The following is a 57,375-nucleotide window of genomic DNA, read 5'->3' as shown; positions in this document are numbered from 1 at the left end:
TCGTCCGAGGCGGTCAGGTCGATCTCCGCGCTGAAGCCCCAGTCATGGTCCCCGGCCGGGTCGTCGAAGATCTGTCGCGCCGTCCACGTCCCCGGCGTCCCCGGCTTCTCGTCGAGGATGAGCAGACCCGGCCCCCGCGCGTCCGGACCGGTGCCGATCTCGCCATGCTCGGCGAAGTACGGCTCCAACGCCGCCCGCCACCCGTTGGCGTCGAACCCGCCGTCGTACCCGCCGTCGAGCTCGCCAAGCGTGTCGTAGCGGCGCAGCGCGGCAAGCTCGACCCGGCGGAACAGCGCGTTGCGCACCAACNCCCGAAATGCCCGGATGTTGCCCGTGACCGCCGGTGGCCGCTCGTCGACGCCACCACCGCTCGCCGTGGTGCCCGCCGTGGTGCCCGCGCCGTCCCCGGCCGGGTTGCTCAGCCGCTCCCACTCGTCGAGGAGGCTGGAGTCGGTCTGGCGGACCAGTTCCCCCAGCCACTCGGTCAGGTCGACGACCTCCTCGGTGCGGGCGTCCTCGGGCACCGTCTGGCGCAGCGCCTTGTAGGCGTCGGCCAGGTAGCGCAGCAGCAGCCCCTCCGAGCGGGCCAGCCCGTAGAACGCCACGTACTCGGCGAACGTCATCGCCCGCTCGTAGAGCNCCCGCNCCACCGACTTCGGCNCCAGCTCGTAGTCGNCGNCCCNGGGATNCCCCCGCCGGTACAGGGCGAACGCCGCGCCCAGCAGCTCCGCCAGCGGCTGGGGATAGCTGACCTCCTCCAGCAGCTCCATCCGCCGGTCGTAGTCGACGCCCTCGGCCTTCATCGCCGCGACCGCCTCCCCCTTCGCCTTCGACAGCTGGGCGTGCAGCACCTGCCGGGGATTGTCCAGGGTCGCCTCCAGCACCGAAAGCACATCCAGCGCATAGGAGGGGGAGGCCGGGTCGAGCAGCTCCAGCGCGGCCAGCGCGAACGGGGACAGCGGCTGATTGAGCGCGAAGTCGAGCTGCAGGTCCACCGTCACCCGCACGCCGCGGCCCAGCTCGTCGGGGGTGTCGAGGCGCTCCACCACCCCGGCCGCCAGCAGCGCCCGGTAGATCGCGATCGCCCGGTGGATCAGCCGGCGCTGAGTGGCGCGATCCGAATGGTTGTCGGTGAGCAGGTGGCGCATCGACGCGAACGCGTCCCCCGGCCGGTTGATCACGTTGAGCAGCATCGCGTGGTTCACGGTGAACTGGGAGGTCAACGGCTCGGGTTCGGCCGCGATGAGCCGTTCGAACGTCGCCAGGCCGTACCCGACGCTGCCCTCGGGGGGCTTCTTGCGGACCACCTTGCGTCGCTTCTTCGGATCGTCCCCGGCCTTCGCCAACGCGCGTTCGTTTTCGATCACATGCTCGGGGGCCTGCACGACGACGTTGCCGACCGGGTCGTAGCCGGCCCGCCCGGCCCGCCCGGCGATCTGATGGAACTCCCGTGCCGACAGCAGCCGCACCCTGCTCCCGTCGTACTTCGACAGGGAGGTGAACACCACCGTGCGGATCGGCACATTGATCCCCACCCCCAGGGTGTCCGTGCCGCAGATGACTTTCAGTAGCCCCGCCTGGGCGAGCTGCTCCACCAGCCGGCGGTACTTCGGCAGCATTCCGGCGTGATGCACCCCGATGCCGTGGCGGACCAGCCGGGACAGCACCCTGCCGAACCCGGCGGTGAACCGGAAGTTCCCGATCGTCCTCGCGATCGCGTCCTTCTCCGCCCGGGTCGACACGTTCACGCTCATCAGCGCCTGCGCCCGTTCCAACGCCTGCGCCTGGGTGAAGTGCACGACGTAGACGGGAGCCTGGTGGGTCTCCAGCAGCTCACCGATCGTCTCGTGCATCGGCGTGGTGACGAATCGGTAGAACAGCGGCACCGGACGCTGCGCGGAGCGCACCACCGCGGTCCCGCGCCCGGTGCGCCGCGTCAGGTCCGCCTCGAACAGCGACACGTCACCGAGCGTCGCCGACATCAGGACGAACTGGGTGTGCGGCAGTTCCAGCAGCGGCACCTGCCAGGCCCATCCGCGGCCGGGGTCGGCGTAGTAGTGGAACTCGTCCATGACGACCTGACCGACGTCGGCGGCGACCCCGTCGCGCAGCGCGATGTTCGCCAGCACCTCCGCCGTGCAGCAGATGATCGGCGCCGTGTCGTTCACGCTGGCGTCCCCGGTCATCATCCCGACCTGCGCCGCACCGAACATCGCGCACAACGCGAAGAACTTCTCCGACACCAGCGCCTTGATCGGCGCGGTGTAGAAGGTACGCCGCCGCGCCGCCAGCGCCGCGAAGTGCGCCCCCGCCGCGACCAGGCTCTTGCCCGACCCGGTCGGCGTCGCCAGGATCACGTTCGACCCCGAGACGATCTCGATCAGCGCCTCGGACTGCGCCGGGTACAGCTCCAGCCCCTGCTCTGCGACCCACCTGGTGAACGCGTCATAGAGTGCGTCGGGATCGGGCCCGCCGCCGGGCCCGCCGCCGGGGCCGGTCAGGTCCGGGTTCTTCGAGCCGGGGTCCTTCGGCTGGGGGGCCCGTTCGTCGTCATGGCCGGTGCCGGAAGTCGGGGGAAGGTGGTCGGTGAGTGTCATGGTCGTTCGATCGTGCCTGATGGACGCCGCCCACGGCTTTCGGGTGGGCGGCCCGTGACGCTCTGCTACCCGGGGCGGACGGTGTTCGTGAAGTCCGCTTTCCGCGCCTCGATGCGGGGGTACGCCCAACCCGGTTCTGGCGGGTAGCACCAACGCCCCGATCCGGAAAACCGACCACAGGTAGCACTGACAATCCCCCAGACACGGAGGGAAACACGTGTCCCGTGAATCCGAACTGCAGTCGGCCATCGCCGCCTCTGCCGCTGTATCCGGCAGCACCGATTCTGTTATCATAAAATCTACCGTCACCACGTCCGGTACGGCTACCACGTCCGGTACGGCCAAATCCATCCCCACGACCACCCCCGGATCGGGCACCCTCGGTTCTGCCGCGGCGCGCGTCGCAGCACTCCGGCCCGGTGACTACGACGGGTGTCCGCCGGGCCGGTCCCGCCCCGACCCGACCCTGCCGTCGGGGCCGCCGCTCCCGGCCAGGGCCACCGGGCCGAGGCGGTCGACCCGTCCCGACGTGGCGGACCAGTCGAAGACCCTCGGCGAGCAGGTTCTGCTCGCGTTCTTCATCGTCGTGCCCCTGCTTGCCCTGCTCGCCGCGGTCCCGCTGGCCTGGGGGTGGGGGCTGGGCTGGCACGACCTGGTCATCGGTGCCGTCATGTACCTGATCACCGGATTCGGTGTCACCGTGGGCTACCACCGGCTGTTCACGCATGGTTCCTTCCGGACCGGTCGGCCGCTGCGGATAATCCTCGCCGTCGCCGGGAGCCTCGCCATCGAAATGGGGGTGACCGACTGGGTCGCGGCCCACCGGCGGCATCACAAATACTCCGACCAGGCAGCTGATCCGCATTCACCGTGGCGTTTCGGTCATCATGGCAGGGGCCTGGCGAAAGGGTTCCTGCACGCCCATGTCGGATGGCTTTTCCACCCGGAACGGACCGCGCCGGAGACGTTCTGCCCGGATCTGCTCGCCGATCGGGACATCGCGGCGATCTCGGCCCGCTTCCCCTGGCTCGTCGCCGCCTCGGTGCTGCTGCCGCCGCTGGTCGGCGGCCTGTGGAGCATGTCCTGGGCCGGGGCCGCGACCGCGTTGTTCTGGGGAGCGCTGGTCCGTATCGCGCTGCTGCACCACGTCACCTTCTCCATCAACTCGATCTGCCACACGATCGGCACCCGACCGTTCGCGGCCCGGGACCGCTCCAGCAACGTGTGGTGGCTGGCCATACCCTCGCTGGGGGAGTCGTGGCACANCCTGCNCCACGCCGNCCCCACCAGCGCCCGCCACGGCGTCCTGCCCGGCCAGATCGATCCCAGCGCCGCACTCATCCGCCTGTTCGAGAAGCTCGGCTGGGCGCACGACGTGCGGTGGCCCACCGCCAAACGGATCGCCGCCCGCCGAGTGGACGCCGGCGCGGGGCGTTGAGAAACGACGTCGAACGTCATAGCTTGGCCGGAAAAAACCGGCATGGGCTTTAAGCGTGCCATCTCGGTCGAATCTTCACTGCCGGGCCCCTTTACCCCAACGGAAGCGTCCCTGGACGGGGGAGAGCGGTCTGCGACGGCGTCCGGGTGCTGCGGGACCGCAGCCGGGGAACACAAGGGGGAGGGCTCGGTCAGCCGGCCATCCGTACCGTGCCGGCGCCACCTCGGGCCCCGCCTCCGGCGCCACCGCGGGCGCCCGCGGGGCCGGCCGAACCGCCTTGCCGGTCGGAGACCCGCAGGATGCGGCCGGGCGGCTGTTCGTCTCCGCTGAGCCAGTATCCGCGGTCGCGGCGTAACCCGGCCCGTTCCGGGGAAAGACAGGCCCCCTTCACCCGATGCGCGTCGAAGCCGGTGGTGGTGCCGGCGAAGGTCTCGTGGCAGGACGGGCAGTGCGCCGCGGTCAGCGCCGTCCAGCGCACGTCGCAGCCGCCGCAGCTGAGCAGGATGGGGCGTTCGTACTCGCTGTCCCGTCCTGCCATGAAACNGCCTCTTCCCGCGAAGGTTCCGATCTCCCGTCGTCGGATTCTTGCCGCTCAACGTTTCCAACGTGGGCATTTCGGCTTTCTAGCTCTTCGGGCGCGTCGCGTCACCGGGCTGCCACTGGCCGCCGGGGGTGCCGTGGACCCTGGCACCGCGACCGTGAGTACTGGCCCGACAGCCGTGAGCACCGTCCCGGAGGGGCGCGAACTGTCGGACCCGCCGGTGAGAATCGACCAGTGACGTCGGCATCCCCGTCCTACCCGGAGTCGGGCCTGCTCGCCCGGCTGCGGGCCGACGGGTTCGTCCGCCGGGATCTGCTCGCCCTGGTCCCGCTGGGCGGAGCCGGCCTCGGGGTGGCCTACCGGCCCCGGGCCGCGTCCGCGCCCACGGTGAGCGGTGGCACCGGTCGGGAGGACACGGACGGTCGGGAGGGTGCGGACAGCCCGGAGGGTCTGAAGGGTAGGGACGGCCCGCGTGGGGCGGGCGGTGCGGTGGCGCCGGGCGTGGTGCGGCTCGCGGTTCCCCTGGCCGGGGCCGGCCAGGCCGCGCGGGTGCTCGCCGGGATCGAGGCGTTGCTGGCACCCCGCTGGGTCTGGTGGTCGGCGCGGTCCGCGACGCGCGTGCCGCTCGCCTAGACGGGGTCGAGGCCGAGCGGCTGTTCACGGACAAGGCGTCCGGGAAGGATGCCGATCGGCCGAAGCTCGACGAGATGCTCGCGTTTGTCCGCGAGGGCGACACCGTGCTCGTGCACTCGATGGACCGCCTCGCCCGCAACCTTGACGATCTGCGCCGCATCGTGCGGACCCTCACGGCCAAGGGCGTGCGGGTCGAGTTCGTCAAGGAGGGCCTGACCTTCATCGGCGAGGACTCGCCGATGGCGACCCTGCTGCTGTCCGTCATGGGCGCGTTCGCCGAGTTCGAGCGCGCACTGATCCTCGAACGCCGGCGCGAGGGCATCGCCGCCGCGAAGCAGCGCGGCGCCTACACCGGCCGCAAGCCCGCCCTGACCCCGGGCCAGGCCCGGGATCTGGTCGCGCGCGCCGCCGCCGGCGAGCAGAAGTCCGATCTGGCCCGCGAGTTCGGCGTCAGCCGCGAGACGGTGTACAGCTACCTGCGCGCCACCGAGACGGCAGCTGCCGCGGGCTGAGTCGACACGGCCTGCCAGACCCGTCCGACGGCTCAGCGCTCACGGGACGGACTCGGTGAGGAACGCCGCGATGGTGTCGAGACCGGGGCGGTAGCCGTCGCTGGTGTCGACGGGGAGCCGCGGGAGGTCCAGGCTGATGTCGACGAAGCCATCCAGAGAGTGGCGGCCGGCGGCGATGTCGTCGAGGAGGTCGCGGTCGCCGTGGGCAGTGCGGTGGGGATCGAGCCCGGCGCGGGNGGTGATCCGCTGGTGGGCGACGGCGGCGTCGACGGTGCAGCGGATGATTCGCACGTCGGCGTGGGCGGTGAGCGGTTCCAGATGGGGGTCCAGAGCCGGTCCTGGAACGCGGCCTCTGCCACGACGGTGACGCCCGCTTACGCCAGGCCTCCCCGGACTGCCAGTGCGTATCACTGCGCACAGCTCTGCACAGTGCAGCAACGCACATCGTGAGGGCAGTATCCGAGTTCGGACCGAATGTGACAAGCCCCAACGGGTTTCGGCGCCGCGCGGCGGGGCGAAAGGACGCGAGAACGCGTCAGGGGCCGCAGCCCTCTGAATGGCTGCGGCCCCTGACGGCTGGGACGTCGGTGACGCTACCGGCTGGGGNGCCCNGGCTCCTCCGCCAGGCCGCCGGGCAGGTCGTCGAACTCGCCGGCCGTCACGCCGGCGACGAAGGCCTCCCACTCGACCTCGGTGAAGTAGAGGACCGGGCCATCCAAACCGGCGGTACCGCGCATCGTGATCGCCGGCCGTCCCGGCTCGAAGACCTTGTCGTCCCTGTGGAAGTCCGCTGGGACCTGCTCGGCCGGAATGTGCCCGGTGATGACGCCGCCGTCCCGGATCTGCGCGCCGGGCTGCCGCCTGGTCTGGTCGACGAAGGCCGCCCAGACGGCCGGGGTGAACCACAAATCAGGGCCTGACGGGAATTTGGAGTCGCGGACGCCTATCCGGCGGGCCGCGCCAGCCCCGGCCGCGGCCACCTGAACACAGTTGGCGGTCGGCTCGCTGCGGCTGGACTTGCGCCAGGCGGTGACGAGGGAGGCGAAGGCGGGGGTGCTCACGGCACTGTTCATGGTGGTCGCTTCCTAACGGTCAGGCAGCTTCGTCGCGGCCTGGCTGATGAACTCGACGCTGTCGCCGGGGGACAGCGCCACCTCGGCCAGCAGGTCGTACCGCTCGGCGTACCGTGCGACCTGCGCGGAATCCGTCACGATGACGTCGGTGGTGATGGACTCGATCGCCGCCACCACCGGGTCGCCCGGATCGGGATAGGTGTAGAGCGACAGCGCTCCCGGCAACGTCTGGTAGTCGCGGACCACCGCCTCGATCGGCAGCACCCGCACCGTGACGTTCTCCTCGTCGGCCCGAGCCGCCAGATGCGCGAGCTGCTCGCGCATCACCGGCGGCGGCGCGGACGGTCGCCGGACCGCGGCCTCGTCGATCAGCAGCTCGTAGCTCGGAGCGCCAGGTCGCCGCAGCATCCGCTGCCGACCCGCCCGACGATCCCGACGCGGCGGCGAACGTCGCCGTCCCGGAGGCGGCCCGGGGCAGGTTCGCCCGTAACGCCGTCATCCAGGGCGCGGCTGCCGAGCTGTTCAAGGCATGGGCGGTGACGGTCCGCTGGGGGACCGCGGACCGTGCCCAGGTCCCCCACATTCACTTCAAGATAATCAACAGTGTTGACGACATCTCACATGCCATGATCAAAAACAAAAACACCAACCAGCACCGGGGGAGTAAAGGCAGATCAAGCCAAGTTGATCATTGGTAGGCATGGAAGCCTCGTATGGCCGGTGACGGCCGGGTTTGACCGGCGGCATCCGGATGGGGGACATCGCTGGCCGGGGACGCCACCGGTCGAGGTGTGTCACGTTCAGCCGGGCCGGTGAATCAACTGCGGCTGAGCGGCCCGGGGCCGAGGAGGGGAGGCCCTGCGACCAGCTCTACTTGACATAATGCTCATTATCGGCGTTTTTGGTGGGTGGGGGAGGGCCCGGCGTGAACCCGCCGAGGTGTGGGCCCTGCTTCCCTGTGCCTGGCAGCCCGGGCTGCGGGGGAAACGGTTTACCTGGAGGCGGCTTCAGTGGGGGTCGAGGTCGAGGGCGAGGCTGTTCATGCAGTAGCGCTGGCCGGTGGGGCCGGGTCCGTCGTCGAAGACATGGCCGAGGTGTCCGCCGCAGCGGGCGCAGCGGACTTCGGTGCGGATCATGCCGTGGGAGTGGTCTTCGACGAGTTCGAGGGCGTCGGCGACGGCAGGTTGGGTGAAGCTGGGCCAGCCGGAGCCGGAGTCGTATTTGGTGTCGGAGGTGAACAGGGCGGCGCCGCAGCCGCCGCAGCGGTAGGTGCCGTTTTCTTTGCTGTAGGTGTAGGCGCCGGTGAAGGGGGGTTCGGTGGCGGCGCGGCGGAGGATGGCGTAGCGCTCGGGGTCGAGTTCGGCGCGCCACTGCTCGTCGGTCTTGACGATTTTGTCGGGTCCGGTGGTGTCGTGGGGGTCGGTCATGGTGTCGTGGCTGCCTTTCTGCGGGTGGGAGTGGGTGGGGCGGGGTGGTGGTGCTCTCCCCCGGTGTCGATGGTCGGTGGTGGGTCGGTGTTCGGGTGGTGTCGGGGCAGGGCGAGGGGGACGGCGGCGGTGACGCCGCCGAGGGCGGCGGTGGTCATGGCGGTGCCGATCATGGGTGGGAGTTCGCCGCGGGTGGTGGCGGTTGCAAGGACGGCAACGTCCGCGGCGTCGGCGATCATTCCGGTCCACAGCCAGGTGGTGGTGTCGCGGCGGGTGATCAGGGCGTGGAGGAGGCCGGTGCCGAGGGCGAGGTCGCGGATGCCGGCGAGTCGGGCGAGCCAGGCGAGTCTGCCGGCTGTGACGCGGTCGACGCCGGTGAGGCGGATGATGTCGACGGGGCGGCTGAGGGCGAGGATGCCGATGGTGGCGCGGGTGATGCCGAGGGTGGTGGTGTGCAGGGTTCGGGAGTGGGCGGTGCGGTATTTTGTAGTGGAGTGGGAGCGTTGGGTGTTCATGGTTGTGTTGGTGGTCCTTCGTCGGTGGGAACGCCTGGGCTGGCTGGAACGTTATCGAGGGGTAGTTGCACACGTCTCGACGCTCGGAGGAGTTATATGGGCGAGCGCATCCTGCGGGGAAGCCGTCTCGGTGCTGTGTCCTACGAGACTGACCGCAGCACCGAGCTTGCCCCACGGCAGTCCGCGTCCTACGACTGTCCGAACGGCCACCAGTTCACCATGCCCTTCGCGGCTGAGGCCGAGGTGCCGTCGGTGTGGGAGTGCAGGGTTTGTGGTGGGGCGTCGGTCATCGTCGATGGTGAGCGGCCTGAGCCGAAGAAGGCGAAGCCGCCGCGTACGCACTGGGACATGCTGATGGAGCGTCGGACGACGGATGACCTTGAAGAGGTCCTGGCGGAGCGGTTGGCCGTTCTGCGGGGTGCCGGTACGGACAGGCGTTCAGCCTGATCGGCCTGATCGTTTGGGTGGTTGTGCGGTAGGGGTCGGGCGCGGGGTGGTTGCCGTGTCCGACCTTTCGCCGTGTCCGCGGTCGGTTCGTTGTGTCGTGTTCGTGGGGCGGGTTGAGCCGTGCCCGGGCGGCCGTGGTGGCCGCGTCGGGTCCGGCCGGGTGTCGCATCGTGTTGTGCCGACTGGTTGCGTGCGGCCTCGGGTCGGGTGTTGGGCGGTCGGGTGTTGGGCGGTGGTGGGGGGCCGGTTCGGCCGGTGGGCGTCGGATTCAGGCGTGGCCGGAGGTGACGTTGCGGTCCTGGGTGACGTTGCGGTCCTGGGGGGTGTGGAGGGGCTCGTGGGGTGTGGTGTCGGTGGTTGTCTTCGGGGTGGGGCGGTGGCGTCGGGTGGTGGCGGCCCACCAGGCGACGCGCCAGAGGGCTTCGGCGACGACGGCGTTGCTCATCTTGGAGGTGCCGCGTTCGCGTTCGACGAAGGTGATGGGGACTTCGCGGACGCGGAAGCCGCGGCGCCAGGCCTGCCAGGCGAGGTCGACCTGGAAGCAGTAGCCCTGGGAGGTGACGCGGTGCAGGTCGCGGTCGCGGAGGACGTCGGCGCGGTAGGCGCGGAAGCCGGCGGTGGCGTCGCGTAGGGGTATGCCGAGGGCGGCGCGGACGTAGAGGTTGGCGCCGCGGGAGAGCAGGAAGCGGCGCCGCGGCCAGTTGCGGACCTCTCCCCCGGGTATCCAGCGGGATCCGATGACGAGGTCGGCGTGGTCGAGGGCGGCGAGCAGGCGGGGTAGCTGCTCGGGTTGGTGGGAGCCGTCGGCGTCCATTTCGACGATGACGGTGTAGCCGTGGTGTAGTGCCCAGGAGAACCCGGCGACGTAGGCGGTGCCGAGGCCGGATTTGCCTTCGCGGTGCAGGACGTGGATGTGGTCGTCGGAGGCGGCGAGTTCGTCGGCGATCTTCCCGGTGCCGTCGGGGCTGGCGTCGTCGATGACGAGCAGGTCGACCGTCGGGTTGGCCGTCCGCAGGCGGCGGGCGGTGTCCGGTAGGTTGTCCCGTTCGTTGTAGGTCGGGACGCAGACGACAACGCGGTTGGGATCCACGCGCTTCCTCTCCTGGTCAGGGACCATGTCCGCGGTGGTGTCTGCCCGGGTGGCGTCACGGTGGGTGGCGCTGTCGGTGTCGTTTCGCGGGGTCATGGGGTTTGGTGGTGTGCCGGCTACGGGGTGGCGGTCATGTCGGTGTTGGCGGTCATGTCGGTGTTGGCGGTGTCACGGTCCGGGCCGTGGGACGGGTTCGCCGGGCGTGGATCACCCCTGCCATCATGGCGNTCAGGCCGAGGGCGATGAGAACCGCCTCCGGGAGGATCCCGGCCTGGTCGGCGAGGGTGCGGGTGGTGCGTCGGGGTAGCGCGGCGGTGAGGATGCCTGCTTCGTAGAGGCCTGTTTTGGCGAGCAGGGTGCCGTCGGGAGTGATGAGGGCGCTTTCACCGCTGGTGGAGACCTGGACGGTGGCCCGGCCGTGTTCGACTGCGCGCAGACGTGACATGGCGAGTTGCTGTTGGCTTTCACCTTTGCGACCGAAGGATGCGTTGTTTGTCTGGATGACGAGGATATCGGCGCCGTGGTTGACGGTGTCGCGGACGAGGCCGTCGTAGGCGACTTCGAAGCAGATGATGTCTCCGATGGTGGTGCCGGCGGCGTGGAGCGCGCCGGGGGTGGTGCCGGCGAGGAAGTCGCTGGGCATCTCGTCGGCGAAGCGGTGGATGAGTTTTTCGAGTAGGGCGCGGCCGGGGAGGTATTCGGCGAAGGGGACGGGGTGGCGTTTGACGTACATCTGGCCGGTGAAGCCGTCAGCGGTCCAGATCATGCCGGCGTTGCGGAGGTGGCCTGGTCCGGGGCCGCCCAGGACGGCGCCGACGAGGAGGGGGGCGCCGGCGGTGCGGGCGGCGGCGCGCAGGGCGGTGGCGACGGCGGGGNTGGNGAGGGGGNCGAGNNNNGNGGAGTTCTCCGGCCACAGGACGAGGTCGGGTTGTGGGTGTGTTCCGGTGGTGACGTCGGTGGCGAGGTGCCTGGTGACGGTGACGTGGTTGGCGGTGACCTGGAAGGCGCGGCCGAGGGCGCGGTAGCCGCCGTCGGCGGGGACGTTTCCCTGGATGGCGGCGACGGTGAGGGTGCCGTGCTCGGGGGCGGTGGGCAGGGGTACGAGCAGGCCGGTGAGGGTGAGGGCGGCAGTGCCGAGGATGGGGGCGGCGAGGCGGCGGGCCGTGGCGGCTGTTGGGAGGGTGCGGGGGGTGGGTGTGCCGCGGGCGGGGGTGGTGATCCTGACGATGGTGAGGGCGGTCAGGGCGCCGGTGGCGGCGACGGCGGCGGTGACGGCGGGGGCGCCGCCGAGGGCGGCCAGGGCGGNGAAGGGGCTGTCGGGCTGGGNGAAGGCGAGTCGTCCCCAGGGGAAGCCGCCGAAGGGCGCTCGGCTGCGCAGCGCTTCCTGGGCGACCCAGACGGCGGCGGTCCACAGCCAGGCGCCGGGTAGCCGCCAGACGAGGGTGGTGGCGGGGGCGACGAGGGCGAGGATGGCGGCTTCGGCGAGGGAGAGCACGAGCCATCCGTCTGCGCCGACGAAGGAGACGAAGCGCAGGAGGGGGATGCAGAAGGCGAGGGAGAACAGCAGTCCCAGGCCGTAGGAGGCGCGCAGACGCCGGTTGCGGACGGCGAGGGTGAGCAGGGTGACCGCGACGGGGGCCAGGGGCCAGCAGCCGACCGGTGGGGTGGCGAGGTAGAGCAGGGCGCCGCCGAGGAGCGCGGCGAGTGGGCGTCGGGTGTGGCGGATCAGGGTGGATCTCAAGGTGGATCTCAGGGNGGATCTCAGGGNGGGTTGCGGGTCCGCCGGGTCTGGCCGCGGGCCCATGCCTGGTTCGCCGTTCACGGGTGGTTCGCCGTTCACGCGCGGTTCGGGGACGGCTGGTGGGATGGGGGCCGTGTCACCGGCCGCTTGGTGGGGCGGGCGGGCGGGCGGTGGGGTCACTGGACCAGTTTCGGTCACACGGGTCGTGCTGAGCACGCCGGTCCTGGTCGGCGGGCGTGTGGCGGCCCTGACGCTNGAAGCTGACTCGAAGCCGAGGGGGACGCGGCCGCGCAGGACGGTGCGTGGGCAGGTCGGGCGGGGCCGGTGTTCAGGTGAGGGTGTCGTGCAGGATGCGGCCGCGCAGGACGGTGCGTAGGCAGGTCGGGGCGGGCGCGGACAGGTCGGGCAGGGCGGCGACGGCGCCGCGGGGGTCGGTGGACCAGGCGGCGATGCGGTCGTCGGGGACCTGGGCGACGAGTTCGCCGGGCACGGCCCAGACGGCGTAGGTGGCGGGGGCGCCGGGGGCGAGGGTGCCGTGGCCGTCGGTGTCGGCGCGGGCGGCGCGCCAGCCGCCTCGGGTCGCGGCGGTGAACGCGGCGCGGGCGGAGAGGCGGGCGGTGGGGGNGTGGTGGGTGACGGCGGCGCGTATGGCGCCCCAGGGGTCCAGGGGGGTGACGGGGGCGTCGGAGGAGAACGCCAGGGGGATGCCGGCGCGGTTCATGGCGGCGAAGGGGTTCATGGCGGCGGCACGGGTGGGGCCCAGGCGGGTGGCGTACATGCCGTTCTCGCCGCCCCAGCGGGCGTCGAAGGCGGGTTGGACGCTGGCGACGAGGCCGAGGGCGGCGATGCGGGGCAGGTGGTCGGGGGTGGTCATTTCGGCGTGTTCGAGGCGGTGGCGGGCGGCGGNGATCTGGTTGTGGCCGAGGGTGGTGGCGGCGGCTTCGAGGCCGTCCAGCACGGTGGTGATGGCGGCGTCGCCGATGGCGTGGAAGCCGGCCTGTAGGCCGGCGTCGGCGCAGTCGAGGACGGCGTCGCGGATGGTGTCGGCGTCGAGGTGGGTGGTGGCGCGGATGTGGGGGGTGTCGGCGTAGGGGGTGTGCAGGGCGGCGGTGTGGGAGCCGAGGGAGCCGTCGACGAAGGCGTCGCCGCCCCAGGCGGTGCCGAGTTCGACGGCGGTGGCGATGTCCCCGGCCCAGTAGCCGACGATGTCGGGTCCGGGGACGGCGCGGGCGTGGGCGAGCAGGCCGGCGAGGTCGTCGGCGGAGGAGATGTCGGGTCCGGCCATCTCGTGCAGGGCGACGATGCCGAGGGCGGCGGCGCGGGTGCGGGTGGTGTTCCAGGCGTCGCGGCGCCCGGTGGGGGTCAGGGTGGCGTCGGCGGTCCGGCGGGCGAGGTGGTGGGCGTGGCCGGTGACGGTGCCGTCGGGGTGCCAGCCGGGGTGGTGGGGGGCGCCGGATGCGGCGGCGAGCGCGGAGGAGATCACCGCGCTGTGGCCGTCGACGCGGGCGAGGTAGACGACCGCGCCGCCAGCGGCGCGGTCGAGGTCGGTGGCGGTGGGTGGGCGTGGGTCGTCGGTCCAGGTGGTCTCGTCCCAGCCGGTGGCGAACAGGGTGGTGGTGGGGTGGCGGTGGGCGTGTGCGGTGAGGGCGCACAGGGCGGCGGCGCGGGTGGGGGTGCCGGTGAGGTCGAGGCCGGACAGGGCCAGGCCGGTGGCGGTGGTNTGGACGTGGGCGTCGACGAAGGCGGGGGTGATCAGGGCGTCGTCGAGGTCGATGACGGTGTCGGCGTCGAGATGGGTGGCGACGGCGTCGCAGCCGACCCAGGCGATGGTGTCGCCGTCGGTGAGCATCGCGGTGGCGAACGGGTCGGCCGGGGTGTGGATGCGCCCGCCCCGGTACAGGATGGTGCGGGCGGGTCGGGGGGCGTCGTCGGTCACGGTGGTGAGTCTGCCGCCCTGGACGTGACGCGGATCCATCTGTTCGATCCGGGCGGTGGCCGTGCCCTGGTGCGGTGAGCGGCGCTCCGGTCCGGGGGCGGTCCGGGGCGGGGGTTGGTCCGGCGGGTGTTCACAGGGCGGGGGGGCGTCCTTCGTAGGGGGTGGAGAGCACGACCATGGTGCGGGTGGAGACGTTCGCGGCGGCGCGGATCTGCTGCAGCAGCGTCTCGAGGTCGCCGGGGGNGGCGACTCGCACCTTGAGCAGGTAGCTCTCGTCGCCGGCGACGCTGTGGCAGGCCTCGATCTCGACGATGTGGGCGAGCCGGTCGGCGGCGTCGTCGGGTTGGCTCGGGTCGATCGGTGTGATCGAGATGAAGGCGGTCAGGGGCAGGCCGACCTGGGCGGGGTCGACGAGCGCCGTGTAGGAGGTGATCACTCCACGCTGTTCCAGGCGTCGGACGCGCTGATGGACGGCGGAGACCGACAGGCCGGTGGCTCGGCCGAGGTCGGTGAAGCTCATACGCCCATCTCGGCACAGCATCTGCACGATTTGACGGTCGAGATCTTCCAGCACGTTCGGAGCGTATGCAGGAGGACGGGGGATGATGTGGATGTTTCTGGTCCGTGGTCTGGTCCCGTGGGGATAGCCGCTGGGATGGGTACCGGCTGTGTGCGGGGAGGGTGGGACGGTGTTTGTGGGTGAGCGGGCGGGGGCGGACGGTCGGCTGATGCTTGTCGACACCCCGTCGCTGTACTTCCGGTCGTTTTTCGGGGTGCCGCGTTCGGTGCGGGCTCCCGACGGCACGCCGGTGAACGCGGTGCGGGGACTGCTCGACGTGCTGGCCCGGCAGATCGGCGAGGTGCGCCCGAAGCGGGTCGTGGCGTGTTTCGACGCCGACTGGCGGCCGGCGTTCCGGGTGGCGCTGCTGGCGTCCTACAAGGCGCACCGGGTCGCCGACGTCGGGGCCGGCGAGGCCGGCGGGGGCGGGCAGGNCGAGCGGGNGGNCGGCGACCTGCTCGCCCAGCTCCCGATCATCGACGAGGTCCTCGACGCGTTCGGGATCGCCCGGGCGGAGGCCGCCGGGTTCGAGGCTGACGACGTGATCGCGACGCTGGCGACCCGTCACCGGGGGGAGGTGGACATTCTGACCGGTGACCGGGACCTGTTCCAGCTCGTCGACGACGCGGCCGGGGTGCGGGTGCGGTACGCGGTGGAGAAGTTCGCGGTGGTGGACGAGGCGGCGGTGACGGCACGCTACGGCGTTCCGGGGCGGGCCTATGCCGATTTCGCGGTGCTGCGCGGTGATCCCAGTGACGGGTTGCCGGGGGTGGCGGGGATCGGGGCGAAGACCGCCGCGGCGCTGCTGACCCGGTTCGGGTCGCTCGCGGCGGTGCTCGCCGCGGTTGACGCCGACGGCGGCGCGGGTCTGCCGGCCGGGGCGCGGCGTCGGTTGCGGGGCGCCCGGGACTATGTGCGTGCCGCGGTGGGGGTGGTGGCGGTGGTGCGGGACGTGCCGGTGGGTGCCTTCGCTGATCTGCTGCCGGCGGCGCCGGTCGATCCGGCGGCGGTGGGGGCGCTCGCCGAACGGTGGGGGCTGACCGGTTCGTGCACGCGGCTGGTGCGGGCGCTGGCCGAGGCCGCGGGTGGCTGAGGCCGTGGACGGCCTCAGCCGGCGTGTTCGTCCGGTTGCCGCTTGAGCGGGCGTGTTCGTCCGGCTGTCGCAGTGACGCGCAGGGTCATCTCGGCGGGNGGGNGGNGGGGCTGCCCGTCATGGCGCTGCCCTGGTGACGGTAGGTTTCCCTGCGTACCTCGGCGTGGGCACACGCAGGCGGTGCGCCGGTTGACGTCGCGGGGGCGGATCGTCGCCTACTGTTGCCCTCCGGGTGAGCTTCGGGTGGGCGGGTGCCCACCCGGACGAGCAGGGCCCAGGCGGCGCAGCGGTGCAGCGGATGCTCACCGGACGAGCAGGTGGCGGTGCAGGTGACGGCAGCGGAGGTCAGGGTGGGGCTGCGTGAGCGGCTCGCGGGCAGGCGGGTCCTGGTGACCGGGGNGACCGGGNTCGTCGGGGNGGCGCTGCTGGAACGGTTGCTGTCGGACTTCCCCGACACGGCGGTGGTGGCGCTGGTGCGGCCGCGGGGCAGTCACAGCGGGGCGGCGCGGCTGGCGCGGATGATGCGGAAGCCGGCGTTTCGCGGGTTGCGGGAGGGGTTGGGTGCGGCGGGGGNGGNGGNGCTGCTCGCCGAGCGGGNGGNGGNGATCGAGGGGGNTCTGGCGTCGATGCCGGATCTGCCCGCCGACCTCGACGTGGTCATCCACTGTGCCGGGGAGGTGTCGTTCGACCCGCCGGTCGACGAGGCGTTCACCACGAACGTCGGTGGGGTGGCGGAGCTGCTGCGGGCGCTTGCGGCCGGGGGGGCCAGGCCTCATCTGGTGCATGTGTCGACGGCGTATGTGGCGGGGNTGCGTTCGGGGNACATCGCCGAGGGGCCGCTGGCCCATGACGTGGACTGGCGGGNCGAGTGGGATGCGGCGTCGCGGGTGCGCCAGCAGACCGAGGACGCCTCGCGGGCGCCGGAGTGTTCGGCGCGGTTTCGGGCGCAGGCGTCGCGGCGGTTCGCCGCCGCCGGGGCGCAGACGGTGTCGGCGGAGGCGGAGCGGCTGCGCCGGGCGTGGGTGGCGCGGCGGATGGTGACGGCCGGGGGTGAGCGGGCGCAGGTGCTGGGGTGGACGGATGCGTACACGTTCACCAAGGCGTTGGGTGAGCGGTATCTGGAGGATCATCACGGGGATCTGCCGTTGACGGTCGTCCGTCCCTCGATCATCGAGAGTGCGCTGCGCCGGCCGTTCCCGGGGTGGATCGAGGGGTTCAAGATGGCCGAGCCGCTGATCCTGGCCTATGGCCGCGGTGAGCTGCCGGACTTCCCCGCCTCCCCGGACGCGGTGGTGGACATCATCCCGGTGGATCTGGTTGTCAACGCGATCCTGGCGGCGGCGGCGGTGGTGCCGCCGGCGGACACCCCGGCCTATTACACGGTGTGTTCGGGTTTTCGTAATCCGTTGCTGTTTCGGGATCTGTACGCCTATGTGCGGGACTATTTCCAGGCCGATCCGTTGCCGCGGCGCGGTCGGGGGACGTTCGCGGTGCCGGAGTGGCCGTTCGCGGGGGCGGCGGCGGTGGAGGCGAAGCTGCGTCGCTCGGAGCGGCTGGTGGGGTTGGCGGGCCGGGCGTTGGAGCATGCCCCGCCCTCGGATCGGGTGCGCCGGTTTGCCGGGGAGCTGGAGCGGGCGGAGAGCCGGGTGGGGTTTCTGCGCCGCTACTCGGATGTGTACCGGGCGTACACGAAGGCGGAGCTGGTCTATGTCGACGACGCCACGGGTGCGTTGCACGCGGCGATGGATCCGGCCGATCAGGCGGAGTTCGGGTTTGATCCGGCGTGTTTCGACTGGCGGCACTATCTGCAGGACGTGCACTGCCCGGCGGTGACGGCGGTGCTGCGCCGGCCGCGTGATCCCGCGCCGCCGCGGCGGCTGTCGGGGCATCTGGCCGCCGGTGACGGGGTGCTGGCGGTGTTCGACCTGGATGGGGCGGTGGCGTCGGCGACGGTGATCGAGTCGTATCTGTGGATGCGGTTGGCGGACGCCTCGGCGCCGCGGCGGGTGCGGGAGCTTGCGTCGCTGGCGGNGGNGTTNCCGCGGNATGTGCGTGCGGNGCGTCGTGACCGGGGGCATCTGATGCGGTCGGTGTACGCGCGCTACGCGGGGGTGGATCCGGCGGAGTTGGAACGGCTGGTGGTGGAGGTCGCCGGGGACATTCTGCTGCGGCGGGTGAAACCGGCGGGGATCCGTCGGGTGCGTGAGCATCGGGCGGCGGGGCATCGCACGGTGCTGCTGACCGGGGCGGTGGAGGTGTTGACGCGGCCGTTCGCGCCGTTGTTCGACGATGTGGTCGCCGCGCGGCTGGAGGTGGGTGCGGATGGTCTGCTGACCGGCCGGTTGGAGTCCTCGCCGCTGGTCGGGGATGCGCGGGCGGCGTTCATTGATCATCATGCGCGGGTGTTGGGGGCGGATCTGGGGGTGTCGTGGGCGTATGCGGACAGCCAGTCGGATCTGCCGTTGCTGCGGGCGGTCGGTAACCCGGTGGCGGTGAACCCGGATCTCGCGTTGCATCAGGTGGCGCGGGGGGCGGGGTGGCCGATCGAGGAGTGGGCGTCGGCGGCCGGGGAGCCGCGTCTGGTCGTCGGGGACCGTCGGGAGCGTGGCCTGCGGGCCGCGGCGGCGCGGGCGGGGGCGGCGGCCTTGAGCTCAAGGCCAGGCCCGGGCACGGGGCCGGCGGGGGTCGTGGTGTCGGGGGGTGGGCGGTGACCCGCGGGTTGGAGCTGTATGCGTCGGTGTCGCGGCAGGCGGCGTCGCGGCTGGTCGGGGCGGGGCCGTCGGGGNGGTCGGGGCTGGCCGGGGTGGCGGCGCCGCTGCGCTATGTCGAGCATGGTGATCCGGTGGTGCCGGGTCCGGGGTGGGTGACGGTGCGGCCGCGGCTGGCGGGGATCAGCGGGTCGGATCTGGCGTTGGTGACGGGTCGGGTGTCGGCCTATCTGACGGCGATGGTGGGTCTGCCGTTCGTGCCGGGTCAGGAGGTCGTCGCCGAGGTGCAGGAGTCGGTGACGTTGGACGACGGGCGGGTGCTGGCGGCCGGGGACCGGGTCGTTGTCGATCCGGCGCCGGGCAGCGGTCCCGGGACCGGTGACGGCAGAGTCGGTGACGGCGGGTGGGCGCGGGGGGNGGGCGGCGGNGGGNGGNGNCGGGNGATGCTCGCCCACCGTGGGCAGCTGTGCCCGGTGCCCGCGACGTTGCCGGATGCCCGGGCGGTGCTCGTCGACCCGCTGGCCGCCGCGGTGCATGCCGTGGACCGGGCGCGGGTCGGCGCCGGGCAGCGGGTCCTCGTCGTCGGGGCGGGGGCGGCCGGGTTGTGCACGGTGCTTGCGTTGCGGGCCCATACCGAGGCGGGGCAGGNGGCGGNGGNGGCGAAGTATCCCCGCCAGGCGGAGCTGGCGCGCCGGTTCGGGGCGGACGTGGTGTTCGACCCGGACGGGGCGGTCGCCGGGGTGCGTCGGGCCACGCATGCGATGCGGGTGTCGCCGCGGGCGGGTGGGGCGTTCCTGCTCGGCGGGGTGGATGTCGCGTTCGACGCGGCGGGGCGGGCGTCGTCGTTGTCCACGGCGCTGCGCACGACCCGGGCGGGGGGGCGGGTGGTGCTTTCGGGTGTGCCCACGGGCCGGGTGGATCTGACGCCGCTGTGGGCGCGGGGGTTGGAGTTGGTGGGCGCGGCGCGGCGCGGCGCGGCGCCTTCGGTGCTGGCCCGGGCGTTCGCGTTGGCCGCCGGCGCCCCGTTGGACGGGGTGGTCGCGGCGACGTATCCGCTGACCCGCTGGCGGGAGGCGTTGGAGCACGCGTTGTGCGCGGGTCGGCTCGGTGCGGTGCGGATTGCGTTCGATCCGACGGTGGCGCTGTGAGCGGGCGTGCCGGGATCGGGCCGAGGGCCGGGGCGGGTGGGGTCATGGCGGGGCTGCGCCGCCGGGCGGGGCGCCAACACGGAGGGGTTGTCCCTTCGTGCCGGACGTGGAAGGGATCATGCTGGTGAGACCGGGGTTCGTGCTCGAGGTTGACGAGCGGACTCCCCCGCTGCTGGTGCACCAGGGTGAGGGCGTGCTGCTCGAGCAGTTCCCGCTCGGGACACGGGTGGTGTATCCGCCCGAGTCGCTGCCCGGGGTCGGTGACGTCGATGCGGCGATCGCCGCGGCGTTGGCGGCGCCGGTGGGCAGCGAGCCGCTGGCGGCGTTGCTGCGTCCGGGGATGCGGCTGACGATCAGTTTTGACGATCTGTCGACGCCGTTGCCGCGGATGCGTCGCCCGGATGTGCGGGGGCGGATCATCGAGGCGGTGCTGACGGCGGCGGCGGCGGCCGGTGTCGACGATGTGGCGCTGGTCGTGGCGAACGGGTTGAACCGGCGGTTGAGCGCCGGCGAGGTGGAGCGGATCGTCGGGGNGCGGGNGTTCCGCTCGTTCTGGCCCGGACAGTTGCGCAGCCATGACGCGGAGGATCCTGACAATCTCACCGTCGTGGGGGTGACCGACGCCGACGAGCAGGTGGAGGTTTCCCGCCGGGTCGCCGCCGCCGACCTGCTGGTGCACGTCGGGGTCGTGCAGAGCCCGGCGGCGGTCGGTGCGGGCGGGCTCGTGACCGGCCTGTCGTCGTATGCGACGCTGCGTCACGTGCACAGCGTCGCCGCGGCGGTCCGCCGCGTCGGCCTGCCCGGGGACGGCGCTGGCGGCGTCGGGGATGGGGGGGTTGGTGCGCCGCCGGGTCCGGCGGCGCGGATGGGTCGGCTGCTGTGCGAGGCGGTGCGGGTGTTCGCCGTCGCGGTGACGGTGAACGCCGCGACGGCGCCGGTGCACTATCCGTTCCTGACCCGCCGGGAGTGGGAGTGGTCGCTGGCCGATCAGGCGATGGCGGTCGGGCTGGGCCGTGGCCTGGAGCTGGTGGGGTCGCGGGCGCGCCGCCGGCTGCTGCGTGACTTCGCTGCCGACTATGCGGTCACCTCGGTGAGCGCGGGGGATCCTACGGCGGTCGCGGCGGTCGCGGCGGCGGCGGTCGACGCCCAGCAGCGGGTCACCGTCGATGGGCAAAGCGACGTCGTTGTCGTCGGGCTGGGCCCGTTCGGGCCGTTCGACGCGGGTGCGGTGGTCAACCCGGTGCTGGCGGCGCACGGCGCGCTCGGGGAGGTTTTCNGCCGGTACCGGGGGCGGCCGGTGGTCCGCGAGAACGGGGCGTTGATCGTCTACCATCCGCTGACGCCACGGTTCTCCCAGCTGCATCACCCCTCCTACGTGGACTTCTACGAGGAGGTGCTCGCCGAGTCGACCGAGGCTGCGACGGTGGAGGCGAAGTTCGAACGGCAGTACGCCACCGATCCCTGGTATGCGTCGCTGTATCGGACGTCGCTTGCTCATCACGGGGTGCATCCGTTCCACCGCTGGTATGAGGCGGCGCCGGCGATGGCCCATGTGGGGGATGTGGTGTGGGTGGGCGGTGATCGGGCGGCGTGCGCGCGGCTGGGGTTCCGGGCGGCGTCGACGTTGGCGGATGCGTTGGAGATGGTGTCGGGATCGGTGGGCCGTGATCCGTCTATCACCTATCTGCACTCCCCACCCCATCTGATCGCCGAAGTACGGTGACCGCGGGAGATGCGGGTCACGGATCGTGCGGTCGCCGGCTGGGACGCGGTGGCCATGCGCGGCGGAGCACAGGTGCCAGCGGTGGACCGGATCGGCAGGGGCAGAGGTGAACGGGATGGCGGGTAGGCCGCGACGGGGTGTGGGGCTGCGGGCGGTGCTGGCCGGGTGGCGGCCGGGGGGCCGCGGGCCGGTCCCGGGCAGCGCCGAGGCGCATCGGGTCCCCGAGGTGCCGCGGGAGTTCCCGACCGCGTGGGCGCGTCGCCCGGCGGCGCGGGCCGCCCGGGGGGTGTTTCTGCGTGGGGTGATGCGCCCGCTGCTGCGGACGACGCTGACGGTGGCGGTGCACGGTGCGGAGGCGTTCGACGGGGTCCGCGACACCCCGGTGATCATCGTGTCGAATCACAGCAGTCATCTGGACGCCCCGCTGCTGTTGTGCACGGTGCCCGGGTGGGTGCGGGCGCGTACGGTGGTGACGGCGGCGGCGGACTATTTCTTTGACAGTGCCTGGCGGGGGGCGTCGAGTGCGTTCGCGTTCGCGACGGTGCCGATCGAACGGCACGGTGGGGCGCCGTCGGCGACGCCGATGAACCTGCTGGGGGACGGCTGGAACCTGGTGATCTTCCCGGAGGGGACGCGGTCGCGGGACGGGGCGCGGGGCCGGTTCCGGTTGGGGGCCGCCTATCTGGCGATCAACGCGGGGGTGCCGGTGGTTCCGGTGGGGCTGCGGGGTGCGTACGCGGCGATGCCGCGGGGACGGTCCTGGCCGGTGGCGGGCCGTCCGCCGGTGTCGGTGCGGTTCGGCCGGCCGATGCGCCCCGCGCCGGGTGAGGATGTGCGGGCGTTCACCGCGCGGCTGGCCGCCGAGGTCGACCGGCTCTGCGCCGAGGACGCGACCTCCTGGTGGGAGGCGACGCGGGCGGCCTTCGCCTCGGGTCTGCCCGGTGCGGCTGGTCTGCCCGATACGGCTGGGACGGCTGAGGAGGCGCGGGTCGGGGATGCGGCGCAGGTGCCGGCGGCGCGCTCGGCCCCGGACGTCGCAGCGACCCCGGCGGGGTCCGAGCCGGCGGGCCGCACCGCCGGGGACCCCGGCGGTGCGGCCGGTGGTGGGGGCTTCCCCGGTCGGACCAGCCCGCGGGCGGTCCCCCGACCGGGTGGGACGGGTGGGACGGGTGGGGCCGCGGGGTCGGCGGCGGTCTCCGCGCGGCTGCGTGGCGCCCCGAACACCCCGACGGCGCGGTGGCGGCGGATCTGGGCGGCGACCGAGCCGGCGCCGCGCCCCGGGTCGCGTTCCCCCTGGCGGCGTTAGAACCGGGCCGCGGCTTGGCCCGGCGAGGTCGAGGATGGCCAGAGCGCGGGGCCGGTCTGCGCGAGATGGGCCAGGTAGGCGCGCGGGGACACCACGCCGGTCTCCTCTCACTCCTCCTACGTTGACGCCCAGGGCCGCCTATGACAAGCAAACTTGACTTTATGGAAAGTCGACTTTACATTCATGCCATGACCGATGACATGACCGATGAGACGCGGCGGGACAACGTGACACGCGCCGCCCGCAGGGCGATCTTCCTGGACGGTCTCCCCGTCGCCACCCTCGGCGGGATCGCTCTGGCCCTGGGCAGCGGCCCCGACCAGACCGCCGCCCAGAAGGCCTGGTGGCTGGGGGCCAGCGGCGCGTTCACGCTCGCCGTGGCATGGGTACTGCTGCGCGCCTTCCGCCGCGCCGACGAGTACCAGCGCAAGATCCAAGTGGAGAGCATGGCGATTACCTTCGCGGCAGTCCTGGTAGGGCTTCAGCTAGCCGCCCTGCTCGACGCCGCCGGCATCGTCCAGCTACGCCAGCTCACCCAGATAATCACCATCGGCGGCGTGGCGATGTGGCTGCTGATCGCAGACCTGCGCACCCGTCTACGCCGATGAAGAACCGGCTGCGCGTGCTGCGGGCGGAACGCCGGTGGAGCCAGGCCTACCTGGCCGACCGATGCCGGGTGTCCCGGCAGACCATCAACGCGATCGAGACCGAACGGTACGACCCCAGTCTTCTCCTGGCATTCACCCTCGCCGACATCTTCAGCCTGGCCATCGAGGAGATCTTCATCCCCGACCGGTCAGGGACAACCNCCGCCACCGACCGGCCCTGAGCTCGACCTCGGCCAACGCGCCCCAGCCACTCCAACATCGACACCCCGCTCCGTCGACAGATCGCCGATCACCGGCACGCACCGGCAGCACCGGTGACCACAGCGGTCCTGCCCTCCACCGCAAACAGCTCACCCGGACCAGCAACCTCGGGCCGCGCCCATGCCTCCTGCATGCCGCATCCCGCACTTCACGCTGCTGGCGTATCCCCAGTAGTCGGGACGCTGGCCGAAGACCGGCGGCTGATCCGCCGGACCGTCAGGCGCCGGGCGCCGGGCGCCGGGCGCGGGTGAGCAGGCCGAGAAGCGCCAGCGCGGCGAGGGCCATGACGACCAGGCCGTACCCGCGGGCGGTGGGCAGCAGCCCGTGGTGGGTGACCAGGTAGCCGGCGACGACCGCGGGGACGCCGAAGGCGAGGTAGCACAGCACGTAGACGGTCGAGAGCAGGCCGGCGCGTTCGTGCGGGGCGACCAGGGGGATCAGGACGCGCAGGCCGCCCTGGAAACCGGCGCCGAGACCGATACCGGCCAGCGTGGTGCCGACGAAGAACGTCGGGGTGGAGGGAAGGTCCGCGCCGAGCAGGGTGACACCGACGCCGACGAGCAGGCCCAGGGCACCGAGGAACATCACGGTACGGGCAGCGGTGTCGCGCAGGAGCAGCACCGTCAGGGCCGCGGTCACGGTGAGGGCGAAGACCGCGAGACCTCCCAGCACGACCCAGCGGGAGTCGACGACGAGACGGGCCAGGCTCGGGCCGAGGGAGAGGTAGAACCCGCTCAGGGCCCAGGATGCGACCAGGCAGGGCGCGGCGATCAGCAGGTCGCGGCGGGCGGCGGCGGGNACGCCGATGGTCGGGCGCAGCGACGCGAGCGCTCCGGGGATGCGCGGTGCGGTCTCGGGCATCGCCGCGACCCCGACCGCCTGGGCGAGCACGATCGCGCACAGCACCAGGTAGACCAGACGGGTGGGAGCGGGCAGGTAGGCCACGAGCAGACTGGACCCGAGGGCGCCCAGGGCCAGGCCGGTGAACGGGCCGACTCCGTTGGCCAGGGTGCCGCGGGCCCGGTCGAGGTCGAGCAGGCCGGCGCCGAGGGCGCCACTGGCGGCGCCGGTCGCCAGGCCCTGCAGAACGCGGCCGACGGTCAGTTCCCCCACCCCGCCGGCGGTGGCGAACACCGCCAGGGCGGCGGCGAGCAGCAGCGAGGAGGCGAGCAGCACCGGACGGCGCCCGATGTGGTCGGAGAGGGCTCCGACGGTGAGCAGCGCAGCGAGGACGGCCAGGGCGTACACGGCGAACACGACGGTCACGGTGATCGGGGAGAACCCCCAGCGGGCCTGGTAGACCGGGTAGAGGGGGGTGGGGGCCGAGGACGCGGCGAGGAACGAGCCGATCATCGACGTCTGCAGGAGGAATCCGGCGCGCGGGGACAGCCTGCCCNGGNGGGGCGCCGCGCCCGGGTCGGACGGGGCGTCGCGGGCCGCGGCCTGCCGCGGCAGGGCCACCGCCGGTACCGGGGCGGTGGCCGAGGACGGGGTCCCGTAACCGGCGGCGCCGGTCTGGCCGGTCTGGTCGGCGGGAAGGCCGGTGGCGATGGGTTGGGAGGACATCGGGTTTCCCTTCACCGGACAGCTAAAGCTAAGATTTTGCGTTAGCGCCCGACGGTACCCTCGGCCCGACGTTAACGCAAAGGATGTGCGTTAGGCTGGATGCGTGAGTCCGTCCGAGGGTCCGCGCCCCGGGGGGCGTAGCGCGCGGGTCCAGCAGTCCGTGCATGCCGCGGCGCGCGCGCTGCAGGCCGAGCGGGGTCGGCACGAGATCACGGTGCCGCTGGTCGCCGCCCGGGCGGGGGTGACCGCCTCCACCGTCTACCGGCGCTGGGGGGATCTGACCGAGCTGCTCGCCGACGTCGCCGCCGAGCGGCTGCGCCCGGAGACCCCGCCGGTGGACACCGGGTCGCTGCGCGGCGATCTCGCCGCCTACTGCGAGCAGTACCTGGAGGAGATGTCCTCCCCCGCGGGCCGGGCGTTCCTGCGCGACCTGGTCGCTTCCTGCGGCGACGACCGGCCGGCGTGCCGCTGTGACCTGTACATCCGCGAGCAGATCGGGGTCATCGTCGAACGGGCCGCGCGTCGCGGTGAACCCACCCCCGGGGTTGGTGAGATCGTCGAGGGAGTCATGGCGCCGATGATGTACCGCATCCTGTTCGTCGCCGACCCGGTCGATCTCGCCGACGCCCGCCGGTTGGTGGACGCCCTACTCGCCCGCGGCGGTGGTCAGCCGCGCGGGTAGCCGAGCCGGGTGTTGTACTCCTGGACCGCCGAGGCGGAGCTGACCATGGCGATCACCCACACGATGAACCACACCGGAACGGTGATGATCAGTGTGATGATGAAGAAGGAGAACATCCACAGGAACAGGTCGGCGATCAGAAGCACGACACCCGTGGTGGTCTTGCCGGCGTAGATGTGGCCCACGCCCAGCCACAGGAAGGTCAGCAGCAGCGCGACCGCGACCGACTTCGGCGGTACCGGCGGGTAGCCCTGGCCCGGGCCGGGACCCGGGAAGGGTTGCGGCGGGCCGATCGGATACGGCGTCGGACCCGGCCCGCCGGCCTGGCCGTGAGGCGGCGGCTGTCCGTACGGCTCGTATCCGTACGGCTCGTAGTATCCGGCCGGCCCGGGCTGCTGCGGTTGCCGGTGCGGATCGTCCCACCCTGTCATGTGACCCCCGATCTTGTCGGTGCACACTGTAACAGGATCATCCGGTTACGTGAATGGACCGGAATACCGGAACCGCGATCGGCATCCCCAACCTTCAGGAATGTGACATTCACCACACAAAGATCGTTATGTGGATAAACCTGTCGACAAGCCGGTGGGTAACCTGCCGCGACCCTGTGGATGTCCTGTGGGGCGATGCTGATCCCGGATTCGCCGAGAAGTCAAGATGTTGCGGTGCGTACCGGCCGCGATATCACTGGAGTATGGCTCTGGCGCATCTGACTTCTCGNCCGNCCNCCNCCNCCCGNCCCGCCGTGCCCGCCGTGCCGGGCAGCGCGCCCGCGCTGCCTCCCAGCGTCGCCCGGGTCGCCGCCCGCACCCGGCTGTCCGCCGAGCTGCTGGCGGCGATCCTGGAGGTCGAGCGGCGCACGCGGGCCACCCTCGAGGACATCGAACGCGCCGACGCGCTGGCCGAACGGCTGCTCGTGCGCCGCGGTGCGCGGCTGCGCGCCGCGGCCGGCCGCCCGGCCCGGTGACCTGCTCCCCCGGGCTCGGCTCAGGCGGCGCCGGCCCGCCGCGAGGCGCGCTCGGCGTGCGCCGAGGTGAGCATCAGGATCTCGTTCATCCTCAGGGTGAGCACCCGCGACGGGTGCTTGTCGAGGATGTCCTCCACCTCGAGGAGGGCGGCTTGGGCCACCGCGGGATCGCGGCGCAGCGTGGTGGCGGCGAGCGACGCCAGCGCCCAGCCGCGGTCGAGGGTCGCCGGGGTGGTCAGGTCGATCGCGGTGTAGGCGGCGGACCGCGCCCCGGGCATCCCGAGGCGGGCCATCGCGTCGGCGACGACGCAGGCCTCCCGGACCTCGTCGAAGGGGGGCCAGCCGGGATGGCGCAGGCCGAGCACGGTCGGCCGGTGGCGCAGTCGGTTCAGGGCGGCGTCGAGGGCTGCCTCGTCGCCNGTGGCCGCGGCGACGGTGACCTGCACCGCCGCCGCCCAGCCGNGCAGGTAGGGATGGTCGACGGCGGCCGCCTTGGCCGCGGCGTTGCGGGCGGCGGCGTAGCGTCCGGTGACGAAGGCGATCGCCGCGTCCAGGCTGTGCGCGGTGCCGGTGAGCAGCCGGTCGTCGAGCTGGGCGGCGAACTGCTCGGTGAGGGTCGCNAACCGCCGCGCCGAGGTGTCGTCGCCGGTGTCGACGGCCAGCATCCCGAGGGAGAACGACAAGTAGCCGGCGACCCGGGTCAGTTCGGCGTGCNCCGTNGGGGACAGCCGCCGTCCCNGGGCGGCCTGGACCCGCCGCCAGTCGGCGATGACCGGGCCCACCAGCGTCGTGTGTGGGGCGGAGAACAGGGTCGTGGCGTACCGGTGCAGCCGGTCGTCGAGTTCGGTGAGCGTCACCGGATCGGGATCGGCGAAGGTGATCTCCCGGGAGAGTACCGCCGCGGCCCGTCCGGCGGACGCCAGACCGAGCCGGTCCGAGGCCCGGGTGGGCGACAGTTCCAGGCCGTTCATGACCATCCCCTCACGTTCCGCACCGGCGCCTCGTGGCGCACCGGTCACAGCCCGGCGACGGATGTCCGACCGGGCGGGGACCATGCTTCGTTGCGTCGTCCCGTGGCTGGGGCCGCCGCCGGTCGGCACGGCCGGCCGTACGCCGATGATGCTGATGAACCCGCACGGTTCACCCCAGTGCGTAGCTGATCCGGCAAACACTGTGACCAGTCGCAAGCTACCGCGCAAGAGGGGGGTTGTGTACAGCGGTTTGACAGATTGATCAGAGTCTGCTCCTGGTCTGCCCCGGACAGCTCGGACGTTCCCGATGATCGAGCTCGGGGTCCGTCCCCGCCGTGCCCGCCCCCGCCGGTGAGGTGGTCGCGGCGCAGGTCAGGCAGGTCGGGGGGTGCGGTGTTCCCGGTCGTCGAGCCANCGGTCCAGATCCTGTTCCCTCGACGCCCCGCCGTCGCCGCCAATCCGCGATCCGTCGGATAACTCACAGGCGGACAACTCACCTGCCAGGGCAAGCCTCGCCTCCCCGTGGCCGGGCCACCCTGCCGATAGGGAGAACTGTGGTAGGGAGAGACTGTGGTAGGGAGAGGCAGTGGATCTCCGCGGGCAGACCGCACTGATCATCGGTGCGTCGACGGGCATCGGCGCCGTCTTCGCCCGCGAGTTCNCCGCCCGGGGCGCCGACCTCGTGCTCGTCAACCTCGTGCTCGTCGCGCGCGGCGAGGACCGGTTGCGCGCGAACGCNGCCGAGATCACCCGGCGCAACGCGCTGCTGGCCCGGGGTGGGCGGCTGCTGCCGCGGCGGGCGCTGATCCGGATCCCAGCTCCGGGTCGACGACCTGGTCCAGCTGCCGTCGTACGTCGGCCTCGGTCAGGACGGCTGACGCGACGGTCATCACGCGCCTGCCAGCCGCAGCTCGGCCGGCACCGGGAGGTCGTACATCTTGGCGGCGTTGAGCCCGAGGATCTTCTTCTTCTGCTCCGTGGTGATGGGTGCGTACCCCATGTCCTCGGGGAACTGCCAGTCGACGAAACTCTCGATGAGCCACTTGGGCGTCCAGATCGCGTAGTCGGAGGAGAACTGGATCTTGTCCTCGCCGATCCAGTAGAGAAGTTCGCCCATGACCTGGGCGAAGTAGCGCGGCTTCGAGTACATGAAGTGCATGACCACCGCGAGTCCGCCGTATACGTTGGTCTCCTGGGTCGCGATCCAGCAGAAGTCCTCCAGCCGGGGCATCCCCACGTGCTCCACAATGAAGTTCAGGTCTTCGAAATCGCTTGCGACGTGGTCGATGTCGGCGACGTCGAACGCGTCGCGGTCCAGCGGCTTGATGGTCGGTCCCTTGTGGACGTGGATGTTCTTGATGCCTAACTCCTGGCAGGCCTCCAGGTACCGATAAGCCCAGGGATCGGTCAGCTTCCATCCGCGCGAGCCGCCTTTCCACTCCGCGGTGTAGAGCTTGACCCCCTTGAGACCGAACCTCTCGGCGTCGGCGCGGAGCTGGTCGAGGCCGGCCTCGCCGTTGCGCGGATCCCAGTTGTGGTTGTAGGTCAGCTTGTCGGGGTGGGCCTGGGTGAGCGCGAACGCCTCTTCGGTCTGCCCGAACCCGTTGGTGTAGAACTCCCCGAGGTAGGCGGGTTGGAAGATGGCGTGGTCGACGTACCCGGTCTCGAACACATCCTTCATCAGCCGCTCGCCGCCCTGGTAGAGGTACTCGTCGTACTCCCACATCTCCGACGCCGGGGTAAAGCTCGTGTGGTAGGCGTAGAAGCAGTCGATGAACTGCTTGCCGTGGACGTTGCGCTGGTTCTCCGGGCGCCCGTCCCACAACGCGATGTGGGCGTCCACGATGAAGTAGTTCTCACCGTCCTTGGCGTACATCCTGGTCCTCCTCCGGCCCACGGCCATCGCGGGCCTGTCGGGAGGCTAGTGCCCACGTGGGGGGAGAGGTCCCGGGGTCGATGTCTCATTGTGGGATGACCGAATGTCCCAAACTGAGACACGCGCGGCCGTGCCAGGGACGAGGCTGGCGCCTACGCTTATGACCTGGATCACAGCGGGGCTTTCAGGGAGTGTCATGCCCGACGACGTCATCCCGGCACGTGCCCGCGGGTTCGCGGCCGAGGCGCGCGCGGGGCGCGACCACACCCGGTCGGACGTCTCCTGCCGGCTGATGGCCTCCTGGCAGCGCAGCGAGGAGTACGGCGTCTCCCTCGACGACGTCGACCCGGTCTTCTCCGGCACGATCGACCAGAGCTCGCTGTTCTACGACAGCGGCCGCGAGGTGCTGGCCAGCCTCCACCGGACGCTGGCCGCGGAGCCCGTCAGCCTGATGTTGACCGACGCGGACGGCTTGGTGCTCAACCGTCTCAGCGGGGACACCAGCCTCCTGCGCGCGCTGGACCGGGTCCACCTCGCGCCGGGCTTCTCCTACGCCGAGCGGGTGGTGGGTACGACGGGACTCGGGCTCGCGCTGGCGGACCGCGCCCCGTCCCTGGTGCGGGCCGAGGAGCACTACGCCGTCGGGCTGTGCTGCTACACCTGCGCCGCGGCGCCGGTGCTCCACCCAGGGACCGGACGCCTCGAGGGCTCGGTCAACCTGACGACCTGGTCGGAGTCGTCGAGCAACCTGCTGCTCGCGCTGGCTGAGTCCGCCGCGCAGCACACGACGGACCTGATGCGGTTGCGGTCCGGGGGCGTCACGGGTGGCCGCCCGCGCCCACGCGGCGAGGTGTTCCGGGTGGAAAGCCCGCGCGCGGAGCCCGGGGCCGGCAGTCTGCACGACCTCTCCGGCTCCTGGCGCCGTGCGGTGTCACTGGCAGAGGCGGGCCTGCGCGACGGGCGGGTCGTGGCCTGTGTCGGCGAGCCGGGCAGTGGCCGTACGACGGCGCTCGCGCAGGCCCTGCGCCGGGCCTTTCCGCGCTACCGCATCCTGGCCGCGAGCAACCCGGCAGCGGCGGACGTCGAGCCGTGGCTGTCCCTGTGGACCCCGGAGCTGACGAAGGCGAGCACGGCGGTCATCGTGCGCGACGTCGACCTGCTCCCCCTGTGGGTGGCCGAACAGGTGCGGGACCGGGTGCTCAGGGCCCGGGTCGAGGCGCGATCGGGCGCAGCCGACCCGGCGGGCTGCCTACCCTTCGTGATCACGGTGGAGCGGTTCGAGGATATCCCGGCCGCACTGCGCGCGATCGTTGACGGGATCGTCCCGGTCGCACCGCTGCGCCAACGGCCCGAGGACATCGGGCCGTTGGCGCGGGTGGCGGCCCTGCGGGCACGGGGCCGCGAGGTGGATCTGACCCCGGCGGCCGAACGCGCCCTGTCCGACCATCGTTGGCCGGGCAACGTCGAGCAGCTGATGCAGGTCGTCAAGAAACTGGCTCGCCGCCACGACCCGATCGACGTCGGACACCTCCCGGCCGAGGTGCTCTCGCACGGCCGCCACCGGCTGACGCGACTGGAGACGTTCGAGCGGGACGAGATCGTGCGGGCTCTGAACGACCCGTCCCTCACCATGGCCGAGGCAGCCGAGCGGGTCGGCCTGAGCCGGTCCACGCTCTACCGGCGGATCGCCCAGTACGGCATCCGGGTCAGGTAGCCGCTCAGCCCGGACTCACCGGGCCGCGACCACGTAAGGATCACTGTCACGGGAGTACTAGAACTGTCACGGGAGTACTAGATCAGCACCTGGCGCTGTTTTCCGTTCCGATGTTCCTCATGCCCCGGCTAGGGGTGAGGAGGGGGGTGAACAGGAGGAGGGATGCCGCGGTGAGGCCGACGATTGCCAGGCGGGGTCCGGTGGCGCCGGCGGCGAGGTGGACGGCGAGGGTGACCATGGCCACGCCGAGGGCGGTGCCCAGGCCGCGGGTCATGTTGACCAGTCCGCCGCCGGTACCCGACGCGTGGGCCGGGATCGCACTCATGATCGTGGTGTTGTTGGTGGGGGTGTAGACGCCGAGGCCGAGGCCGAGCATGGCCATCGGGGGGATCAGCCAGGGTGCGGACAGTGGCACGGCGAGTGCGGCGGCGAGTGCCATCGTGCAGGTGACGGCGCCGAGCGCGTAGCGGCGGCGGTCGCTCCACCGGTCGGGTAGGACCGCCCCGGCGCCGCTGGCGGCGAGCGCGAAGCCTCCGGGCAGGGCGGTGAGGACCAGCCCGGCGTGCAGGGGGGAGGTGCCGCGGTCGGTGAGGACGACGGGGACCAGGACGAGCGGGCCGAACAGGACGAGGTAGCCGCACAGCGCGCCGACGAGTCCCCCCGCGAGGGCAGGGATGCGAAGGAGGCGCAGGTCGATCAGGGGTGCCGGCGCGCGGCGTTCCCGTTGGACGAGGCCGTAGCCGGCGAGCGGGGCGAGGATGGCGAGGATGGCGGTGGCCGCGGAGGGCAGGTTCAGGCCGGAGACGGCCGAGATGGCCAGCAGCAGGGTGGTGGTGGCGGTGGCGAGGAGGGCCAGGCCCGGCCAGTCGAAGGGGGCAGGGTCGGTGCGCTGGCGGGNGCGGGGNAGCAGGTAGTAGCCGGCGATGAGAGCGATTGTCCCGACGGGGACGTTGATGGCGAACACCCAGCGCCAGCCGAGGGTGGTGACCAGGGCTCCGCCGAGGGTGGGGCCGAGAGCGAGGCCGAGGGCCTGGGCGGCGGCCTGGACGCCCAGGGCGGCGCGCATCCTCGGGCGGGGTGCGCTGGTGGCGACAAGGGCGACGCTGTTGGCCTGCAGCATCGCGGCGCCGACGGCCTGCGCGACGCGGGAACCGATCAAAGCGGCGAGGCTGGGAGCCAGGCCACAGGCGGCCGAGGTGGCGGTGAAGACGAGGAGTCCGTAGAGGTAGAACTGTTTGCGGCCGTGGGCGTCGGCGAGCCGGCCGACGGGCACCAGCAGGGCGACCAGGGTGAGCAGGTAGGCCAGGGAGACCCAGGTGACTGCAGCGAGCGGGGCGTGGAACTGTGCGCACAGCGGCCCGTAGGCCAGGGTGACGATGCTGGCGTCGAGTTGGCCCATGAACGCGCCGAAGCACACGGTGGCGACCGCCAGCCACCAGCCGCCCGGCAGGTCGCGGACCGCGCGAGGGCGGGCCCGCTCGTGGGCCAGCAGCGACATCAGGGTGTTGCGGGATGCGGAGGTACGCACGCCCGGGTCCATGGCTACCTGCTCCTCCAGCGGAAGCCGCTCACGGCAGGGCGCGGCTCCCCAGCTCTGTCTGTGACAGATAAACTCTGTTTCAGACAGAGTAGGCCGGTGCGGGGGCGGATGCCAGGCCGGCCGCTGGAGGTGGGCACGCGGCGTTGGCAGCCGGCGGTGTAGGCCGCGACGTACAGGGCGAACAGCCTTCCCCGGCGAAAGGCCCAGCGCCGGTCGGCGGCGAGCAGCAGCACGCCGAGGTCCTGAAAGTAGTTACCCACCGTCCGATCGCCTGCGCCAGCACCAGCCCGGGCGCGGCGGCGTCCGCGAAGCCGGCGGGCGTGATCCCGCAGCGGCGGCAACCGGTTCGGCACGCCTCCCGAGGAACCTGCGGTCAGGGTCCGCCGGTGGCGACGGAGGACGGGTCGGCCGGGCGGCGGTCATCGAGCTGTTCGACCAGGCGTGACAGGGCCGGCAAGGCTTCGACAATAACGGCCTGGTCGGCGGCGGCGAGCCGGCCCAGTGCGTCGCCGAGCCTGCGTTCGTGGGCCTCGCGCCACCCCTGCAGATGGCGGGTNCCGGTCTCGGTCAACGACNCCNGGGCCGCGCGCNGGTCGGCNGGGTNGGTGACCCGCCGCAGAAGATCCGCGTCCGACATCTGTTGCACCAGGGTGCTCACCGTATTCGGGGCCAGGTGGAGCAGGCCGGCGAGCTCGCCCACCCGCGCGCCATCGCGTTCCTGCAGGCATTGCAACAACNCCNCCTGGGCCATCGGCAGGGCCTCCCACGGGTAGTCGCTGCGGATACTCGNCCGCAGCNCCCNCCGAAGTCGAGTGACGACCTCGGTCAACGCCCGCGCGTCCCGCTCCAGCCGTAGCTGCACCACCACCCCGACAGGATAGCTGGAAAAGGGCCGGTTTCACCGGTCGGATCAGCAGGTTCTCCACGACGAGGCCCAGACNCCACCGCAGGCCTCACCCGCCCCTGCTCGGCCGGCGGGCTCGGACCCGCACCCGTGACCAATTCTTATACCGTTATTAGTATCACGGTTGTGGTGCGGAGTCGGGTAGGGGCATGCCGGTACTACCATCATGGCCATGGTGCGGACGCCGTTGACCCGGCTGGAACGCGAACGCGGGGAGCGGTTGGGCGCCCTGCTGCGCNCCGCCCGGGGGGACCGCAGCATGGTCGAGGTCGCCGCGGCGGCCGGGCTGTCGGCGGAGACGCTGCGCAAGATCGAGACGGGCCGGATCGCGACCCCGGCGTTCTTCACCGTCGCCGCGCTGGCGCGGGTCCTCGGCCTGTCCCTGGACCTGATCGCCGACGCCTGCGCCGATGCGGCGATCCCGTCTGGCGTCGCATGGGGCTGAGAAACCTCGGGAAGAAAGATTCGTGTTTGTCCTCCGTTCGGCTGAGTCGCTGAAGATTACCGGTGGCGGGGAGCCGCACGGCACGACCGTGGGCGCGGGGCGTATCACCCGGAGAACACGCGATCCCCGGCGCTGGTAGGTCAAAGCTGATGAGACGTCAAGGCCGCCGGCCGGTGGACCTGGTATTGAGCAGAGTTTCCCGGACTGTCTGCAGGAAGTGGGCTGGGCCGGCCTGGTCTGTCCAGCTGTCGCGGTAGGCCAGGGGAATGGGCGAGTTGCCGAGGTAGGTGGCGCGTAGGGCACGGGTGACCAGCGTCCCGGCACCGGCACCGGCAGAGCCGGCCGCGGCGGCTACGGTGTCGGCGGCGAGCTCCGTTTCTGTGCCGCCGGCGAAGGTGTAGGTGATGACGATGTGGACAGTGCCGTCGGCCGGGTCGGCGCTTATGGCGGGGNCGGNGGNCATCTGCCAGATGGCTCCGGGCTCGTCGCGGGTGACCGTCCACTCGACCTCGACGGTTGTGTCCGGGGCGACCTCGATGACGTCGACGAATCGTGCCCCCACCGGCACCGGGCGGTCGGTGTTCTCCCCGCGGACCGCCTTCGTCGCAGCGAAGGTGCCGACCCAGTTGTCGGGAGTTGCCATGAAGGCGTAAATCTCCGCTGCGGACAGTGGAATGTGCAGGCTGACTTCGAGCGTGGTGTCGAGCACTGGATGATCTCGATTCCTGCCGGCTGGGGGCGGGGGTTGGTTCAGGGTTCAGGGTCAGGATTCGTTGGAGAGCATTTCGGTTCGGTCAGGTGCGCCGGGGCGAAGAACTCCGCCAGCGGAACGAAGCCGGCAACCATACCGAGAAACTTTTTCCGGGTTTCTGGACTGTTCGCCGCGGCCACCAGCAGCGCGGCCAGTTCGGGGGGGAACGCCAGTTCGCCTACCGTGCAGGCAAGCCGGTAGGACGCGGCGGTCGCCTCGTCGCGATGCCGCTGGAAATCCGCCAGGGCGGCGTTCATCGGCTGCTGCCCGGACAGGCCGCGGTCCACCGCGGCCGCCAGCAGGTCCGCCTGGGTGAAGGCGTCGAGCATGCCCTGGGCGGTCACGGGATCGCGGTGGTAACCGGCGTCGCCGACCAGCGCCCAGCCCGGCCCGTGGCCTGCGCGGTAGTAGTTGTCGGGGTAGAGGGAGCCGTGGAAGCGTTCCTCGCGCCGGCCGCGGGTGGCCAGCTCGTCGGCCAACTCGGGGAAGACGGCACGCACGACACCGAGGAAGTTTCCCGGCACGTCGGCCCGGAACTCGGCCAGGCGCTCCCGCCGCCGCATAACCGCAACCACGGTCAGGCCGTCGTTAGTCGGCCAGCAGCCGATCTGGGCCCCGTTGCGGAAGCGGGCGCTGTGCTGCCGGTCGAGGCCGCTCCAGTACGAGTAGTAGATGAAGCTGGCGGCCGGTACGACGTTGTAGAAGGCGGCGTTCATCGTCGCCGCGATCGTGGAGCGGGGGCCGTCCGCGCCGATGACAATGGCGGCCCGATCCTCGGCCGCGGCGCCGCCGGAGCGCCGGGTGCCACCGCGGATACCCACCGCGCGGCCGTCGGCTACCAGTACGTCGGTCACCGGGTAGCCCAGGCGGACCTCGACGCCGGCGTCGAGCGCGGCGTCCAGCAGCATCGCGTCCAGCACGGTGCGCCGGGGTGCGTAGGCCGCGCTGATGCCGTCCACCGGATCGACGCCGCCGGTGATGACGCTGTCCTCCCAGGACAGCGTCATCTCGGTGATCGGCGGACACCCGGTTCGGACAAGTCGGTCAAGCAGCCCCCAACCGGCCAGCTGGTGTGCCCCGGCCTGGGGCAGATAGTGGGTGGACAGCGTGTCCGCCGGAAAGGTCGCGCGGTCGACCAGCAGCACCCGGTGGCCGCGCCGGGCCAGCAGCATGGCCAGCGGGGAACCGGCGCACCGGGCACCCACCACAATTGCGTCGTACATCCAGTCAACCCTTCTGAACGAGCGTCGCACACCCGTGCCGGTCAGCCCCGTCCACCGGTCAGCCGAGCCGGTCCAGGACGTCGGCGACGACCCTGCGCACGGTCGGCCCGAGACTTCTCCAGGCGGTACCGAGGTCGTCCGCGAAGAACCGGCGATATCCGGTGTCGACGGACCGGATGCTCGCCGCATACCCGGAATGGAACAGAACCGGAATCTTCAGCCCGGGCGCGGTGGCGACGGCGACGGGGCCGGCATCGAGCGCGAGCGCGTCGAAGACCTGGATCTCGGTGCGGTCGGCGTGCTTGAGGAAGACCAGCAGCCATCCGTCCCCGCTACCATCGCCGTTCTCTCCGCCGGGCGCGACGTCGCCGTCGCCGGTGACCGGCACGTACACCGGCGACTCGCCGATGGTGCCGGTCGGAAACGACCACGAGCACTTCTCCGTCATCGTCTCGAGGTCGATGCACACCACCGACGAGGCAGTCCCGCCGGCCGGCAGCTGATCCACCGGCACGACCCGGTGCGGGTGGTCGCGGTACATCTCGACGACCCGGCTGACCAGGCTGTCCGGCGGTGCTCCCCAATACGCCTGCCACAGGTACCGGCCGCGTTCCAGGGCCGGGCGTCGCAGGTCCCTGGCGTAGAGCAGGGTGCCCCAGTGCCGCCGGGGCTCGAGGAAGTACCGGGTGGCGCGTACCTCGCCGGTGCGTCCGGCGATGACGTACCGACCCACCGGTGAGGCGTCGACCGGCGTCGGGAGAAATCCGCGCAGGCTGGCCGGGAAGTGCTTCCCGGACCCCCAGACGGTGTCGGTGTCGGTGATCGCGTAGTTGATGTCCCAGCCGTTCGAGTGGGCGACGTACAGGGTGATGTCGTCGCCGTCCTGGGCGTAGTCGGCGAACTCGTGGAACGACTCGTAGGGCACCCGGGCGTGCGCCACGGGGACAGCGCCCCCCACCCGCCTGGTGGTCAGATCCCTCTTCGCCACCAGATAGATATCGGTGAACGGCTGGTGCGGCCTGGTCCGGTTCCGGCCGGCGACGCTGCCCGGCTCGGGCCGGAAACCGATTTCGGTGAAGATGACGTAGTCCCTGGTCACCGTCACCTCGTGGGTGCCCTGCACGATGCGGGCGCCCGGTACATGCCAGCTTTCCAACGCGCCGCTGCCGTCCCAGCGCACCACCCACAGCGGCCCCTCGACATCGGCCGTCGAATTTCCCCGGGGGCGTAGGTGGATGTTGCACCACCACAGGCAACCGTCGTCCAGGTCGACGACCGGATGGGACGTCGTCTGCACACCCGGGAACAGCGGGTGCGCGCCGACCTGCGGGTATTCGTCCACGCCACCGAGAAAACTCTTGAAATCAAAGGTGACCGGATCGAACTCCACCGGCCGCTGCCGATCGGAGGTCAACAGCAGCCGGTCGCCGAAGAAATGCGGCGCGGTGTGGCTCACCGCCGGTCGCGCGCCCACCAGCAACCCGGCCAGCTCCGCCGGCGGCAGCACCGAGCGCAGCGCGCCGAGAATGGCCAGGTCCGGAGTGACGACCCGGCGCGTCTGCCAGCGCTGGGTGGCCAGGTCGACCCGGGTGAGCATGCCCGGCCCGGTCAGGAAGAAATCGAGCGCGGTCGGCTGGGACGGACCGACGACGAAGGCGTGTCCGCGCAGGCCGGCCGGCCACTGCCCGGCAGTTGTGGTCAGCTCGACGTCATACTCGCGACTTGGTTCGAGGACATGGTAGAGCGCGTGATCCATGCGACTCCTTGTCGGTGCCCCCGCGACGATGACCCACCATGTTTTGGGTTCAACGCTATGTCGTTCTGAACAGCTGCTCTGAACAGCTGCTCTGAACGGTTGTCCTGACACGGCCCGTTCACCGGCCACAGCCAGATTACAACAGCTCACCACGCCGAAAAACACCGGCCGTCCGTACCATTGTCCGCGTGTATAGATCTATAGGGGTCACGCTGAGATGCGGCAAAAAGGGGCAGTGGGGTGACCGCGTAGTACGTCAACAACACCAGCGGCGCGAGCCGATGCTGATCAAAGGTGGTCCGCTCGGCCACCCAGCCGACCTGGTCCGCGGTCACGCGGAAGCGCCGCCATCCCGATCCGGCGTGCCATGCCGGGCGATCGCGACCGTCGCCCGCCGGCCGGCGCGTTTGGGTACGAGCAGGACCGGCTGTGGCATGGCCGTTGCCGGGGGCAGGGTGGCCGTTTCCGGGGACGGGGGGACAGCGAAGGGAATCAGACAGGCGGCCTCGGCGACGCTCGGGGTGCCGAGCGCGGCGTGGGCGGCGGCACCGGGATGGGGCACGTCGACGGTGGCGAGCAGGGCGGCGGGATGGCCCACCAGCGGCCAGCCGTGGTGGCGGGCGGCGGCGACGACGCCCGGTTCGTCCCGGCGGGCCTCGACCGTCGCCATCCGGCGCACCGCGCTCGCCGGCGCCGCGAGGTCGTGCAGCGCCGCCTCGACCAGCTCCAGGATCTCCGCCGCCGTCACCCCGGGCCGTGCGCCGACACCGACGACCAGCCTCCCGTCCCCCGGTTCCGCTCCGGTCACGCCGCGCCGGGCTGGATCCGGCCGGGTGGGCCGGCGGGCTTCGGGGCGCGGACGCGGGGTGCGGCGCCGGCGGTGTCCCGGCCGTCCTCCCGGCGGGCCGCGCGGGCGGCGGCGAGCAGGCGGGTGGCGGCGCCGGGCCGTCCAGCCCAGTGCAGATGCAGGTAGGAGGCGTGCACCCGGCGGTACACGAACCCCTCGGACATCCACGGCGACGCCGCCTGCTGCCCGCCGCGCCGGCCACCACCCGCCACGCGTCCCGGTGCGGGTCGGGGCGCGGTTTCGGGTACCGGCAGCCACCACGCCGCCACCCACGACGACCCGGGGGGCGGGCCTGCGGCGCCGTGGGCGGGGGACGGCGACCGTGGGTCGCACGGCGCCCGGCCGGGTGGGGGCCGTAGGACCGTACGGTGGAACTCGTGGGCGTGCACGGTGGTCCCGGCCGCCGCCAGGGGGCTGTCCGCGGCGGCGATCGCGCTGCGGTAGCCGAGGGTGAGCCGCGGGCCCATCACCGCCTCCACGTCGAGAACCCCGCACATCGGCGCGCCGTCCAGGGTGCGGGCCAGGTAGAGCAGTCCGGCGCACTCGGCGGCGACCGGCCCGCCGCGGGCGGCGAACGCGGCGACCTCGGCGCGTAACCGGGCGTTGTCGGCGAGCGCGGCGACGTGCTCCTCGGGNAAACCACCGCCGATGATCAGGGCGTCGGTTCCCGGTGGCAGCGTCTCGTCGCGCAGCGGGTCGACGGGGACGACGTCGGCGCCCGCGGCGGTGAGCAGCTCGATGTGTTCGGGGTAGCCGAAGGTGAACGCGGCTCCCCCGGCGACCGCGACCCGCGGGGGCCGGTCGGGCATCGCGGGCATCGCCGGGTCCGCTGTGGTGACCGCTGCCGGTCCGGCCGCGGCGAGCACGGTGGCCGGCTCCCAACGTGCGACGCGCAACGGCGGCGCGGTGCGTGCCACCCGCAGCAGGGCGTCGAGGTCGCAGGCGGATCCGACCAGCGCGCCGAGCCGGTCGACGGCGGCGACGGCGGCGGGTCTGCGTNCCGCCGCCGGCACCAGACCGAGATGCCGCGAGGGGGTGTGGACGGCCTGTTCCCGCGGCAGCGCGCCGAGCACGGGCACGGCGATGTCGTCGAGTGCCTCGGTGAGCAGGTCGCGGTGATGGGGGGAACCGACCCGGTTGAGGATCACCCCGGCCAGGCGGATCCGCCGGTCGAATCCGCGGAACCCGGCGACGAGCGCGGCGATCGAGCGGGCGGCGCCGGAGACGTCGACGACGAGCACGACGGGGGCGTCGAGCAGCCGGGCGACGTGCGCGGTGGAGGCATGGTCGGCCTGCTCACCGGGACCGGGACGGGCCACCCCGTCGAACAGGCCCATCACCCCTTCGACGACGGCGAGGTCCGCGCCGCGGGCCCCGTGGGCGAACAGCGCGGCGATGCGCGCCGCGCCGCAGAGCACCGCGTCGAGGTTGCGGCCCGGCCGGCCGCAGGCCAGCGCGTGGTAGCTGGGATCGATGTAGTCCGGGCCNACCTTGTGCGGGGAGACGTGCAGGCCGCGGGCGGTGAACGCGGCCATCAGCCCGGTGGTCACCGTCGTCTTGCCGGCGCCGCTGGCCGGGGCGGCGAGAACCAGCCGGGGAATGTCGATCTCCGCCCGGGGCTCGCTCACCACTCGATGCCCCGCTGCCCCTTTTGCCCGGTGTCCATGGGGTGGCGGACCTTGGTCATCTCGGTGACGAGGTCGGCGGCGTCGAGCAGCTCCCGGGGGGCGCGCCGCCCGGTGACGACGACATGCTGGCGGCCGGGGCGGGAACGCAGGACCTCGACGACCTCGTTGACGTCGAGCCATCCCCAGCGCAACGGGTAGGTCAGTTCGTCGAGCACGTACAGCCGGTAGGTCTGGGCGGTGAGGTCCCGGGTGATCTGCGCCCAGCCCTCCCGGGCGGCGGCACCCGGGTCGCCGTCCGGGTCGACCCGTTCGCGTACCCAGCTCCAGCCCGCGCCCATCTTGTGCCAGGTGACCGGGCCGCCCTGGCCGGAGTCGGCGAGGACGTGCAGCGCGCGTTCCTCGCCGATACGCCACTTCGCGGACTTGACGAACTGGAACACTCCGACCGGCCAGCCCTGTGACCAGGCGCGCAACGCCAGACCGAACGCGGCCGTCGACTTCCCCTTGCCGTCGCCGGTGTGAACCATCAGCAGCGGCCGGTCGCGGCGCTGGCGGGNGGTCAGCCCGTCGTCGGGGACGGTCTCGGGCTGTCCCTGCGGCGTCAACAGGCCACCTTTCCGGACGTCGCGCGGGGCGTCGCGCGGGGAGTGAGATGGTGCAGGGAGTCCAGCGGGATCGTGACGCCGCCGAGGGCGCCCGCGAGCCGCTGGGCCAGGCCCAGGCGCAGGAAACCGTTCTCGCAGTCGACGACGACGCTGCTCAACTCACCCCGGCCGCCGCCACGCCCCCCACCGCCACGCCCCCCGGTACCGGCCCGTCCGCCCGTCGCCGGTCCGGCCGCGCCACCGGCGGCGCGCACCAGCGCGCGGGCCACCGGCAGCGGGTCGTCCCCGGCGGTCGCCCGGCCGTCGGTGACGACCACGAGCAGGGCCCGCCGCGTCGGATCACGGCGCCGTTCGGCGCGCAGGACCTCACCGGCGAGGCCCAGCCCGGCGGCCAGCGGGGNCCGCCCGCCGGTGGGCAGCGCGCGCAGCCGGGCCGCGCCCACCTCCACGCTCGAGGTCGGCGCGAGCACCACCTCCGCTCCCGACCCCCGGAAAGTGATCATCCCGATCCGGTCGCGGCGCTGGTAGGCGTCGACGAGCAGGGCCAGCACGGCCGTGGTGACCAGGGTCATCCGCGCACGGGCGGCCATCGACCCGCTGGCATCGACGACGAACAGCACCAGGTTGCCCTCCCGGCCGACGCGCACGGCGCCACGGCGGTCCGCCGGGACCAGCACGAGGCCGGGTCCGCACCGGCCGCGGGCGGCCTGGAACGGGGCGGCGGCGAGCAGGGTCGCCGGCAGATGCAGGCCGGGTGCGTCCGCGGCGGTGGTGACGAGCGCGCCGCGGCTGCCGCGGGCCGGGGATCGACGTCCGGTGGCTCCCGAGGAGGTTCCGAGGCCGGCGACGGTGAGCAGCCGCGGCCGGCTCGCCGCCGCCGGTGCGCCGGCGAGCCGGGTCGAAGACGCCGTCGCGGTCGAAGACGCCGACGGGGACGGTCGTGCCGACCACCGGTCCCCGCCGTCCCCGCTGTCCCCGCCCTTCCCGTCATCCCCGCCGTTCCCGTCATCCCCGCCGTTCCCCGCGCCGCGGTTCCCATCCCCCGCACCGTCGCAGCCGTGGGAACCGCCGTCACCACGGGGCGCGCCCCCCGAACCGCCGCCGTCGGGCGGGTCGTCATCGGGGCGCGCATCGTTCACCGGTACCCCGGATTCCCCGGCACCGGATTCCCCGGCACCGGATCCGCCGGCTTCTTCGCCGGCTTCTTCGCCGGCTTCACATTCGCCGGCCTCGCGTTCGGCCCCGACGCGCTCGTCGAGAGCGGCCAGGGCCTCGTCGAGGACGGCGTCGAGGGTCTCGTCGTCCATTCCGGGGGCGTCGAACGGGCCGCGGCGGCGGCGATGCGGTAGCGCGAGACGGGCACCGGTACGGATGTCGGCGGCGAGCACCGTGGCGCGCCCCGCCCACGCGGCGAGTGCCATCGCGGTCTTGGCCAGCACCACGTCGGCGCGCATGCCGTCGACGTCGCAGCCGGCGCAGATGGCGGTGACGGCCCGCAGCGCCGCGTCGGTGAGCCGGACCGTGCCGAGCCGGCCGCGGGCGGCGACGACCCGGGCCGCGAGTTCCGCCTCCGCGTCCGCCCAGGTCGCGGCGAACCCGGCCGGGTCGGCTTCGAACGCCAGCCGTCGGCGGACGACCTCCGCGCGCACCGCCGGGTCACGGCTGGCCGCGACGTGCACGGTCAGCCCGAACCGGTCGAGCAGCTGCGGACGCAGCTCGCCCTCCTCCGGGTTCATCGTCCCGACCAGCAGGAACACCGCCGGATGGCGCACCGACACCCCGTCGCGTTCGACGTGGGCGACCCCGAAGGCGGCGGCGTCGAGAAGCAGGTCAACGAGATGGTCCCCCAGCAGGTTGACCTCGTCGACGTAGAGCAGCCCGCGGTGGGCGGCGGCGAGCAGACCCGGGCGCAGAACGCTGACCCCGTCGGCCAACGCCCGGTCCAGGTCGAGGGAACCGGTTAGCCGGTCTTCGGAGGCGCCCACGGGTAGTTCCACCAGCCGGGCCGGACGGGTCAGTGACGGCGACGGCGCGGGATGCGGGCCGTCGGGGCAGTCCGGTAACGGCGCGTCGGGCGCGCAGGAGAACCGGCAGCCCTCCGTGACCGTCACCGGGGGCAGCAGGGCGGCCAAGCCGCGCACGGCGGTGGACTTGGCGGTGCCCTTCTCCCCACGCACGAGGATTCCGCCCAGCGTGGGGGAGACCGCGTTGAGCAGCAGGGCCAGGCGCAGGTCGTCCATGCCGACCACCGCCGACAGCGGGAAGCTCACCACGGTGTCGACGCCGTCGAGGCAAGCGGGTGTCGCCGGTGCGTCGTGTGCACCGGCTGCGGCTGACAGGATCGACAGGATCGACAGGATCGACACGACGGATACCACGGATGCCGATGCGGCGCGTGCGGCCGGGATGGCCGATGTGGCAGTGGTACGGGCATGCCGGGGTCCTCCCAGGGTCCTCGCCCATGGTCATCACGGCGACGGCCGGAGTATCCTGGCTCCCGGATCGACGCGCACCTTCGGCCTTCCAGCCGCCGCTGCGGCCGTGGCCCGTCGCCCCGCCGGGGCGGCTCGGGGTTCCTCTCCGGACCCCTGGTCGGGCGATCGCCGGGCACGCCCGCCTCCTCGTCGGCGAGCCTGCCCAGGAAGGGTTCGCTTCCCGGTGACAGTGGCGGGACCGCGCCGGACTCGCACCGGCTTCCTCCCCCTGCTGTCGCGTCTGTCAGCATGACATATCCGTCGGCGACCAGTACGTCGTCTCGACGACCAGGACGTCGAGACGACCCTCCCTCCCACCCAGATGACCATTGGGTGCTGACCGCTGACCGCTGACCGCTGACCAGACGCCCTGTGCTCGTTGAACCGGCGCTGGTCGTGGGCGAGGATCGCGGGCGAACTGGTATCCCGGCCAGCCCGAGGCCGGTGGACACGGGGGTGGCGACGTCATCCTCCGCGGTCGCGTCTGTCAGAATGATGTCTCCCGTCGACGTTCAGAAGGGCACACACCTTGCCCGACGATCTCGATCCCGCCGCGGGAATCACCGGGGACGCCCGCGGCCGGCTGCGTGCCGACTGCGGGCGCTGTTTCGCGCTGTGCTGCGTGGCNCCGGCNTTCNCCGCCTNGGTGGACTTCGCGATTNANAANCCCGCCGGCACGGCCTGCCCCAACCTGAACGCGGGCTTCCGCTGTGCCGTCCACGAGCAGCTGCGGCCGCGGGGGTTCCGCGGCTGCGCCGTGTATGACTGCTTCGGCGCCGGGCAGCAGGTCTGCCAGGTCACCTACGGCGGGCGGGNCTGGCGNGCGGCCCCGGACAGTGCCCGGCAGATGTTCGATGTCTTCGCGGTCATGCGGACGCTGCACGAGCTGCTGTGGTATCTGAGCGAGGCGCTGAGCCGGCCCGCCGCCGCCCCGCTGCACGCCGAGCTGCATGACGCCCGCGCTCGCACCATGCTGCTGACCTGCGCCGACGCCGACACGCTGCTCGCCGTGGACGTCCCCGCGCTGCGTCAGGCGGTCCATCTGCTGTTGCTGCAGGCCAGCGACCTGGTCCGCGCCGAGCTGCCGGGCGGTGCCGGGAACAGGCGTCCCCGGCGGCGCCCCCGCGGCGCCGACCTGCTCGGCGCGAACCTCGCCGGGGCGGATCTGCGCGGCGCGGCGCTGCAGGGAACCCTCCTGATCGGCGCGGATCTGCGGGGGGCGGATCTGCGCGGCGCCGACCTGCTCGGCGCTGACCTGCGCGACACCGACCTGCACGGCGCCAACCTGCACGGCGCCCTGTTCGTCGTTCAGGCCCAGCTCGACGCCGCCCGCGGGGACGCCACCACGGCGCTGCCCCCGGCTCTGACCCGCCCCGTGCACTGGACGCGCACGGCGGACCCGACGCGGCCGGACCCCAGAACGCACCCCGTGGCGGGCTCGGGCCCCGGGCCCGGGACGGTGCCGATCCCCTCGTCGTCGCCCAGCGCGGCCCGGCCGCGGCGGTCGGCGAGTTCTCCTCGGTCGCCTCGTTCCCCTCGGTCGCCTCGTTCCCCACGCCGCCGCTGACCGGCAGACCAGTCGTCGCCGGCGCCGGGTCCGATCCCCCGGTCGGGTCACGGCGCGGAAATCACGTCTTCACCGGCGGGATGGCGCGTCAGGATGGGACCATGGCACGCGAGGATACCGGCGACATCCGGCAGGACCCGGAACGGGACGCCTGCATCACCGCCACGAGCATGTTCGTGGGCATCACCGGGACCACCGACATCGGCAGAGGAATCGACCCGGAATCGCTGCAGGAGGTCCTGCGGCGGGCGTTCACCCTCGTGCGCACCATCGTCTCCACGCATGGCGGCTCGGTCGAGAGATTCATCGGGGACGCCGCGTTCGCGGTGTTCGGCGTTCCCGAGCCGCATGTGGACGACGCGCTGCGCGCCGTCCACGCCGCCCTTGAGATTCGGGCCGCGACGGAGGCGCTCAACACCGAACGGCACCACAACCGGGACCTGAGGCTGCGCGTGCGGATCGGGATCAACACCGGCGAGGTCACCGTCGCCGGTGGCGCCAGTGGCGACCCGGTGAACGTCGCCTCCCGGTTGGAACACGCCGCGCCCGCCGGCGAGATCTTCATCGGCGGCACCACTTATCATCTCGTCCGGGACAGCGTCACCGCGAGCGAGGCGGATCCCCTCGTCGTGCAGGGCAGGCCCGTCCCGTTGCGTGTGCACCGGCTGATCGGACTGGCCGCTCCGTCGCCGGCCGCCTGAGCACTACCGGCCGCCGCCGGTGCTCCGGCCCCGGATCCGTGGGCGAGCGGGACGAAGGGCGGTGCGGGACTGTCAGCGGCGCCGGACGCGACGTGAACCGGTCCGCGGGATGGCGGCCGGTTGGGGGCCGCGGCCCAGCCCGCCGTGGCGGACCTGCATGTGGGTGGCGAGCAGATGGGACGCCTCGGCCTTGGTGGCGACCCGGTCCGAGGTGATACCGCAGTACGTGCAGGTGTATCTGGCCATCATGAGGTCCCTTCGGATGCTCGGGTAGGGCCAGAATGCGGCAANGCCGCGACAGACGCATCACATTCCCAGTTCGCATACCTATCTGAGACGCTAATCTTCCACGTGTTTGCATGTCAATCTGGTACGCCCATAAGGTGGGTGGATGCCCCGCCCGCCGTGGACGCCGAGGACGCAGGCTCACCATGAGCTCATGGCCGCCCTGTCCGCCTCGGTCGACGCTGCCTGCGAGGCGGAGGAAAGAATGTGGGAGGCCGCCCGCGCCGCCCGCGCCGGCGGGGTGCCGATCGACCTGGTGGCCGCGCTCACCCGACGCGGACGGACCACCGTCTACCGCCATCTCCCCCTTGGACAGGATCTCGGCGACGCCTGAACGCGCACCGCTTTGCCGGCGGTGGCCAGCAGTCGGCTGTCCGGGGCGAAGGCCACCTCGCGCACCGGCCCGACCCGCACCTGCATGCCGGGGACGCCGCGTGCGCGGTTCCGTCCACGCCGGATCCCAGGCCGGTCGGGTTCACAGCCCGACGCGGCCGGAGGGGTTGTCGCGGTCGAACAGCCGTCCGGCGCGGACGTAGCCGTCGAGCGACGCTGAGGAGCGCCACCGGCCCTGGCGCATGATCGACCGGTCGGCGACACCGGCGCGGGCGGCGGCGGTGGCGAACCCGGAGCGCAGCGAATGCCCGGCGAAGTCGGCCGGGTCGAGTCCGGCGGCGGCCACCCGGCGCTGCACGATTCGGGCCACCGAGCCCGGGTAGAGCCGCCCCGGCGCGACCTGCCCGTGCCGGTTGACCGCGCGGAACGCCGGCCCGTCGGTCAGCGCGGCGGCGTCCACCCAGGCCCGCCAGGCCCGCACCGGGCAGGTCGGCCGGTAGGAGCCGTAGGCGACGCCGACCAGGGCACCGGCGGCCTCCTGGTCGGTCTTCGACGCCCGGATCGTCAGGACGACTCCGTCGGGGGTCTCCAGCAGGTCGGCGACGTCGAGGCCGACGAGTTCGGAGCGGCGCAGGCAGCCGGCGAATCCGATCAGCAGCAGGGCCCGGTCGCGGACGTCGGCGAGGTCGTCGTCGCGCAGCCCGGCGACGACCCGGGCCAGCAGGGAGGTGTCCAGCGCGGCCTTGCGGTTCGGGCGGACCCCGCGGGTGCGGCGGATACCGTCCCAGACGGCGCAGACCTCCGGTGCGCTCGCCGGGTTGGGATGGCGACCGAGCTGGTGGGAGACGGAGATCGCGGCGAGCCGGCGGCGGATCGTCGAGGGCTTGTACCCGGCGTCGGCGAGCGTGGCGAGGTAACCCGCGACCGTCGCCGGGGTCGCCGGCAGCGGGCACAGCGGCACCGTCTGACGTTCACACCAGGCCCGGAACTGACGCAGGTCACTGTCGTAGGCCCGCCAGGTCGCCGTGGAACGCGCGGCGCGGGCGTAGTCCCCTACCCGAGCGAGCAGATCGGCGGTGAGCTGTCCATCGGTGCCCGGCGCCAGGACCGGCACCGGCGGCTGTGCCGCGCCGGCGGAGCCGGCCGGTAACGCACGGGGGCCGGCGATCGGCCTGGTGGTCTCGTCGTTCACCGCCGGGGCGTCCGGGCATCCTGGGGCATCGAGATCCACCCTAGTCCGCCGCGACTCGCCCGGCCTCGCCGCGGGAAACGCTCAGCGGGCCTCAGGCGGACCGGTTCCCGGATCCACCCGTGGCCGGCGTGGCCGGCTCGGCCGACGGCGGAGTGTGGGGTGCGGCGGGCGCGGGGNCGGNGNCCTGGGNGGGNGCCGCGGCAACGGCCGCGGNAGGGGCCGGCGCCTCGTCGTCGTGCAGGCCCTTGATCTCGGACTTGAAGATCCGCAGGGAGCGGCCTAGGGAACGGGCGGCGTCGGGCAGCCGCTTCGAGCCGAACAGCACGACGACGACCAGGATGATGATGATCAGTTCGGGAGCGCCGATGTCACCCACGGGAACCATCCTTCGGACGGGATCCGACGCACGGTCGGCCTGGTCCACATGTTACGACCGGCCGCCGCCCCGTTCGCAGCCCCGTCCGGTGATCGGGCCACGGCCGGGCCGATGATGCGGTGGCGCCCGGCCCGGTCCGGGAGGGCGCTCGACGGGCATCTCGACAGTCATCTCGACGGGCAGGCTGTCCGCAGGACGACGTTTCGGATGTTGTTGGATGTTGTTTGACGAACCGGGTCGGTCGGGTATACGGCGGACGTCCTACTCCTCGATCATCGGTCGACCATGATCATAGGTCGGCCATCGATGATCATTATTGGTCGGAGGTCTTCCATGGTCTGGACCCTCGTCAGTTGGATGCTGCTTGGTCTCGTTGCCGGCGCGGTCGCGCGCCTGCTCGTGCCCGGACCTGATCCGATGAGTATCCCTGCGACGATCCTGCTCGGCATCGTCGGCTCGTTCGTCGGCGGTTTCCTCGGCTACGTCCTGTTCAACCGTGATCTCAGCGAGGGCGCGCTGCAACCGTCCGGCATCGTCGGCTCGATCATCGGGGGTATCGTCGTGCTGCTGGTGTGGCGGGCGGNGGGNCGCCGCCGTACGTTGCACCGCTGACGCTCGTCCCCGAGGCCGCCTCACGGCAGCCCGGTGCGGTGGGTTGACGCGGCGATAACCGGCGGAACCCACCCGCACCGGATCCGGGGGAACGCACATGGCGGGGACCGCAGGGAGCACCGCGTCCGGGATCGTGGGGGCGCGCCTGTGCGCGCTCCTCGTGCGGGTTCTGCTGGGCGTGCCGGCGGTGGGGCTGCTCGCCGTCGCCTGCGGCCCGGACACCCCGGCCGGTCCGCACGCCATCGCGGGGGTGCATCCCCCGGGCGGCCCGACTCCCGCGCACAGCCCGAGCCCCAGCCCCGAGGCGACACACAGCCCGCGGGCCGCCGGTGCCAGCACGCCCTACTGCGGCCCGAGCCGCTACGTCGAGGAGATCGTCGTGCAGCAGTGGGCGGACGGCCGGTTTCGCATCCAGGTGCGCCCCACCCCCGAGGGGCGGCGCGCCGGGGACCCCGGCCAGGTTGCCGCCGAGATCTGGCAGGCCGTGCAGGGGTGTGTGACGGGCCTGCGCGGCGAGGTTGCCGACAGTCTGCGTGACCAGCTGGCGTGCCATCAGAACTTCGCGCAGCTACCGGCGCTGAACGGCGGGAAGGGCTTCGCCACCGGCGAGACCTACGACCTGGAAAGCTGGCGGCCGGCGCCGCGTCCCGGCGGCATCCGGACATGGATCTCCACCCGCTGCGGGAACACCCTCGGCACCGATCCCCCCGGGCCACCGGCCAGGATCTACCGGCCGGACGGCGTACGCCCCCAGCGGACGGTCTCCGGCGAGCAGGCCTGACGGCGGGTTGACGACTTGGCGGTTGACGACTTGGCGCACGAGCCCGTGTGATCAGCCCCCACGTGATACTGCTGATGTCAGTTCCTCGGGGTCCAGCGGCGTCCGAGTGCGGCCAGGAGCCTGTCTTGGGGTGGGCTGTCGGCGGGCGCGGGCTGGGCGGCGGCATACATGCCGGTCGCGGCGAGCTGGCCACCGAGTGCTTCGACGGCGGGGNGCGTCGCGGTCACCGTGTCGGGATCGAGCTGGACGGTCTGCCCGATGGTGGTGGCCAGATCCCAGGCGTGGACGAGGGGCTCGATGACGGCGACGGTGAGGACCTCGTCCACGCTCCGGGCGCCCAGGGGGGTGTCCACGACGGTGGCCGGGTCCAGGGCCGCGAGGGTGCGTTCGGTGTTCTGGTGGGTGCGCTGCCAGGATGCGCCCGGATCGGGGCCGGCGAGGGCGGTGAGGAGGGCGGGATCGGTGACGGGCGGGCGGGGGCCGTGCCCGGTGAGCAGGCTGACGATCTGCTGCTGGCCGTCGATGACGTGGCCGGTCAACTGCCGCCCGGTCCACACCGGGCAGAGGGACGGGGCGTCCCACCGGTCGGCGGGCACGCGAGTGACGGCACGCGAGTGACGATGGTGGTGAACGTGTCGAGCGCACGGCGGTAGCACTGCAAGGAACGGGTCATGACTCCTTACTCCTTCCGCGGGGTGAGCAGGGGACCGAGCGTCCGCCAGGCGGCGTCGGCCAGGTCGTCGGCGACGAGCGTCGGGGAGCCCGCGGGGCGGGCGAGCCAGTGGCGGCTGTATTCCTGGGCGGGGCCGATCCACAGCGCGACGACGACCGCCAGGTCGGGCCGGTCGGACCAGCCGTGGCCACGCAGCCAGTCGGCCACCGCGGCGAAGAAGCCGCGGTTGTCCGCGGCGGTGCGCTCATCGATCGAGCCGCGCAGGACATCGACCGGCGCGGTCAGCAGCAGTCGGGCCAGCCGCGGATGCTCTTCCACCCACCGCAGATGGCGGGTGACCAGGCGGGTCACGCCATCACGGGGCCCGGTCGAGGTGTGCAGCTCACCCCACAGCGCGCCCTGATGATCGGCAAGACCCGCACCCACCACGGCCGCGGCCAGGTCCCCCCGGGTGGGGAAGTAGTGAAACAGGCTGCCGTTACTGACACCGGCCCGACGCCGAACCGCCTGCATGGACGTGGCCTCCCAGCCCTGCTCCAGCACGCAGGCCACGGCCGCGTCCACCAGCCGGGCCCGACTGGGCGCTACCCCGACACCTCTCATAACCCCGACACCTCNCATAGAGCACCACTCTAGAGTAACACTCTATACGGACGTCCCGCGATCCTACCGGGACTCTCCGTACGGACGAGCCTCGGTAGGATCGCCGGCCATGGACGCGGGCGTGGGAAACACGTTGATCTCCATCCCGCCGGGGCGGGTGACGCTGTCCGACCGGCGAACGCAGCGCAGCTGGTCGGTCGAGCTCGCGCCGTACTGTCTCGCGGCGTTTCCGGTCACCCAGGAGCAGTACGCGGCGGTCGGCGGCCAGCGGCCGAGTTCGGCCCGCGGGGACCGGTTGCCTGTCGAGGGGGTTTCCTGGTGGGACGCGGTCCGGTTCTGCAACGCCCTGTCCCACCGCGACGGGATGGCGCCCGCGTACCGTGTCCAGGCCGACGGCGAGGGTGTCGGCGGCGAGGGTGTCGAGTGGGACACCCGCGCCGAGGGGTACCGGCTGCCGACCGAGGCTGAGTGGGAGTACGCCGCCCGAGCCGGCACGAGCGGCCCGCGGTACGGGCCGCTCGACGACATTGCCTGGTACCGCGGCAACTCCCACGGGCGAATCCATGACGTGGGCGGCAAACAGCCCAACTCCTGGGGCCTGTACGACATGCTGGGCAACGTGTGGGACTGGTGCTGGGACCTGTACGACACCGAGGTCTACGGCACCTATCGGGTGCTGCGGGGCGGCGGGTGGTTCGACGAGCACTGGAGCTGCCGGGCCTCCGTACGCCGCCGCGGCCACCCGGCCTTCCACCTCGACGACGTGGGGTTCCGCGTCGCGCGTTGCGCCGTGCCCTGACCCACGTCGCATCCGTGCTCACGCACCGGTCCGTGTTGCCCGCCGGACGAGAGCGATCCTGATCAGGTGGGGCCTGATCAGGTGGGGTCGGGGCGGGTGGGGCTGGCGCGCACGGCGCGAAGCTCCGCGGTCAGTTCGTCGACCTGGCGTTCGGCGCGTTCGGCGCGGGCCCGGGCCTCGGCGCGGGCCTCGCCGATCACAGTGAGACGTTCGGCGGCGGCCTGACGTTCGCCGGCCAGGCGTGCCTCGCCCTCGAAGCGGACGCGGTCGAGTTCGGCCGCCGCCTCGGCACGCACCCGCTCGGCCTCGGCTGCCGCGGCGGCTCGGCCCTGGTCGAGCTGCGCCGCCGCCTCGGCACGCACCCGCTCGGCCTCGGCGCGTTCGCGGCGGATGTCCTCGCGCAGGGCGTCGCGTTCGGCGCGTAGCTCGGTGAGGGTGTGCGCGTCGCGTTCGGCGTCGCGCCGGGCCTCCTCCAGCCGCGTCGAGGCCCGCTCCCGGGCGGCGACGGCCTCGTCGATGCGCCGTGCGGCCTCGACGCGGGCCGCCTCGATCTCGGTGGCGGCGCGGGCGGCGGCGGCCTGGACCTGCGCGTCGGCCTCGACGNGGGCCGCCTCGGCGGCGTCGTTGGCCGCGCGGACCGTCTCGGCGGAGTGCTCGACCACCTGCCGCCTGGCCGCCTCGGCGGCGGCCAGGCGGGTCTCGGCGTCCTCCAGGGCGCTCACCGCCTCGCCGGCGACGGCCTCGGCCTCGGCGCGGGCCGCCTCGGCGGCGCGGGCCCGCTGCTCGGCGCGCACGGCACGGGCCACCGCCTCGGCGACCCGTTCGGCGGCTTCGGCCTCGGCCGCCTCGACGGCCGCCTCGACGGCGGTGACGTCGCCGAGGGCGGACATCTGCCGGCTGAAGGCGTCGAGGGTGCAGGTCAGCTCGGCGGCGAGGGCGCGCACCTGAGCGGCGAGGTCCTCGGCGCGCAGCCGACCGGCGGCCAGCGGCAGGGTGGCGAGGTCGGCCCGGGCGGCGGGCGTGCCGGCGGAGTCCGCACCGCCACGCCCGGCGAGCTCACGGCGGCGACGGTAGGCCGCGAGCCGGTTGTGCGCCGGGTCGTCGCAGTACGCCGGCGGGCGCCCCGGGCCTTCGGCGGGGGCGGCGGGTCGGGTACATCCCGGGAAGGCGCAGCGCGGCGCCGTCGCGGCGCGGGCCGCCGCACCCTCGGACCCGGCCGCACCGCCGGACGGCGCCGGGTGTCCGGACGGGGGCGCGCCGTCGTCCCCGCCGTCGTCCCCGCCGCCGCGGGCGCGGGTGCCTTCGGGGACCGCGTGGCCGGCCGCCGGGCCGGCGGTGGATCCCTCCGGCGTCGCCGGGCCGCCCCCAGCCCCCGGCGCTCCTCCCGAAGACGTGCCGGCCGCCGGGAGCACGGGTTCGCCGTCACGGGGACGCGGCGGCCGCATCGGCCCCACCGGTTCAGGCGGCTCCCGACGCTGGTGCGGCGGTCGTGGCACCCGAGACATGACTCATCCCCTCCACTTACATATCGTCGCAAGCGATGAAACGTTTGAAAAAACGTTATACCACGAAACGGAACGTTTCAGGGGAGCGCGTGGCATGGCGCGTCCTGACGCCCGATAAGCCTCCCTTCCCGGGCGTCAGAAAATGATCATCCCGGGATGGTTCCCTGTGACCGGCCCCGGTAGATGGCCGGGTTCCGGCCGCTTTGTTTGGCAGGGACCGCGCTGGCTCGGGTGCACATGGGCCTGGGGGGAATCGGACCAGCGCATGCGCCGACATGGTGATCCGGTCCGGTCCAACTTCAGTGGCACGAACTGCCGGTGGGCCACCTCGGACTGTTCCTACGGTGTGCTACAGCAGCGCAGCGCACCCGTGCGGTGTGGCTGTGGTCCGTGGAGTCCTATCCTGTCAGGATGCGCGAACCCACGGCGGGTCACGAACGCCCGGTGCGCGGCTTCGAGATGATCTGCGAGATCGAGCCGCCGACCCGGCCGGACCTGACCCACGCCCGCCACCAGATCGGCGTCCTGAGCCCCGTCACCGACGCGTTCCTGATCCCCGACAACCACATCGGACGCGCGACGGTGTCGAGCATCGCCGTCGCCCACGAGGTGGCGACGATGGGGGGACGCAGCATCGCCTGCGTGAACTCCCGCGACCGTAACCTGCTCGGCTTCCGCCGCGACCTGCTCACCGCCGCGGCCTACGGCGTCGAGGAATTCCTGTTCGTCCACGGCGACAAACCCACCGCCGGGAACCGGACCGGCGACCTGACCGTGCGCGCGATGATGGACGAGGCCCGCGCGGCCAGCGAGGATCCGGTCTTCGCGGACATGCCGGCGTTCCGGGTCGGCGCCGCGGCTGGCCTACGTCCACTGCCCACCTGGAAACGAGCGGCCGACTTCCTGTTCGTACAGATCAGCTACTCGGTGGACGCCCTGCTGCGCTGGCGCGACGCCCATCCGGTCGAACTGCCGATCTACGCCGGCGTCATGGTCCTCGCGAGCGCCGGGATGGCCCGCCGCCTCGCCGCGGCCATCCCCGACATCGACATTCCCGACGACCTCGTCCAAGCAGTCGAACGGGACCAGGCGGCCGGGGTCGAAGCGGCCTGCGACCAGGTGCTACGGCTGCGCGACAGCGGCGCCTTCGCCGGTGTGCACCTCGTCCCGGTTAGCCGCTACCGCCAGGTCGCCACCCGACTTGAGGACCTTCTCTAACCGCCCGGGCCGGAGTGAGTGACACAGGGCACCCCGACAGTGATTATTAGTACGAAGAGATGTCGATCTGTCGCAGAGCAACATCGTCGGGGGATGTGGTGGGTGGACGCCGAAACAGCAGGAGTGCCAGGAAAAGGGAGGGCTGGTGGAGGTGGACAGCTATGTTCGTTGTGCTGCCCGTCAGTCTGATCGTCCTCGTGGCAGCGTGCAGATCATCTTCTCAATCTCATGTGCCTAGCCCATCCCCCACAACCTCCGGAACGGAAGAGCATTCGAGTACTCCTACCGGCTTCGCGATCCCCACGCTACCCCAGCCGCATCCCACAATCGACCAGAAAAAATCAATCAATGGACAGATTCCTGGGGTCTCGGCAGCCGTTTCGCGCGGTGGTGGCGGCGGAATCCCGAGCGTGCGCCCCGAATCGGGGACTCCACCTCCTTCCAGTCCTCGGGTATCCCCGCCGGATGGCGATAATGCTCCCGCGGGAGGTGGGGGAACCGCGCCTTCCTCGCACATTTCCGGGGGCGGGTGAGACACTTTTCTCGCTTTCTTTTATATCGCACAATTCGGCCGGAAGAGTGGCCTGGCGGGAGTTTGTGTTTATGGGACGATGTCGACGCGGAGTCGGGTGGGGTCCTCGGTGAGGATGACGACGGGTGCGCCGTTGTCCTTCGTCCAGCTGGTGGGTAGCAGGAACCAGCGGTTGGCGCGGTAGGCCAGGACGTGCAGGCCGGTGTAGCGCCAGCGCCAGATGGTTTTGGCGGGTGTGAGGTCGACTTCGTCGACCTGGTAGTCCGGGCTTAACGGGAGTCGGTCGGTGCTGTAGACGATGGCTGCCGATCGTTGCCCGACGGTCGCGGCGATGCCGCGGGCAAGCTGGTTGCCTTGGCGATCGGCTTCGACGGAAAACCCCCAGAACAGGGCGATCAGCAGTGTCGCGGCGAGAGTGGCGCGGCGTAGTCGGGTCAGCGGGGCGGACATCAGCGGTGGGGGTGGTCCGCGGCGGGCGCGGCGGCGGCGTCGCCGGTGACACTGCTGTTCGGCTAGGTGGACGGCGTACTCGGTCAGCACGGCGGCCATGCCAAGCGCGACCGGCGCCACCCGCACAGGTATCAACTTCAGGTTGATCAGGTCGAGGCTGCCGGCTGCGGTCAGGAACAGCAGCATGGCAACCAGCCCGGTTGCGGGAGAGGCCCCCCGAGCGACGCGGGAGGTGGGGGGACGTCGGCGCAGCTGCCGGGTGAGCAGGGCGTGGCCAGCCAGGGTCAGCAGAACCAGGAAGGCGAGGAAGATCAGGGGACGGAAGACGACCTGGGCGCTGCGGAGCACCAGATCCTGGAAGGAGAAGTCCAGCTGGCTGACTTCGAGGCCGAAATAGCCGAACAGGGCCTGCGCACGGACGAAACCGAAGTCGTAGAGCAGCGCGGTGAGTACCGTTACCGGAGCCAGAACAATCCCGAACAGCTCCCCGATCCGGGTAAGCCACGCACCCCCGCTGTCTCCCCCACTTCCGGGGGCCGTCGGCGTCATCGACGAATATCCACAGAGGTGGGAAGAGTGACGTCGAGGCGGGTGACGGTCTGCTCGGGTGGGGTGGTGTCGAGCCCCCATTCACCGAAGCGGCGGACGTTCTCGCGGATGTACGGGCTGATGGTGGCCAGGTCGTCGGGTTCGACCACCTGCCCTTCGGCGACGAGCTGGTTAACGACATCGGTGATGTCCAACGCGTTCTGGTGGATCACGCAGTTCGCGGTCAGCTCGTTGAACTTGACGATCTTCTCGTGATGGTCGGGATCGTTGTGGCCGATCAGGTCCCCGCCGAACATCAGCCAGTCGGCGAAGCCGTGGAAGGCCTCGACCTTGCCCAGACGGCGCAGCAGCGTGACCGAGGAGCGGACGCCTTCCCGGATCGAGATCGCGGCGCGGATCAGATTCTTCCAGCCGGCCTCCGCCAACGTTTTGATCACCAGCCGGCCGGCGCGTTCGGAGACCTCCCCGATCGGATCGGCCGCCCCCGCAGCCTCCTCCTCGATCGATGCCACCAGCCACCCCGTACTACACCCCCGATAGTGATCGGCAGGATACCGAGCGACCCAACGCCGTACGCCACCGGGCTACAGCCGCCCGTTGCCCCTTTCTGCCGTATCTCGGTGGCCTCCCTACCAGGTCGGTTCCCCACAGATCCTGGTCGAGTGCGTTCGGAGACGCGCAAGAACAACGGTGTGACTCCACGTCGGCAGGAGCGCGTACCCGCGGCCGTCAGCGCGCCCGCTGGCCGCCCGCCACGGCTCGCGGTCATCGTCGAGATCCTACCGCACCGCCCGCGAAGTCCTCGTCATCGGAACCTGACCCAACCCGCGCACCAGACTTGATCACTCTCAGGCCCCGTCTTCGCAGCGCGCTACGGTTGCCGGCATGCANCCNCCNCCGCCACGCCCGCCGACACTGCGGGTCATGCAGGCCAGCACCGCAGGCGAACGCGAAACCCTGGAAGCGTTCCTCGACTTTTACCGGGATGTCCTCGTCCACAAGGTGCGCGGTGTCAGCGACCAGGACAGCGCACGCAGGATGCTGCCCTCGCTCACCACCCTCGCCGGCCTCGTCAAACACCTGACCGTGGTGGAGCGAAACTGGTTCGGTCGGCTGACCGACGACCCCGACACACTCCCGACCGGCCAGGAAGACACCAGCTGGGTGCTTGCCGACACCGACACCATCGACTCGCTGCTGGCGGCGTACGACCAGGCGTGCGCAGCCTCCCGAAAGGCCGCGGCCGGGTACGCGCTCGACGACATCGTCGCGACCCCTGTCNCCCGCCCCGACCTACCCCAGGTATCACTGCGGTGGATCTACATCCACATGATCGAAGAGACAGCCCGCCATACCGGCCACGCCGACATCGTGCGCGAGCTCACCGACGGAGCGACCGGCGTACTCGGGTAGCAGACAGCCCGTCGCTCCACCGGCCCCCGCGGTCCGTCGCCGCCGACGAGCTGGGGGTGGCCGTCAACGACGAGCGGGTCCGCCGGCAGGTGACCCGCGGCGGCGCCCACCATCTCGCGAAGATCGGCATGCTGCGACAGCTGGCCGGACAGGCTAAGAGCGTGTCTCACGTCGAGTGCGGGAGTTTCTTCCAGCAGGTGATCGCGGCAGCCAGGCAGAGGAACCCGAGGAAGTTGTAGCCGTTNCGTTCGTANCGNNNGNTNAGNCGGCGGTAGCCACCGAGCCAGGCCAGGGTTCTCTCGACTTTCCACCGGTGCCGGCCGAGGCGTTCGGTACTGTCCACACCACGGCGGGCGATCCGCACCGCGATCCCGTGCCGGCGCAGGAAACGCCGTCGTTCCGGCTGGTCGTAGGCCTTGTCCGCACGCAGCGTGGCCGGGTGGCGCCGCCGCGGTCCACGGCGGGAACGGATCGCCGGGAT

General features: G+C 72.1%; 53 protein-coding genes and 2 pseudogenes (1 of these 55 only partly in view). 23 read left to right on the top strand and 32 right to left on the bottom strand.

What is annotated here, in order from left to right; all coding sequences use genetic code 11:
* Positions 1-2,597 carry the 5' portion of an RNA helicase gene (locus CED_RS14710; protein WP_084680812.1) on the bottom strand. 46 nt of this gene lie to the left of the window's left edge, so the window shows 2,597 of its 2,643 coding nt (coding positions 1-2,597); the start codon lies at positions 2,595-2,597; its stop codon lies off the left edge, out of view.
* Positions 2,598-3,126: 529 nt separating this feature from the next.
* Here CED_RS14710 and CED_RS14705 point away from each other — a divergent pair.
* Positions 3,127-4,035, top strand: coding sequence for an acyl-CoA desaturase (locus tag CED_RS14705; RefSeq protein WP_152569761.1), 909 nt, complete (start codon positions 3,127-3,129; stop codon positions 4,033-4,035).
* Between the two features lie 190 nt (positions 4,036-4,225).
* On the opposite strand, the gene CED_RS14700 is transcribed toward CED_RS14705, so the two are convergent.
* Positions 4,226-4,573 carry a hypothetical protein gene (locus tag CED_RS14700; RefSeq protein ID WP_011436676.1) on the bottom strand — a complete coding sequence of 116 codons (348 nt, stop codon included), beginning with the start codon at positions 4,571-4,573 and terminating at the stop codon, positions 4,226-4,228.
* A gap of 237 nt (positions 4,574-4,810) precedes the next feature.
* Between CED_RS14700 and CED_RS14695 the strand changes: the two genes are divergently transcribed.
* Both CED_RS14695 and CED_RS14690 read left to right on the top strand, forming a co-directional pair.
* Entirely contained in the window at positions 4,811-5,209 is a 399-nt protein-coding gene (locus CED_RS14695) for a hypothetical protein (protein WP_011436677.1), read from the top strand.
* A complete protein-coding gene (locus tag CED_RS14690) occupies positions 5,167-5,721 on the top strand; it encodes a recombinase family protein (RefSeq protein ID WP_369807843.1) in 555 nt (184 codons plus the stop codon). Before CED_RS14695 ends, CED_RS14690 begins: the two co-directional genes overlap by 43 nt.
* 593 nt (positions 5,722-6,314) lie before the next feature.
* Here CED_RS14690 and CED_RS26250 read toward each other — a convergent pair.
* From CED_RS26250 to CED_RS14660, 4 genes are all read right to left on the bottom strand, one after another.
* Positions 6,315-6,794 (bottom strand): DUF397 domain-containing protein, encoded by a 480-nt coding sequence (locus CED_RS26250; protein WP_084680811.1) that lies wholly within the window; start codon positions 6,792-6,794, stop codon positions 6,315-6,317.
* 12 nt (positions 6,795-6,806) lie between these two features.
* A complete protein-coding gene (locus tag CED_RS14670; RefSeq protein ID WP_011436681.1) occupies positions 6,807-7,202 on the bottom strand; it encodes a DUF5753 domain-containing protein in 396 nt (131 codons plus the stop codon).
* 599 nt (positions 7,203-7,801) lie between these two features.
* Positions 7,802-8,221: a peptide-methionine (R)-S-oxide reductase MsrB gene (gene msrB / locus CED_RS14665; protein WP_011436682.1), complete on the bottom strand. Its 420-nt coding sequence runs from the start codon at positions 8,219-8,221 to the stop codon at positions 7,802-7,804.
* The gene (locus CED_RS14660) at positions 8,218-8,736 is read right to left on the bottom strand and encodes a hypothetical protein (protein WP_011436683.1); all 519 of its coding nucleotides are present in this window, start codon (positions 8,734-8,736) and stop codon (positions 8,218-8,220) included. Before CED_RS14660 ends, msrB begins: the two co-directional genes overlap by 4 nt.
* A gap of 96 nt (positions 8,737-8,832) precedes the next feature.
* Between CED_RS14660 and CED_RS14655 the strand changes: the two genes are divergently transcribed.
* Complete coding sequence (locus CED_RS14655; RefSeq protein WP_011436684.1) at positions 8,833-9,183, top strand: RNA polymerase-binding protein RbpA; 351 nt, start codon at positions 8,833-8,835, stop codon at positions 9,181-9,183.
* A 268-nt stretch (positions 9,184-9,451) separates the two neighbouring features.
* Here the strand turns inward: CED_RS14655 and CED_RS14650 are convergent, their stop codons facing one another.
* The 4 genes from CED_RS14650 to CED_RS14635 all read right to left on the bottom strand — a co-directional run bounded on the left by CED_RS14650 (position 9,452) and on the right by CED_RS14635 (position 14,521).
* Positions 9,452-10,273, bottom strand: a complete 822-nt coding sequence (locus CED_RS14650) for a polyprenol monophosphomannose synthase (protein WP_083503437.1) — start codon at positions 10,271-10,273, stop codon at positions 9,452-9,454.
* 148 nt (positions 10,274-10,421) lie between these two features.
* Positions 10,422-12,014 (bottom strand): apolipoprotein N-acyltransferase, encoded by a 1,593-nt coding sequence (lnt, locus tag CED_RS14645; RefSeq protein WP_235187088.1) that lies wholly within the window; start codon positions 12,012-12,014, stop codon positions 10,422-10,424.
* 328 nt (positions 12,015-12,342) lie between these two features.
* Positions 12,343-13,989 (bottom strand): amidohydrolase, encoded by a 1,647-nt coding sequence (locus CED_RS14640; RefSeq protein WP_084680810.1) that lies wholly within the window; start codon positions 13,987-13,989, stop codon positions 12,343-12,345.
* Positions 13,990-14,080: 91 nt separating this feature from the next.
* A complete protein-coding gene (locus tag CED_RS14635) occupies positions 14,081-14,521 on the bottom strand; it encodes an Lrp/AsnC family transcriptional regulator (RefSeq protein WP_200875413.1) in 441 nt (146 codons plus the stop codon).
* A 157-nt stretch (positions 14,522-14,678) separates the two neighbouring features.
* Here CED_RS14635 and CED_RS14630 point away from each other — a divergent pair, with 157 nt between their 5' ends.
* The 7 genes from CED_RS14630 (at position 14,679) to CED_RS14600 (ending at position 23,316) form a co-directional block, all read left to right on the top strand.
* Entirely contained in the window at positions 14,679-15,602 is a 924-nt protein-coding gene (locus CED_RS14630; RefSeq protein WP_198031022.1) for a 5'-3' exonuclease, read from the top strand.
* A 350-nt stretch (positions 15,603-15,952) separates the two neighbouring features.
* Positions 15,953-18,313 carry an HAD-IB family phosphatase gene (locus tag CED_RS14625; protein ID WP_035911514.1) on the top strand — a complete coding sequence of 787 codons (2,361 nt, stop codon included), beginning with the start codon at positions 15,953-15,955 and terminating at the stop codon, positions 18,311-18,313.
* Positions 18,310-19,458, top strand: a complete 1,149-nt coding sequence (locus CED_RS14620; RefSeq protein WP_035911512.1) for a zinc-binding dehydrogenase — start codon at positions 18,310-18,312, stop codon at positions 19,456-19,458. The genes CED_RS14625 and CED_RS14620 overlap by 4 nt, the downstream gene beginning before the upstream one ends.
* A gap of 118 nt (positions 19,459-19,576) precedes the next feature.
* Positions 19,577-21,181 (top strand): lactate racemase domain-containing protein, encoded by a 1,605-nt coding sequence (locus CED_RS14615; RefSeq protein WP_035911471.1) that lies wholly within the window; start codon positions 19,577-19,579, stop codon positions 21,179-21,181.
* A 115-nt stretch (positions 21,182-21,296) separates the two neighbouring features.
* A complete protein-coding gene (locus tag CED_RS14610; RefSeq protein ID WP_023841333.1) occupies positions 21,297-22,487 on the top strand; it encodes a lysophospholipid acyltransferase family protein in 1,191 nt (396 codons plus the stop codon).
* Between the two features lie 188 nt (positions 22,488-22,675).
* The gene (locus CED_RS14605; RefSeq protein ID WP_232235128.1) at positions 22,676-23,095 is read left to right on the top strand and encodes a hypothetical protein; all 420 of its coding nucleotides are present in this window, start codon (positions 22,676-22,678) and stop codon (positions 23,093-23,095) included.
* Positions 23,092-23,316, top strand: coding sequence for a helix-turn-helix transcriptional regulator (locus CED_RS14600; RefSeq protein ID WP_035911469.1), 225 nt, complete (start codon positions 23,092-23,094; stop codon positions 23,314-23,316). The genes CED_RS14605 and CED_RS14600 overlap by 4 nt, the downstream gene beginning before the upstream one ends.
* A 256-nt stretch (positions 23,317-23,572) precedes the next feature.
* On the opposite strand, the gene CED_RS14595 is transcribed toward CED_RS14600, so the two are convergent.
* Positions 23,573-24,922, bottom strand: coding sequence for an MFS transporter (locus tag CED_RS14595; RefSeq protein ID WP_084680809.1), 1,350 nt, complete (start codon positions 24,920-24,922; stop codon positions 23,573-23,575).
* A gap of 103 nt (positions 24,923-25,025) precedes the next feature.
* On the opposite strand from CED_RS14595, the gene CED_RS14590 reads away from it, so the two are divergent.
* Positions 25,026-25,604, top strand: coding sequence for a TetR/AcrR family transcriptional regulator (locus CED_RS14590; RefSeq protein WP_023841334.1), 579 nt, complete (start codon positions 25,026-25,028; stop codon positions 25,602-25,604).
* On the opposite strand, the gene CED_RS14585 is transcribed toward CED_RS14590, so the two are convergent.
* Positions 25,589-26,035: a TM2 domain-containing protein gene (locus CED_RS14585; protein ID WP_084680816.1), complete on the bottom strand. Its 447-nt coding sequence runs from the start codon at positions 26,033-26,035 to the stop codon at positions 25,589-25,591. The genes CED_RS14590 and CED_RS14585 overlap by 16 nt on opposite strands.
* Before the next feature lie 323 nt (positions 26,036-26,358).
* Here CED_RS14585 and CED_RS14580 point away from each other — a divergent pair, with 323 nt between their 5' ends.
* On the top strand, positions 26,359-26,571 hold the full coding sequence (locus tag CED_RS14580) for a hypothetical protein (RefSeq protein WP_235187087.1): 213 nt from the start codon (positions 26,359-26,361) through the stop codon (positions 26,569-26,571).
* A gap of 20 nt (positions 26,572-26,591) precedes the next feature.
* On the opposite strand, the gene CED_RS14575 is transcribed toward CED_RS14580, so the two are convergent.
* Together CED_RS14575 and CED_RS14570 are read right to left on the bottom strand one after the other, a co-directional pair.
* Positions 26,592-27,542 carry a hypothetical protein gene (locus CED_RS14575; RefSeq protein WP_035911506.1) on the bottom strand — a complete coding sequence of 317 codons (951 nt, stop codon included), beginning with the start codon at positions 27,540-27,542 and terminating at the stop codon, positions 26,592-26,594.
* An 889-nt stretch (positions 27,543-28,431) separates the two neighbouring features.
* Positions 28,432-29,418, bottom strand: coding sequence for an amidohydrolase family protein (locus CED_RS14570; RefSeq protein WP_023841335.1), 987 nt, complete (start codon positions 29,416-29,418; stop codon positions 28,432-28,434).
* 196 nt (positions 29,419-29,614) lie between these two features.
* Here CED_RS14570 and CED_RS14565 point away from each other — a divergent pair, with 196 nt between their 5' ends.
* On the top strand, positions 29,615-31,132 hold the full coding sequence (locus CED_RS14565) for a helix-turn-helix domain-containing protein (protein WP_023841336.1): 1,518 nt from the start codon (positions 29,615-29,617) through the stop codon (positions 31,130-31,132).
* Positions 31,133-31,214: 82 nt separating this feature from the next.
* On the opposite strand, the gene CED_RS14560 is transcribed toward CED_RS14565, so the two are convergent.
* The 3 genes and pseudogenes from CED_RS14560 to CED_RS14550 form a co-directional block, all read right to left on the bottom strand.
* A complete protein-coding gene (locus CED_RS14560; RefSeq protein WP_035911466.1) occupies positions 31,215-32,672 on the bottom strand; it encodes an MFS transporter in 1,458 nt (485 codons plus the stop codon).
* A 149-nt stretch (positions 32,673-32,821) separates the two neighbouring features.
* Positions 32,822-33,015, bottom strand: a pseudogene (locus CED_RS25365) (prolipoprotein diacylglyceryl transferase); the annotation flags it as partial.
* Positions 33,016-33,045: 30 nt separating this feature from the next.
* Entirely contained in the window at positions 33,046-33,534 is a 489-nt protein-coding gene (locus tag CED_RS14550; protein ID WP_035911502.1) for a MarR family winged helix-turn-helix transcriptional regulator, read from the bottom strand.
* A gap of 214 nt (positions 33,535-33,748) precedes the next feature.
* On the opposite strand from CED_RS14550, the gene CED_RS14545 reads away from it, so the two are divergent.
* Positions 33,749-34,021, top strand: a complete 273-nt coding sequence (locus CED_RS14545; RefSeq protein WP_035911500.1) for a helix-turn-helix domain-containing protein — start codon at positions 33,749-33,751, stop codon at positions 34,019-34,021.
* Between the two features lie 750 nt (positions 34,022-34,771).
* Here the strand turns inward: CED_RS14545 and CED_RS14535 are convergent.
* The 6 genes from CED_RS14535 to CED_RS14510 form a co-directional block, all read right to left on the bottom strand.
* A complete protein-coding gene (locus tag CED_RS14535) occupies positions 34,772-35,995 on the bottom strand; it encodes an NAD(P)/FAD-dependent oxidoreductase (RefSeq protein WP_023841339.1) in 1,224 nt (407 codons plus the stop codon).
* Between the two features lie 58 nt (positions 35,996-36,053).
* Positions 36,054-37,751: a carotenoid oxygenase family protein gene (locus tag CED_RS14530; protein ID WP_011436709.1), complete on the bottom strand. Its 1,698-nt coding sequence runs from the start codon at positions 37,749-37,751 to the stop codon at positions 36,054-36,056.
* Between the two features lie 331 nt (positions 37,752-38,082).
* The gene (locus tag CED_RS14525) at positions 38,083-38,559 is read right to left on the bottom strand and encodes a cobalamin biosynthesis protein (protein WP_011436710.1); all 477 of its coding nucleotides are present in this window, start codon (positions 38,557-38,559) and stop codon (positions 38,083-38,085) included.
* A complete protein-coding gene (locus tag CED_RS14520) occupies positions 38,556-40,229 on the bottom strand; it encodes a cobyrinate a,c-diamide synthase (RefSeq protein WP_035911462.1) in 1,674 nt (557 codons plus the stop codon). Before CED_RS14520 ends, CED_RS14525 begins: the two co-directional genes overlap by 4 nt.
* On the bottom strand, positions 40,223-40,831 hold the full coding sequence (gene cobO / locus CED_RS14515) for a cob(I)yrinic acid a,c-diamide adenosyltransferase (RefSeq protein ID WP_035911461.1): 609 nt from the start codon (positions 40,829-40,831) through the stop codon (positions 40,223-40,225). Before cobO ends, CED_RS14520 begins: the two co-directional genes overlap by 7 nt.
* Positions 40,828-43,071 carry a VWA domain-containing protein gene (locus CED_RS14510; protein ID WP_084680815.1) on the bottom strand — a complete coding sequence of 748 codons (2,244 nt, stop codon included), beginning with the start codon at positions 43,069-43,071 and terminating at the stop codon, positions 40,828-40,830. Before CED_RS14510 ends, cobO begins: the two co-directional genes overlap by 4 nt.
* 763 nt (positions 43,072-43,834) lie before the next feature.
* Here CED_RS14510 and CED_RS14505 point away from each other — a divergent pair.
* Together CED_RS14505 and CED_RS14500 are read left to right on the top strand one after the other, a co-directional pair.
* Complete coding sequence (locus CED_RS14505; RefSeq protein WP_035911459.1) at positions 43,835-44,872, top strand: pentapeptide repeat-containing protein; 1,038 nt, start codon at positions 43,835-43,837, stop codon at positions 44,870-44,872.
* A gap of 101 nt (positions 44,873-44,973) precedes the next feature.
* A complete protein-coding gene (locus CED_RS14500; protein ID WP_011436715.1) occupies positions 44,974-45,573 on the top strand; it encodes an adenylate/guanylate cyclase domain-containing protein in 600 nt (199 codons plus the stop codon).
* Between the two features lie 72 nt (positions 45,574-45,645).
* Here CED_RS14500 and CED_RS24365 read toward each other — a convergent pair whose 3' ends face one another.
* Positions 45,646-45,822, bottom strand: a complete 177-nt coding sequence (locus tag CED_RS24365) for a hypothetical protein (protein WP_023841343.1) — start codon at positions 45,820-45,822, stop codon at positions 45,646-45,648.
* 142 nt (positions 45,823-45,964) lie between these two features.
* On the opposite strand from CED_RS24365, the gene CED_RS14495 reads away from it, so the two are divergent.
* A complete protein-coding gene (locus CED_RS14495) occupies positions 45,965-46,192 on the top strand; it encodes a hypothetical protein (RefSeq protein WP_011436717.1) in 228 nt (75 codons plus the stop codon).
* 141 nt (positions 46,193-46,333) lie between these two features.
* Here the strand turns inward: CED_RS14495 and CED_RS14490 are convergent, their stop codons facing one another.
* Positions 46,334-47,383 (bottom strand): site-specific integrase, encoded by a 1,050-nt coding sequence (locus CED_RS14490; RefSeq protein WP_108913407.1) that lies wholly within the window; start codon positions 47,381-47,383, stop codon positions 46,334-46,336.
* A gap of 91 nt (positions 47,384-47,474) precedes the next feature.
* The gene (gene tatA / locus CED_RS14485; protein WP_035911491.1) at positions 47,475-47,759 is read right to left on the bottom strand and encodes a Sec-independent protein translocase subunit TatA; all 285 of its coding nucleotides are present in this window, start codon (positions 47,757-47,759) and stop codon (positions 47,475-47,477) included.
* Positions 47,760-48,092: 333 nt separating this feature from the next.
* Here tatA and CED_RS14480 point away from each other — a divergent pair, with 333 nt between their 5' ends.
* The gene (locus CED_RS14480; protein WP_035732971.1) at positions 48,093-48,371 is read left to right on the top strand and encodes a GlsB/YeaQ/YmgE family stress response membrane protein; all 279 of its coding nucleotides are present in this window, start codon (positions 48,093-48,095) and stop codon (positions 48,369-48,371) included.
* Positions 48,372-48,468: 97 nt separating this feature from the next.
* Entirely contained in the window at positions 48,469-49,152 is a 684-nt protein-coding gene (locus tag CED_RS14475) for a DUF2599 domain-containing protein (RefSeq protein ID WP_011436722.1), read from the top strand.
* A 77-nt stretch (positions 49,153-49,229) separates the two neighbouring features.
* Here the strand turns inward: CED_RS14475 and CED_RS21595 are convergent, their stop codons facing one another.
* A complete protein-coding gene (locus tag CED_RS21595) occupies positions 49,230-49,748 on the bottom strand; it encodes a TIGR03086 family metal-binding protein (RefSeq protein WP_235187086.1) in 519 nt (172 codons plus the stop codon).
* 83 nt (positions 49,749-49,831) lie between these two features.
* A complete protein-coding gene (locus CED_RS14465; RefSeq protein WP_011436724.1) occupies positions 49,832-50,428 on the bottom strand; it encodes a TetR/AcrR family transcriptional regulator in 597 nt (198 codons plus the stop codon).
* Positions 50,429-50,537: 109 nt separating this feature from the next.
* Between CED_RS14465 and CED_RS14460 the strand changes: the two genes are divergently transcribed.
* The gene (locus CED_RS14460; protein ID WP_035911456.1) at positions 50,538-51,227 is read left to right on the top strand and encodes a formylglycine-generating enzyme family protein; all 690 of its coding nucleotides are present in this window, start codon (positions 50,538-50,540) and stop codon (positions 51,225-51,227) included.
* A gap of 77 nt (positions 51,228-51,304) precedes the next feature.
* On the opposite strand, the gene CED_RS14455 is transcribed toward CED_RS14460, so the two are convergent.
* Complete coding sequence (locus CED_RS14455) at positions 51,305-52,672, bottom strand: hypothetical protein (protein WP_235187085.1); 1,368 nt, start codon at positions 52,670-52,672, stop codon at positions 51,305-51,307.
* Between the two features lie 471 nt (positions 52,673-53,143).
* On the opposite strand from CED_RS14455, the gene CED_RS14450 reads away from it, so the two are divergent.
* Positions 53,144-53,950 (top strand): methylenetetrahydrofolate reductase, encoded by an 807-nt coding sequence (locus tag CED_RS14450; protein WP_035732966.1) that lies wholly within the window; start codon positions 53,144-53,146, stop codon positions 53,948-53,950.
* 601 nt (positions 53,951-54,551) lie between these two features.
* Here the strand turns inward: CED_RS14450 and CED_RS14445 are convergent.
* Together CED_RS14445 and CED_RS14440 are read right to left on the bottom strand one after the other, a co-directional pair.
* Positions 54,552-55,481 carry a hypothetical protein gene (locus CED_RS14445; protein ID WP_023841897.1) on the bottom strand — a complete coding sequence of 310 codons (930 nt, stop codon included), beginning with the start codon at positions 55,479-55,481 and terminating at the stop codon, positions 54,552-54,554.
* Positions 55,478-55,993, bottom strand: coding sequence for a Tn3 family transposase (locus tag CED_RS14440; RefSeq protein ID WP_011436729.1), 516 nt, complete (start codon positions 55,991-55,993; stop codon positions 55,478-55,480). The genes CED_RS14445 and CED_RS14440 overlap by 4 nt, the downstream gene beginning before the upstream one ends.
* 412 nt (positions 55,994-56,405) lie before the next feature.
* Between CED_RS14440 and CED_RS14435 the strand changes: the two genes are divergently transcribed.
* Positions 56,406-56,894, top strand: a complete 489-nt coding sequence (locus tag CED_RS14435) for a DinB family protein (RefSeq protein ID WP_035911486.1) — start codon at positions 56,406-56,408, stop codon at positions 56,892-56,894.
* Between the two features lie 243 nt (positions 56,895-57,137).
* On the opposite strand, the pseudogene CED_RS14430 reads toward CED_RS14435, so the two are convergent.
* Positions 57,138-57,375, bottom strand: a pseudogene (locus CED_RS14430) (transposase); the annotation flags it as partial.

Origin of the sequence: Frankia sp. CeD (genome assembly GCF_000732115.1) — a bacterium.
In the GTDB taxonomy this organism is placed as follows: Bacteria; Actinomycetota; Actinomycetes; order Frankiales; family Frankiaceae; genus Frankia; species Frankia casuarinae.
Note: the sequence above shows the minus strand (reverse complement) of the source record. Positions and strands in the feature narration are given on the sequence as shown.

Coding starts and splice junctions, on each gene's coding strand:
- CED_RS14700 (WP_011436676.1), bottom strand. CDS start 4,573: ATGGCAGGACGGGACAGCGAGTACGAACGCCCCATCCTGCTCAGCTGC.
- CED_RS14670 (WP_011436681.1), bottom strand. CDS start 7,202: ATGCTGCGGCGACCTGGCGCTCCGAGCTACGAGCTGCTGATCGACGAG.
- msrB (WP_011436682.1), bottom strand. CDS start 8,221: ATGACCGACCCCCACGACACCACCGGACCCGACAAAATCGTCAAGACC.
- CED_RS14660 (WP_011436683.1), bottom strand. CDS start 8,736: ATGAACACCCAACGCTCCCACTCCACTACAAAATACCGCACCGCCCAC.
- CED_RS14655 (WP_011436684.1), top strand. CDS start 8,833: ATGGGCGAGCGCATCCTGCGGGGAAGCCGTCTCGGTGCTGTGTCCTAC.
- CED_RS14610 (WP_023841333.1), top strand. CDS start 21,297: ATGGCGGGTAGGCCGCGACGGGGTGTGGGGCTGCGGGCGGTGCTGGCC.
- CED_RS14605 (WP_232235128.1), top strand. CDS start 22,676: ATGACCGATGACATGACCGATGAGACGCGGCGGGACAACGTGACACGC.
- CED_RS14585 (WP_084680816.1), bottom strand. CDS start 26,035: ATGACAGGGTGGGACGATCCGCACCGGCAACCGCAGCAGCCCGGGCCG.
- CED_RS14570 (WP_023841335.1), bottom strand. CDS start 29,418: ATGTACGCCAAGGACGGTGAGAACTACTTCATCGTGGACGCCCACATC.
- CED_RS14565 (WP_023841336.1), top strand. CDS start 29,615: ATGCCCGACGACGTCATCCCGGCACGTGCCCGCGGGTTCGCGGCCGAG.
- CED_RS14535 (WP_023841339.1), bottom strand. CDS start 35,995: ATGTACGACGCAATTGTGGTGGGTGCCCGGTGCGCCGGTTCCCCGCTG.
- CED_RS14530 (WP_011436709.1), bottom strand. CDS start 37,751: ATGGATCACGCGCTCTACCATGTCCTCGAACCAAGTCGCGAGTATGAC.
- CED_RS14500 (WP_011436715.1), top strand. CDS start 44,974: ATGGCACGCGAGGATACCGGCGACATCCGGCAGGACCCGGAACGGGAC.
- CED_RS24365 (WP_023841343.1), bottom strand. CDS start 45,822: ATGATGGCCAGATACACCTGCACGTACTGCGGTATCACCTCGGACCGG.
- CED_RS14495 (WP_011436717.1), top strand. CDS start 45,965: ATGCCCCGCCCGCCGTGGACGCCGAGGACGCAGGCTCACCATGAGCTC.
- CED_RS14475 (WP_011436722.1), top strand. CDS start 48,469: ATGGCGGGGACCGCAGGGAGCACCGCGTCCGGGATCGTGGGGGCGCGC.
- CED_RS14465 (WP_011436724.1), bottom strand. CDS start 50,428: ATGAGAGGTGTCGGGGTAGCGCCCAGTCGGGCCCGGCTGGTGGACGCG.
- CED_RS14460 (WP_035911456.1), top strand. CDS start 50,538: ATGGACGCGGGCGTGGGAAACACGTTGATCTCCATCCCGCCGGGGCGG.
- CED_RS14450 (WP_035732966.1), top strand. CDS start 53,144: ATGCGCGAACCCACGGCGGGTCACGAACGCCCGGTGCGCGGCTTCGAG.
- CED_RS14445 (WP_023841897.1), bottom strand. CDS start 55,481: ATGACGCCGACGGCCCCCGGAAGTGGGGGAGACAGCGGGGGTGCGTGG.